Source organism: Bacteroidia bacterium (assembly GCA_025056095.1).
In the GTDB taxonomy this organism is placed as follows: Bacteria; Bacteroidota; Bacteroidia; order JANWVE01; family JANWVE01; genus JANWVE01.
In genome coordinates, this window is record JANWVW010000002.1 from 1 (window position 1) to 51,545 (window position 51,545).

General features: G+C 36.3%; 40 protein-coding genes. 20 read left to right on the forward strand and 20 right to left on the reverse strand.

Annotation, left to right across the window (positions count from 1 at the left end):
• Positions 1-447 (forward strand): hypothetical protein (locus NZ519_00210; GenBank protein MCS7027162.1); only part of this gene is annotated, 447 nt, incomplete at its 5' end.
• 133 nt (positions 448-580) lie between these two features.
• On the opposite strand, the gene NZ519_00215 is transcribed toward NZ519_00210, so the two are convergent.
• On the reverse strand, positions 581-3,241 hold the full coding sequence (locus NZ519_00215; protein MCS7027163.1) for a PAS domain S-box protein: 2,661 nt from the start codon (positions 3,239-3,241) through the stop codon (positions 581-583).
• 294 nt (positions 3,242-3,535) lie between these two features.
• On the opposite strand from NZ519_00215, the gene NZ519_00220 reads away from it, so the two are divergent.
• A complete protein-coding gene (locus NZ519_00220) occupies positions 3,536-3,937 on the forward strand; it encodes a response regulator (protein ID MCS7027164.1) in 402 nt (133 codons plus the stop codon).
• Between the two features lie 32 nt (positions 3,938-3,969).
• A complete protein-coding gene (locus tag NZ519_00225; protein MCS7027165.1) occupies positions 3,970-5,280 on the forward strand; it encodes a SpoIIE family protein phosphatase in 1,311 nt (436 codons plus the stop codon).
• 355 nt (positions 5,281-5,635) lie between these two features.
• Here the strand turns inward: NZ519_00225 and NZ519_00230 are convergent, their stop codons facing one another.
• The 4 genes from NZ519_00230 to NZ519_00245 all read right to left on the reverse strand — a co-directional run bounded on the left by NZ519_00230 (position 5,636) and on the right by NZ519_00245 (position 11,589).
• Positions 5,636-6,415 carry a prolyl oligopeptidase family serine peptidase gene (locus NZ519_00230; GenBank protein MCS7027166.1) on the reverse strand — a complete coding sequence of 260 codons (780 nt, stop codon included), beginning with the start codon at positions 6,413-6,415 and terminating at the stop codon, positions 5,636-5,638.
• A gap of 62 nt (positions 6,416-6,477) precedes the next feature.
• Positions 6,478-6,846, reverse strand: coding sequence for a response regulator (locus NZ519_00235; protein ID MCS7027167.1), 369 nt, complete (start codon positions 6,844-6,846; stop codon positions 6,478-6,480).
• Between the two features lie 35 nt (positions 6,847-6,881).
• The gene (locus NZ519_00240) at positions 6,882-9,356 is read right to left on the reverse strand and encodes a DUF3536 domain-containing protein (protein ID MCS7027168.1); all 2,475 of its coding nucleotides are present in this window, start codon (positions 9,354-9,356) and stop codon (positions 6,882-6,884) included.
• Positions 9,357-10,182: 826 nt separating this feature from the next.
• Positions 10,183-11,589: a serine/threonine-protein phosphatase gene (locus NZ519_00245; GenBank protein MCS7027169.1), complete on the reverse strand. Its 1,407-nt coding sequence runs from the start codon at positions 11,587-11,589 to the stop codon at positions 10,183-10,185.
• A gap of 168 nt (positions 11,590-11,757) precedes the next feature.
• Between NZ519_00245 and nuoH the strand changes: the two genes are divergently transcribed.
• The 9 genes from nuoH (at position 11,758) to NZ519_00290 (ending at position 19,575) form a co-directional block, all read left to right on the forward strand.
• Positions 11,758-12,789, forward strand: coding sequence for an NADH-quinone oxidoreductase subunit NuoH (gene nuoH / locus NZ519_00250; protein ID MCS7027170.1), 1,032 nt, complete (start codon positions 11,758-11,760; stop codon positions 12,787-12,789).
• 98 nt (positions 12,790-12,887) lie between these two features.
• Positions 12,888-13,439, forward strand: coding sequence for an NADH-quinone oxidoreductase subunit B (locus NZ519_00255; protein ID MCS7027171.1), 552 nt, complete (start codon positions 12,888-12,890; stop codon positions 13,437-13,439).
• Between the two features lie 68 nt (positions 13,440-13,507).
• Positions 13,508-14,014 (forward strand): NADH-quinone oxidoreductase subunit C, encoded by a 507-nt coding sequence (locus NZ519_00260; protein MCS7027172.1) that lies wholly within the window; start codon positions 13,508-13,510, stop codon positions 14,012-14,014.
• 42 nt (positions 14,015-14,056) lie between these two features.
• A complete protein-coding gene (gene nuoD, locus NZ519_00265; protein ID MCS7027173.1) occupies positions 14,057-15,319 on the forward strand; it encodes an NADH dehydrogenase (quinone) subunit D in 1,263 nt (420 codons plus the stop codon).
• A 50-nt stretch (positions 15,320-15,369) separates the two neighbouring features.
• Positions 15,370-15,912, forward strand: a complete 543-nt coding sequence (locus NZ519_00270; GenBank protein MCS7027174.1) for an NAD(P)H-dependent oxidoreductase subunit E — start codon at positions 15,370-15,372, stop codon at positions 15,910-15,912.
• A gap of 3 nt (positions 15,913-15,915) precedes the next feature.
• Positions 15,916-16,080 (forward strand): hypothetical protein, encoded by a 165-nt coding sequence (locus NZ519_00275; protein MCS7027175.1) that lies wholly within the window; start codon positions 15,916-15,918, stop codon positions 16,078-16,080.
• Entirely contained in the window at positions 16,080-16,298 is a 219-nt protein-coding gene (locus NZ519_00280; GenBank protein MCS7027176.1) for a hypothetical protein, read from the forward strand. Before NZ519_00275 ends, NZ519_00280 begins: the two co-directional genes overlap by 1 nt.
• A gap of 79 nt (positions 16,299-16,377) precedes the next feature.
• Positions 16,378-17,427, forward strand: a complete 1,050-nt coding sequence (locus tag NZ519_00285) for a 2Fe-2S iron-sulfur cluster-binding protein (GenBank protein MCS7027177.1) — start codon at positions 16,378-16,380, stop codon at positions 17,425-17,427.
• Between the two features lie 249 nt (positions 17,428-17,676).
• Positions 17,677-19,575 carry a T9SS type A sorting domain-containing protein gene (locus NZ519_00290; GenBank protein ID MCS7027178.1) on the forward strand — a complete coding sequence of 633 codons (1,899 nt, stop codon included), beginning with the start codon at positions 17,677-17,679 and terminating at the stop codon, positions 19,573-19,575.
• A gap of 72 nt (positions 19,576-19,647) precedes the next feature.
• Here NZ519_00290 and NZ519_00295 read toward each other — a convergent pair whose 3' ends face one another.
• From NZ519_00295 to nuoI, 3 genes are all read right to left on the reverse strand, one after another.
• A complete protein-coding gene (locus NZ519_00295; protein ID MCS7027179.1) occupies positions 19,648-21,744 on the reverse strand; it encodes a carboxy terminal-processing peptidase in 2,097 nt (698 codons plus the stop codon).
• A 211-nt stretch (positions 21,745-21,955) separates the two neighbouring features.
• Positions 21,956-24,004 carry an alpha-1,4-glucan--maltose-1-phosphate maltosyltransferase gene (locus NZ519_00300; protein MCS7027180.1) on the reverse strand — a complete coding sequence of 683 codons (2,049 nt, stop codon included), beginning with the start codon at positions 24,002-24,004 and terminating at the stop codon, positions 21,956-21,958.
• 130 nt (positions 24,005-24,134) lie between these two features.
• Complete coding sequence (gene nuoI, locus NZ519_00305; GenBank protein ID MCS7027181.1) at positions 24,135-24,632, reverse strand: NADH-quinone oxidoreductase subunit NuoI; 498 nt, start codon at positions 24,630-24,632, stop codon at positions 24,135-24,137.
• Between the two features lie 381 nt (positions 24,633-25,013).
• Here nuoI and NZ519_00310 point away from each other — a divergent pair, with 381 nt between their 5' ends.
• Positions 25,014-26,777 (forward strand): ATP-binding protein, encoded by a 1,764-nt coding sequence (locus NZ519_00310; GenBank protein MCS7027182.1) that lies wholly within the window; start codon positions 25,014-25,016, stop codon positions 26,775-26,777.
• An 8-nt stretch (positions 26,778-26,785) separates the two neighbouring features.
• On the forward strand, positions 26,786-27,322 hold the full coding sequence (locus NZ519_00315) for a hypothetical protein (protein MCS7027183.1): 537 nt from the start codon (positions 26,786-26,788) through the stop codon (positions 27,320-27,322).
• Between the two features lie 54 nt (positions 27,323-27,376).
• Here NZ519_00315 and cheB read toward each other — a convergent pair whose 3' ends face one another.
• On the reverse strand, positions 27,377-28,417 hold the full coding sequence (cheB, locus tag NZ519_00320; GenBank protein ID MCS7027184.1) for a chemotaxis-specific protein-glutamate methyltransferase CheB: 1,041 nt from the start codon (positions 28,415-28,417) through the stop codon (positions 27,377-27,379).
• Between the two features lie 151 nt (positions 28,418-28,568).
• Between cheB and NZ519_00325 the strand changes: the two genes are divergently transcribed.
• Positions 28,569-29,081 (forward strand): NADH-quinone oxidoreductase subunit J, encoded by a 513-nt coding sequence (locus NZ519_00325; GenBank protein ID MCS7027185.1) that lies wholly within the window; start codon positions 28,569-28,571, stop codon positions 29,079-29,081.
• Positions 29,082-29,116: 35 nt separating this feature from the next.
• A complete protein-coding gene (gene nuoK / locus NZ519_00330; protein MCS7027186.1) occupies positions 29,117-29,440 on the forward strand; it encodes an NADH-quinone oxidoreductase subunit NuoK in 324 nt (107 codons plus the stop codon).
• Positions 29,441-29,812: 372 nt separating this feature from the next.
• Here nuoK and glgB read toward each other — a convergent pair whose 3' ends face one another.
• Complete coding sequence (gene glgB / locus NZ519_00335) at positions 29,813-31,813, reverse strand: 1,4-alpha-glucan branching protein GlgB (protein MCS7027187.1); 2,001 nt, start codon at positions 31,811-31,813, stop codon at positions 29,813-29,815.
• Positions 31,814-32,026: 213 nt separating this feature from the next.
• Between glgB and NZ519_00340 the strand changes: the two genes are divergently transcribed.
• Complete coding sequence (locus NZ519_00340; protein MCS7027188.1) at positions 32,027-33,205, forward strand: homogentisate 1,2-dioxygenase; 1,179 nt, start codon at positions 32,027-32,029, stop codon at positions 33,203-33,205.
• A 262-nt stretch (positions 33,206-33,467) separates the two neighbouring features.
• Here the strand turns inward: NZ519_00340 and NZ519_00345 are convergent, their stop codons facing one another.
• Entirely contained in the window at positions 33,468-35,192 is a 1,725-nt protein-coding gene (locus NZ519_00345) for an MFS transporter (GenBank protein ID MCS7027189.1), read from the reverse strand.
• 389 nt (positions 35,193-35,581) lie between these two features.
• Here NZ519_00345 and NZ519_00350 point away from each other — a divergent pair, with 389 nt between their 5' ends.
• Complete coding sequence (locus tag NZ519_00350; protein MCS7027190.1) at positions 35,582-36,760, forward strand: hypothetical protein; 1,179 nt, start codon at positions 35,582-35,584, stop codon at positions 36,758-36,760.
• A gap of 572 nt (positions 36,761-37,332) precedes the next feature.
• On the opposite strand, the gene NZ519_00355 is transcribed toward NZ519_00350, so the two are convergent.
• The 4 genes from NZ519_00355 to nuoL all read right to left on the reverse strand — a co-directional run bounded on the left by NZ519_00355 (position 37,333) and on the right by nuoL (position 42,547).
• Positions 37,333-38,730, reverse strand: a complete 1,398-nt coding sequence (locus NZ519_00355) for an NADH-quinone oxidoreductase subunit N (protein MCS7027191.1) — start codon at positions 38,728-38,730, stop codon at positions 37,333-37,335.
• 65 nt (positions 38,731-38,795) lie between these two features.
• Positions 38,796-40,238 carry an NADH-quinone oxidoreductase subunit M gene (locus NZ519_00360; GenBank protein ID MCS7027192.1) on the reverse strand — a complete coding sequence of 481 codons (1,443 nt, stop codon included), beginning with the start codon at positions 40,236-40,238 and terminating at the stop codon, positions 38,796-38,798.
• A 32-nt stretch (positions 40,239-40,270) separates the two neighbouring features.
• Complete coding sequence (locus NZ519_00365; GenBank protein ID MCS7027193.1) at positions 40,271-40,594, reverse strand: hypothetical protein; 324 nt, start codon at positions 40,592-40,594, stop codon at positions 40,271-40,273.
• A gap of 27 nt (positions 40,595-40,621) precedes the next feature.
• The gene (gene nuoL, locus NZ519_00370) at positions 40,622-42,547 is read right to left on the reverse strand and encodes an NADH-quinone oxidoreductase subunit L (GenBank protein ID MCS7027194.1); all 1,926 of its coding nucleotides are present in this window, start codon (positions 42,545-42,547) and stop codon (positions 40,622-40,624) included.
• A 358-nt stretch (positions 42,548-42,905) separates the two neighbouring features.
• On the opposite strand from nuoL, the gene NZ519_00375 reads away from it, so the two are divergent.
• Positions 42,906-45,233, forward strand: a complete 2,328-nt coding sequence (locus NZ519_00375; GenBank protein ID MCS7027195.1) for a T9SS type A sorting domain-containing protein — start codon at positions 42,906-42,908, stop codon at positions 45,231-45,233.
• A gap of 65 nt (positions 45,234-45,298) precedes the next feature.
• On the opposite strand, the gene NZ519_00380 is transcribed toward NZ519_00375, so the two are convergent.
• The 3 genes from NZ519_00380 to NZ519_00390 form a co-directional block, all read right to left on the reverse strand.
• Positions 45,299-45,724, reverse strand: a complete 426-nt coding sequence (locus tag NZ519_00380; GenBank protein ID MCS7027196.1) for an Hsp20/alpha crystallin family protein — start codon at positions 45,722-45,724, stop codon at positions 45,299-45,301.
• 187 nt (positions 45,725-45,911) lie between these two features.
• Complete coding sequence (locus NZ519_00385; GenBank protein ID MCS7027197.1) at positions 45,912-47,021, reverse strand: imelysin family protein; 1,110 nt, start codon at positions 47,019-47,021, stop codon at positions 45,912-45,914.
• 203 nt (positions 47,022-47,224) lie between these two features.
• Positions 47,225-49,648, reverse strand: a complete 2,424-nt coding sequence (locus NZ519_00390) for a DUF4968 domain-containing protein (protein ID MCS7027198.1) — start codon at positions 49,646-49,648, stop codon at positions 47,225-47,227.
• A gap of 168 nt (positions 49,649-49,816) precedes the next feature.
• Here NZ519_00390 and NZ519_00395 point away from each other — a divergent pair, with 168 nt between their 5' ends.
• A complete protein-coding gene (locus NZ519_00395; protein MCS7027199.1) occupies positions 49,817-50,188 on the forward strand; it encodes an NADH-quinone oxidoreductase subunit A in 372 nt (123 codons plus the stop codon).
• A gap of 81 nt (positions 50,189-50,269) precedes the next feature.
• Here the strand turns inward: NZ519_00395 and NZ519_00400 are convergent, their stop codons facing one another.
• Positions 50,270-50,827: a hypothetical protein gene (locus NZ519_00400; protein MCS7027200.1), complete on the reverse strand. Its 558-nt coding sequence runs from the start codon at positions 50,825-50,827 to the stop codon at positions 50,270-50,272.
• A complete protein-coding gene (locus tag NZ519_00405; GenBank protein ID MCS7027201.1) occupies positions 50,811-51,026 on the reverse strand; it encodes a TRL-like family protein in 216 nt (71 codons plus the stop codon). Before NZ519_00405 ends, NZ519_00400 begins: the two co-directional genes overlap by 17 nt.
• Positions 51,027-51,545 lie beyond the last annotated feature (519 nt).

Here is a 51,545-nt window from a genome sequence, read left to right on the forward strand (position 1 = left end):
GTATTTACAAATAAAGCAGTTACCTCTGAGCCACCAAATCCTAATATCTTTGTGCTTACAATGACAGATAATAAGCAAGTAAATATCATTAATGCCAGTGCCATAGGTTTCATCAGTGATTTTGTGCCTAATGATTTGTACGTTACAGGGGCAGGCGTACCAAGTGGCTGGACGAACTCGCCACCTGCCGCTCAAAGATTTACTAATAAAGGTAACGGTATATTTGAATTAGCCTCTATCAATATTACTCCTAATTCTCAAATTAAGTTTTTACCTGTATTCGGTCAATGGAATCCACAATTTAGTGTAGGTACTGCTGACCCAGGTAATTTAACAGGTAGTATAATTCGCGCTGATGCCAACCCTATTCCTACACCTGCCGTAGGTGGTGCTTACAAAATAGAGGTAAATTTTGTAACATATAGATATACCTTTACAAAACTATAATAAAATAAAACCTACTATACCATGTTTTTATATAAAAAGCCTTTGCTTGTATGGCAAAGGCTTTTTACTTTAGGTTAGGTTTTATTTTACTGAGTGTAAATACTTATCCTTGTGGTTGCGTTATTGAGGCTTTTTACTGCTCACTTAACTTAAATTTAGCTACTTGGCTTTGTAAGGTTTCTGCAATTTTGGCTAAACGTTCAGTACCTTGTGAAATATCGGAGATGGCTTGGTCAATAGCACGTGCTGAGCTGGCAATTTCTTGTGAGCCGCTGGCAGTTTCTTCAGAAACCACCACGATTTTTTCAATATTTTTCACTACTGCTCCAATAGCTTCTTTTTGGCTTACTGAAGCATCGGCTATGCTTTTGGAAAGTTGTAAGGTTTCGGTACTGCTATTGTTAATATCATTTAAGATTTTCACGGCTTTTTTAGTGGCAGCGTTACCAATAGTTACATTCTCTTGTACTTTTTCTATCGCTTTGCTTGTACTACTTACGTCTTTCTGAATGCTCTTAATTAGTTTATCAATTTCTACGGTAGATTTACGCGAACCCTCAGCAAGTTTACGAATCTCCTCAGCTACTACAGCAAAGCCTCGTCCTGCATCGCCTGCGCGAGCCGCTTCAATAGCAGCGTTAAGGGCTAAAAGATTAGTTTGTGAGGCAATATCAGTAATTACATTCAAAATGCGTGATATTTCCTCTGAGCGGTTAATAAGTACTTCAATTGCTTGGGCAGAGATTTGTGCGGAATTAGAAATATCATTCATATTTTGCGATACACTTTCTACAATGGTAAGCCCATTTTGGCAATTAATTTGTCCTTTTTCTGCTGAAAGGTTAATAGCTGCAGCTTTGGTACTGATTTCTTGTGCTGATTTGAGTGTAGCTTCTACCAAGCGAGAGGATTCGTCTATTCTAATAGCTTGCTCTTGTGCTCCGTCAGCCATTTGTTGGATAGAAAGGCTTACTTCTTTAGTACTTTGGCGAGTGCTATTAGTTTGGGTAGCTACTTCATTAGCTATTTTGGCAACACTTTTAGCTACCACTTGTATTTGTTGGATAAGGGTTTGCAAATTAGCGATGGCTTGATTCAAGGCAGTAGCTATTTTGTAGATATCTCCTTGAGTAGGTTGTGTAAATTTACGTGTTAAATCTCCTTCGGCAACATTATTTAAGATTTCACTAATTCCTAAAATAGGGGTAGAAATATTTTCTAATAAAGTATTGATTCCTTCAATAATTTCCTTCCAAACACCTTGATAAGCAGTTGATTGCAAACGCGTAGATAAGATACCTTCCTTTCCTGCCAATTGAATAACCTTTTTTATATCCTCGCTAATGCTTTGCAGGGTGTTGCGTAAAACAATATTAGTATCAATCATAGATTTGAGTTCACCTTCGACAATAATACCTGTGGCATCAAAATCGATGTTTAAGTTGCCTTCTTTGAGGGCTAGAAGAAATTCACTATTTTTTTTCAGGGCTTGAGTAAAGCGGGTAACATTTTTAGCTAATTTAATCACTTTCACAACTTTTCCCTGCTCGTCCTTAACAGGGGAGTAAGTAGCATCAAACCAAACTTCTTTTTTGTTTTTGGTCAATCGCTTAAATGTGCTACTAATATTTTTGCCTTCACGTAATTGTTGCCAAAATTTTTTGTACTCCTCTGATTGGGCATAAGCAGGTTCTATAAAAGTGCTATGATGTTTCCCATACACTTCTTCAGCAGTATATTCTAAATCGTTTAAGAATATATCATTAGCACTCAGAAAATAACCCTCGGCACTCAATTCAATGTAGCCGTAAGAAGCATTGATAGCATTCATTTTAGCTTGTATATCGGCTTGTGAGGCTTTAAGTGCTGCACCAAGTCTTGCTTGTGCTTCTTGGGTGGCTTGTAATTCCTCCATATTTTGCCGTAGCTCCTCTTCTACAGCTTTTGCTTGTTCTAGTTGCTGCCGGATGGTATTTTCTAGTGACTTCCTTTCGCTAATATTTCGGATAAATCCTGTAAAAATACGTTTTCCTGATTTGAGGTAAGTTTCACCAATAGCTATTTCCACAGGGAAAACGGAACCATCCTTACGTTTGGCTTCTACTTCACGTCCAACTCCAATAACTTTTTTTATACCTGTAATTTTGTATTGTTTTATATAGTTATCATGTTCTGAGGCATAGGGTTCAGGCATGAGCATACTTATATTTTGCCCAAGCATTTCTTGCAAGCTATAACCAAATATACGCTCTGTGGGAGTATTGACTTTCTCAATAATTCCATCTTCGTTAATAACCAAAATTGCGTCGATAGAAGTATTTAATACTCCTTCATAGAGGAGTTTTTCCTCTTTCATTTGTTCGATTTCCCTTTCTAAGGAGAGGTTTTTTTGTTTCAAGAGAGTTAGGTTACTTTCTATATCTCTTTCTTTTTGCTTTTGCTTTGAAATATCAATGAAAAATGCAGTAAATACGATGTTTTGGTTAGCGTCAAGGGCTTGGCTGGTAGCAATCAATGTAGGAACTTTTTTACCATCTTTTCGCACAATTTCTATATATGGTTCTGTATTAGTAAAGGCTTGATTATTAAAGTATTTTTGGATATTAGTTAGATATTCGGGAAGGATGAGACTTTGTAAAGGCTTATTCAATACTTCTTCTTGTGAATAGCCCCATAGTACCTCAGCCGATTGACTAAAAAACAAAACGTCGCCTTTATAGTTGAAAGATACTACTGCCGCTGTGCAATTATCTAGGGTTTGGGCATAAATATTTTCGTAATAGGTATTTTCCATTATTGAAACAATATTTGAAGATTATTAAAGAAATAGACCTTAATTTTGCGGTATAGTACGTTTTTTTTGCAATATAACCAAAAATAAATAATTTGACTATTCTTTGCATTAAATGTTTTAGTAACTTAGAGCAGGCTAAGATTTCTTTTCTTTTATATTAGAAAAATGGTTTTTGTGTTTTTCTCAAAGTGAATCGGCTAATTTGTAGAGGTTTTAGGATTCACATAATTCATAAGGAAGTTGGTATTTCGGTTAATTGAAATATATTTGCTATGACTTAAATTTTACTTTACTATGAAAAAGGATAACGTTTCCATCGTAATTATCGATGATGACCGCACCAACAATATCATTTGCGAAAATATGCTCAAAAAATTGCGTATTTCGCAAGATATTACCTCTTTTCAAAGTATAGAGGAGGGACTTGCTTTTTTAGAAAATAGTTTTCGCAAAGGGCTATTTCCTGATGTGATTTTTCTAGATTTGCGATTTCCTGAAAGCGATAAAGATGCGTGGTATTTCTTAGAGATATATCCTAAATTATTGGCACAATATCCGCAAGCTAAAACCTTATTGTATGTACTTACATCCTCCATAGCAAAAAAAGATATGAAGCGTGTAGAGAATTATTCTTTTGTACACGGTTTTATTAGTAAACCTTTGAGTGAGGAGAAGCTAGCTAAATTCTTTTTATGATGAATAGTTTGATAGAGCATTTTACAGATTACTTGCTAGAAGATAAGCAATTAGATTTAGCTGAATGGTGCAAGCACTTACTAGATAAATTATTAGAGAGTTTAGATATAATGCCTCAATATGTAGTATTGAGTTTGGAAGAAAGTCGTTTTTCTGTAATTATATGGTATACGAAAAATATTACACCTACTCAAGAAACACTAAAAAAGGTTTACCTTCGTAGTCTTCCAAATGAGTTAGTAACTTACCTACGTACTGCTCATGAAAATAATCTACAAAGTCTAATTTCTTATGATTTTACTTGGCTTACCCAAGCTCCATTACACGGTCTTTGGTTACCTATTCTCCAAATAGAATATTCTCCTACTTTTATAGTTATTTTTTCCGAATCATCTTGGACAGAAAATCACGTACAAATCATACAGAACTTTTGGTGCGAGGCTCAAAAGTATATTTCGGCAAGTTATTACAAAATAAGGAAAAACACAGAATGTTTACAAGAAATTCAAACTCTCCGAAAGCAATTAGAAGCTTTAGAAGCTTCACAACAAGCTATGCACGAAAATGCTATTCGATTTATGAAAGTGCATAAGCAGCTTACGGATAGCTTGCAGTATGCTAAAAAAATGCAACAGGCTATCCTACCCCCTGAACGGATTTTGAGAGATAATTTTGAAGAGTATTTTATTACCTACTTACCTAAAGATATTGTTTCAGGAGATTTTTATTGGTTTAGTCAAGTTGATTTTACTTTTATTGCCGTAGTAGATTGTACAGGGCATGGGGTGCCTGGTGCTTTTATGAGCATGATTGGCAGTGCTTTGCTCAATGAAATTGTAAATGCAAAGCGTGTGAACAATCCTGCTCAAATCCTTTCTTTATTGCATATAGGAGTACGTAATGCTCTTAACCAAGATGAAACTCAAAACCTTGATGGTATGGATATTGGGCTTTGCCGTTTGGAACTTACAGAGAGTTTTGACCTACAACTTACTTTTGCAGGAGCGAAAAACAACCTCTACATCTTACAAGATGGAAAAATTAATGTATTGAAAGGAAACAGAACACACATAGGAGGTATTTCAGAAGCCAACCTAACCTTTGATAATCAAGTAATTACTATTCAAGAAGGAGATATTATTTATTTACTTACTGATGGCTTAATTGATAATCCTAACGAAAAACGGCAAAAATTTGGCTTGAATAAATTTTTTGATTTCATTCTTACTAATCAACACAAACCTTTGAGCCAACAAAAAACTATTTTGGAAAACCTTGTCAAAGAGCATCAAGAAAAAGTAGAACAACGAGACGATATTACCGTAATTGCTCTTAAACCTTAACGATAAATTCTTTAAGTTAAAATCTCTTTCTTCTTATTGCTTCAAATAAAAAGAGAAATCTTATTTTATATAAATAAATTAATTAAAATCATAAAAATTTTTATTAAATTTCTAAAAATAATAAATTTTTTAATTTTGGTCCACTGTTTTTTCTTATCAAAGTATGAGTACTTAAGTTACTCAATTTGAATATCAAAATGCGAAGTCCATATCTTTTAAGTATTTGCTGAATACTTACTCACTTAAGTTTCTTAACTTTCTAGTGCTATAACTATTGTGCATATTTTTCGAATATAATCGGCTTACAACTTGCCTTCTAATAATTAGGCAAAGGTATTTTAGAAGTAAGATTTATTTAATTTTTCCTTTTCTCAAAGAGCCAAGGTAAGAGTGTTGGCTCTTGATAAGCATTTTTCCAGCAGTCATGTCCTACTTGTGGATATTCTGTGTATTTAGGCTTACCACCTGCTTTTTGAAGGGCTTGTATCATGTTTCGGCTTCGCTCGGGTTTTACTAACTTATCTAATGCACCGTGAAAAGCCCAAATAGGCACATTTTTGGCTTTGTAAGCTACTGTTTCATCACCTCCCCCACAAATAGGTACAGCAGCAGCAAATTTTTCTGGAAAGCGAGTAATTAAATCCCAAGTACCAAACCCACCCATAGAAAGTCCTGTAACATAGATACGTTTCTCATCAATCGGATACTTTTTGAGCAGTTGCTCTAAAACTTGCATAGTATAACCCAAATAAACAGAAATTTCTGTGGGCTGAGTGTGCGTATCCCAAGTCCAATCTACTTCTACCCAACGGAAGGATTTTTCGCATTGAGGTACAAATACAAAACAGGGAAATGGTTTACGATTATTTTTTGCCAAAAGCCATGGAGCAAAATGTGTAAGTGTAATTTCATTATCGCTTCCACGCTCTCCTGCTCCGTGCAAGCAAAGCAAAAGTGGATATTTTTGGCTACTATCTTGACTGTCCCAACCTAAAGGCTTGAGCAAACGGTACTTGAAAGTAGGTGCATTTTCAGCTAATTGTACTTCTATGGCCTCAAATTCAGGGTATTTGGTTTGTGCCATAGTTAGTTTTAGTTGATAAAATACTAAACTAAATACTAACACAAAAAACATTTTTTGATAATAGCACATCATAATTTAATTTCTGCACCTTAATTTTTAATTTTTCACTTAACTTACGGATTTCCGATTGTCTTTTTTACCACTTCAAGCAATTTTTCAGAGGTAAAAGGTTTGGTAATATACGCATTTGCTCCTGCCTGCATTGCCTCTTCTAGGACAGATTGTTGCCCTACGGCACTAATCATAATCACTTTAGTAGCTAATTTTTCGGCACGTATAGCTTTTAGAATATCTATACCAAGCATATCGGGTAGGATATTATCCAAAGTAACAAGTTCTGGTTTGAGGCTAAAAATCATATCTATGGCAGTCTCACCGCTAGAGGCTTGCCCTATTACTTCATACTTTCCGTTTGTAAGTATATCTTTAATAAATGTTCGCATATAGAGCGAGTCATCTACTATAATTACTTTTTTTGCCATGAGAAGTTTTATGTTTTACTTGTAGTTAAGATATTTTACGCTTCTACTAATGGCTCTACCATAATTTTGAGGTTCACCAGTGAACAAAGTTCTATAAATTTTTTCAATAAACGTTGTGTTATATCATCTTTTTCTTCGGGATAGATAAAGGGATAATGTGTAAGTTTGAGTTGCCTTGCAGCACGCGTCCAATGTGGTACAGCACGTTTGCTAATTTTGAATAGAATATTTTGTATCATACCCAAGCGAATATCTACGGCAATGCTTCGCAAGTAGCGGATTATTTGGGTAATTAAGTCTAAAAGTTCTTCATTATCTACTTGCTTTTCATAGTCTTGTACCATTTCTAAAATACGAATAGAAGCTACGTGGCTCAAGTTTTCTTTATCTACATTTACCCGCCAATGAGCTACCTCTTGACAAGTTTGCTTAAATTTTTCAATATCTGCGGATTTACGAATGAAGAAGTTTTTGAGCGAATTATTAATAACGATTTCAAAGTTTTGCTTTAAGATAGCTGGAATTTTGAGTTGGGCTTTTTGCATTACGTTGAGTAGGTGATAGTTACGATGGTAAATGCGCTCGTAACTTTCCTCTGCATATTTTAGGTTATCTTCTAAAATTTTGTTAAGCACTTTGGTCTGTTCGTCCTTAAAGAGTTCCCAAAAAGAGAAATGCTTAACGGGAAAATAAATTTGCATAATTTGAAGTACTTCTGCCAAGTTACCTTCTTTGAAGGCGAGTTTAAGTTGGTTTGCCATTTTGTTAAAATCGTCAGGGGCGAGGTACGGGGTAGAGCTTCCAATGATTTGATGCTGCCCTAAATAAACTACAGCGAAGCAGAAATATTTTTTAGAATAGGTAATTTTGGAGTGCACCCATGTTTTGCCGATAGCTAGCTTTTGCAAACCTGCTTCTAAGCGTTCGAAATATTCGCTGTCAAAGTCATAATTAAGTACACTAATATCTTGGGGGTTTTCTTCAAAGAGGCTTGCAACGGCATAGTGCATACCTACTTTGCTAAGTGTAATTCGGGCAGGGCTGGTGTAACGTGTGTAGATTTCTGCTCCGTTATCATATTGTTTGAGGTTACTTTTAGCTTCATAGATTTTCTCTAAGAAAGCTCGCTCGAAGGTTTGGTTACTAGCGGTTTCGGCTAATTGGATAGCACGGTTAGCATATTGTAAGACTTGTATTGTTTCTATTCCTGAGATATCATTGAAAAACCATGCACAACTAGTAAACATAAGCAAGCATTGCCGTTGCATTTCTAATAGGCGTAAAATTTTGGTCTTGTCTTCGTCGGTATGTTCGGTTTTGAAGTGTTTTTTTAGGAAGCGGTTTACGTTTTCGGGGCTTCTATCTAGAATTACGTCTATGTAGGCATTACGGACTTTCCATACATCGCTGATGTATTTGCTGAGTTCGGTTTCATATACTTTGGCAAGTTCATCGCGTAGCCAGTCTAGGGCTTCTCGTAGAGGTTTTCGCCAGAGTTGGTGGAAGTGGGGTTCGCCGCCTGTTTTGCAACCGCAATTGCTTCGCCAACGCTCTATGCCATGGGCGCAACTCCAAGAACTATTTTCATAGATTTCCACTTCATATTCAGGTTCAAAGAGGTGTATATATTGGCTGTAATTGGTGATTTTAGCTAAATTGTTTTCTTCAATATATCGCAGGCAGTAAGCTAGTGCCATATCTCCATGCCTGTGGTGGTGTCCGTAGCTTTCGCCGTCAGTAGCGATATGCACGAGTTGGGGAGAAGGATCATGCGGGTTAAAACTGTTTACTAATTGATGAGCGAAGCGTTTGCCGTCGTCTAAAATTCCTTTGAAGGCGACTTGCTCAGCAGAGGCGGCATCATAGAAGAATAGTATAATTTGCTTGCCTGAGGGTAACTTACATATGTAATGTTTGCGTGTTTCTATGCCGTTGTACCATTGTTCTGTACCGATTTTTCTATATCGCTTGGCTTGGTGCGGGGCGAGTATAGTAAATTTGATATGATGTTTGGCTAAGATCTCCAAAGTTTCTATATCTACGGCAGTTTCTGCTAGCCACATGCCTTCAGGTTTTCTTCCGAAGCGGTACTCAAAATCGCGGATGCCCCAAATTACTTGGGTTTCTTTATCGCGGGTATTAGCCAAGGGCATAATAATATGATTATACACTTGTGCCATGGCTGAGCCGTGTCCATTAAAGTATTTCATGCTCAACTTATCCCCTTCTAATATTGCTTGGTAGGTAGTAGGGGCTTTGTATTGCATCCAAGAGAGCAATGTTGCTCCAAAATTGAAGCTAATTTTTGAGTAATTATTTACAATATCTATAATCTTATGCTCCTCGTTCAAGATCCGTGAGAATCCATTCGGTGCATAGCACTCTGAGGTAATGCGTTCGTTCCAATCGTGAAAAGGATAGGCAGACTCCTGCACCTCAATCTCCTCTAACCAAGCATTTTCACGTGGCGGCTGATAAAAGTGCCCATGAATACATATATACTTTTGCATATTCTTGTGTTGTGTTTATATTTTTACCATTATGGACAGTTCACCCAAGTTCAATATTTATAGAATAAAACTTTATATCTAATACCTACTATTCAAGCAAAGTAGCTTTTATCTAAAGTATTATCTCCTAAATATTAAGTACAATAGTTTTTATTTAAATACATTTATTCATTGTTATACACATTATTTTTTATATTTCAAATAATACAGATTATAAACAAAAAGTAATACTTTACAAGTAAAAAAATTTGTTTTACATAAGTTAAACTATACTTTACATTTTATTAAACATAGTAAAAAAATAAATTATAGTAATTTATAAAAATTTTAACATATAACAAAAATAAAATATTACACTTTTACATTTTTTTAGTATATCTCAAAAACAAAAAATAATACTTTACAATTAAATAAGTATATTTTACCTTAAAAGTAGTATATTTTTTATTTTAACTAGTGTATCTTGTAACTAAAGTATATTTCCTTACAAATAAAAAAGCATATAAATTAACCTTTGTAATATATTTTATATTTTAACAAATATATAAAAAAGTTAAAACATAATACTTAACAAGTAAATTAGTAAGTTTTTTTTTGTAAGTAATATACTTTACATATTATTAAGTATAACTCAAAAACAAGATATAGTACTTTACAAATAAATTAGTATTTTTTTTAATAAGGGTATAATAGTAAAAAATTTTATAGCTTAACACAAATATAAAGTTGTAAAGAAAAAAGCTATTTTTAATGTAAAAATATTTTAGGTAAAAGTTTTTTAGAGAAACTATTGTATATAAATTTATTAAGTTTTATAGTTAGACTTTCATATTTCTATACCTATGACTAAAACATCATCCGTTTGCTCTTCTTCTCCTTTCCATTGTTGAAAGTTTCTTTCTAAAGTACTTTTTTGTATACTCATTTCTAAATGAGTTTGTGATAGTAATAATTCTTTGAAACGACTCACTGTAAACTTACCCTGAATTCCAAATTGATCGGCATAGCCGTCAGAAAAGAGATATAACCTATCTTCTTTATGGATGGTTAAATGCTTTTCGGTAAACTTCTTATTTTTGTATTGCGTGCTTCCTATAGGAAACTTATCCCCTTTATATACTTCTAATTCAGTACTATTTTTATGGATTATCCAAAGAGGGCGCTTAGCACCCGCAAAAGTAACTTTTCCTTGGGGTAAGTTAATCTTTATTAGGGCAATATCCATGCCGTCGTGTAGAGCTTGTTCGTGATGGAGGTTACTTTCTTGTTGGAGTACAGCGACTAACCGTTCGTCTAATTTGTGTAAAATTTCAGCAGGTGCGTGAATGTTCTCTTGGTTTACGATTTGGTCCAATAGGGTAATGCCGATAATGGTCATAAAAGCACCGGGTACGCCATGTCCTGTACAATCTGCCACAGCAAGGAATAGATCAATTCCTGAGTTTTCTGTTTTTGGTGGATGCTGTAAGTGTGGAGAAGCAAACCAATAAAAATCTCCTGAAATAATATGTTTGGGTAGATAGCTAATAAAGCTATTAGGGAAGAATTTGGCTAAGTTTTGTTCTTGGGGAAGTAATGCCTTTTGTATTCTTTCAGCATAGCTGATGCTTTCAATCATATCTGCATTTCTTTGCTCAATTTCCTCGTTTCGCTCTAAGATAAACCGCTGTGAGGCAATAAAATCTTCTTTATAGAGGTTAGTAATCGTAAAAATGATTGCAATAGCCACCATGGCATTTATCATATACAAGACATTCTCTATATTGAAGTTTTTGTTAGCTATGTATAGAAAAGTCAAGTGTGAGAAGACATAACATAAGAAGGCAAAAAATGCGGCAAAATATTTTGCCCTGCCGTCAAAAAGTAATACTGAAAGCACTGAAAGCCCTATCAAAATAACAGAAGTATTAGAAATACTACGGTTGAGTTCATTAACAGTAGCAACTAACATAAGTAAAATATTCACCGTAAAGAATGCCCAGACTTTTCCGTAAGTATACTTCCTTTGGCGGTGTAGCCAGTAGATAGGAAAACAGACTAAGCCTAAAATGGCGAGGTCTAAGAAGAGGGCTTGATAGTTTTTTGTGAAAAGGTTAATTAATACATATCCTATAAGGAACAAAGAAGCTATAGTATTTAAGCCGTTGACTGTCTTTACTTGGCGGCTCGTCAAAAGTTCTAAGCCTTCGTGAATACCATTATTGAGGGCTTGCTTCCACCAGCGAAAAAGCATGATTTATTTCTTAAGTTAAATTTAATCAATAGTTTATGCCGATAGCTCATTTGACGGCTTAAAAATAGAAACTAAAATTTAAAAGAAGCATATATCCTACAAAGTTTATTTGCTTTTTCAAAAAAAAGTACAAAATTTGCAGAAAATTGAAAATCAATTGCTTTAAGTATGACATTAGAACTTTTTTTAGTAAAAGGCTTAATTATCTTGCTTGTATTTGGAATTACTCTCTTGGTAGCTACCTACTCTACATACGCTGAACGTAAAGTAGCTGCTTTCTTACAAGACCGCATAGGACCGAACCGAGCAGGCCCCTGGGGCTTACTACAACCAATTGCCGATGCAGCTAAAATGTTTTTTAAGGAAGAGTTTATTCCGATGCAAGCTAACAAATGGCTGTTTATTGCAGGTCCTTCGATGGCAATGTTAGCTGCTTGCATGACTAGTGCCGTTATCCCTTTTGGAGGTACCTTGCAGTTTGGAGATTTCAAGTTTAATATTCAGGCAGTAGAGGCAAATATCGGTATCTTATATGTATTTGCTATTGTGGCTTTGGGGGTATACGGTATTATGATAGGGGGCTGGGCCTCAAATAATAAATTCTCCCTCTTGGGGGCAATTCGTGCTGCTTCACAAAATATTAGCTACGAATTAGCTATGGGCTTATCAATTGTTGCCATAATCATAATGACAGGCTCGCTCTCTTTGCGAGAAATTGTAGAGCAACAGCGTACTGTTTGGAATGTATTTTATCAGCCCTTAGGCTTTATTATTTTCCTTACTTGTGCTTTTGCTGAATGTAATCGTACTCCTTTTGATTTGCCTGAGTGCGAGACGGAATTAATTGGTGGCTATCACACTGAATACAGCAGCATGAAGTTAGGTTTTTACCTGTTTGCAGAGTATATCAATATGTTTATTTCTAGCATTGTGATAGCTACTTTGTACTTTGGAGGTTATACCTATCCTTTTATGAGCTGGATAGAAAAGAGTTTAGGGCAAAATATTGCTACATTGATTGGGGTAGGTGTATTGTTTGTTAAAGGATTGTTTGGGGTATTTTTCTTTATGTGGGTACGCTGGACTCTGCCCCGCTTCCGTTATGACCAACTCATGAACTTAGGTTGGAAAGGGCTTTTACCACTAGCTATCCTAAATATATTCCTTACTGCAATCGTTATGTTAGTCCTTCAAAGGTAACGTTAGCCTTAGAAAGTTAAACATTTTGAATAATACACAAGTTACATTAATAAGTATAGTCTGTATTTTGATTGTGAAACTTCTAAACTTAAAAATATATGTCAGTTACTCCTAAAATGGTAGAGGCTCCTGAGGGCTATCAAGGGCAAGGTTTTTTTGCCACAAGTTTTGATAAGGTTATTGGGTTAGCTCGCGCTAATTCCTTGTGGCCTCTTCCCTTCGCTACCTCGTGCTGTGGGATAGAATTTATGGCTACGATGGGTTCGCACTACGATATAGCCCGCTTTGGAGCAGAGAGGCCAAGTTTCTCACCACGCCAAGCCGATTTACTTATGGTGATGGGAACAATTGCCAAGAAGATGGCACCTGTGGTGCGTCAAGTATATGAGCAAATGGTAGAGCCTCGTTGGGTAATCGCCGTAGGAGCATGTGCCTCTAGTGGTGGGATTTTTGATACATACAGCGTTTTGCAAGGTATTGACCGTGTAATACCTGTGGATGTCTATGTACCAGGTTGTCCTCCTCGCCCTGAGCAAATTATTGAAGGATTGCTTAAAATCCAAGAATTAGCCAAAAATGAAAGTCTTAGACGCAGAAACTCAGAGGAATATCAAAAGCTATTAGCTTCGTATAATATTCAGGTGAGTTAGGACCTAACCAAGATTTAAGAATATTGTTAAGTTAGGTGTAAAAGTAAAATCAAATCTAAAAATTATCCATGGCAGAGCTTTCGCATCAAATTATTATAGAAGACCTAATTAGTCAATTTGGGAATAGCATTTCTGATATTGAAGTGCCGTATGGTATGCTCACCTTTACGTGTGAGCCCGCAAAAATTCCTGAATTGTTTGAATATTTATTTTTTCATAAGCAATTTCAGTTTCGTTTTCTAACTGACTTGTGCGGCGTACATTTTCCTGACAATAAAGGAAAGGAACTCGGTGTAGTATATCATGTGCATAGTTGGCTACATAATATCTATCTACGTGTAAAAACTTTTGTACCTATAGAAAATCCAAGAGTACCTACCCTTACTAAACTTTATGCCTCAGCGAATTGGCAAGAGCGGGAAACCTATGATTTTTATGGAATTATTTTTGACGGACATCCTAACCTCACACGCATTTTGAATGTAGATGATATGGATTATCACCCCATGCGAAAAGAGTATCCTTTAGAAGATGCTACTCGCAGGGATAAAGAGGATTTATATTTTGGTAGATAATATTTAGGCAAGCTCAAAAATTTATTTTATAATACCTACAATATGGCAAATCAATTAGCGGTTATAGAAAAAGACGAAGCCCTTTTGAAGGAACTAGGTTCAAAAAATTTAGTGGTAGAAGATGCTGTTTATCTTAATGAACTTACTACGGTCAATTTAGGTCCTACACATCCTGCTACGCATGGTGTTTTCCAGAATGTCTTACAGATGGATGGGGAAAAAATAGTATCAGGAGTACCTACAATTGGCTATATTCATAGAGCATTTGAAAAAATTGCAGAACACAGACCTTTCTACCAAATTACTCCCCTTACAGACCGTTTGAATTACTGTTCTGCACCTATCAATAACCTGGGTTGGTGGATGACAGTAGAAAAGCTCTTAGGAGTGCAAGTTCCGCAAAAAGCACAATACATGCGTGTAATTATGATGGAACTAGCACGCATCGCCGACCATATAATTTGTAATTCTATTTTAGGAGTGGATACAGGAGCTTTTACGGGTTTCTTATATCTTTTTCAGCAGCGCGAACATATCTACGAAATATATGAAGAGGTATGTGGGGCAAGACTTACCACGAACATGGGTAGAATTGGTGGCATGGAACGTGATTTTTCTGAAACAGCTCTCGCTAAGATCAAGAAATTTGTAAAAGAATTTCCTCCTGTGATGCGGGAGTTTGAAAAATTGTTTAATCGAAATCGTATTTTTATGGATAGAACTATCGGGGTGGGAGCTATTTCAGCAGAGAGGGCTATAAATTACGGTTTTACAGGTCCTAACCTACGAGCTACAGGCGTAGATTATGATGTACGTGTCATGAACCCTTATTCAGGGTATCAAGATTTTGAATTTGATATCCCTGTTGGGCAACATGGTGATAGCTACGACCGTTTTATGGTACGTAATGAAGAGATGTGGCAGAGCCTTCGCATCATTGAGCAAGCCTTAGAAAAATTGCCTAAGGCAGAAGGAAGTTATTATGCTAATGACTCTCGCTACTATCTACCGCCCAAAATAGATGTTTATACAAAAATGGAAGCATTGATCTATCACTTCAAAATTATAATGGGTGAAATTGATGCGCCAGTAGGAGAGGTTTATCATTCTGTAGAAGGTGCTAACGGGGAGTTAGGATTTTACCTTATTTCGGATGGAGGACGTACCCCATATCGCTTACATTTTAGAAGACCTTGTTTTATCTATTATCAAGCCTATCCTGAAATGTGTGTAGGGCAACAACTTTCTGACGCAATAGTAACCATGAGTAGCCTTAACGTAATTGCAGGAGAACTTGATGCATAAGAGTTACAAAGAGTATTATTTCAAAATATTATTCTGATTAAAAATAAAAAATGTCTGCTTATCGTTTTAATACTGACAGGAGCTACCACGTGGGAGCAAAGTTTACAGAAGAGAATCTTGCTAAAGTACAAGAAATTATTAAACGCTACCCAGAGGGCAAGCAAAAATCGGCTATATTGCCTATCTTACACATCGCTCAAACTCAATTCGGTTGGATTAGTGTGAATGTAATGGATTACATAGCCGAGCTCCTAAATATCCAACCAATTGAGGTGTACGAAGTGGCTACCTTTTACACCATGTTTCACCTTGAACCTGTGGGCAAATATGTATTAGAAGTTTGTCGTACAGGACCATGTATGATTTGTGGGGCAGATGAAATTCTTGAGTATTTGGAACAGAAGTTAGGTATTCATGTAAACGAAACTACTCCTGATAAACGCTTTACTCTCAAAACCGTAGAATGTTTAGCAGCGTGTGGGGGAGCCCCCTGCCTGCAAGTAAAATTGAAAAGTATGGACGGAGCTTACAAATACTATGAAAACCTTACTCCTGCTAAAATTGACGAATTGATAGCTACTGAATGGATTTAGTTTATGTTAGACGTAATGGTAACGGGAGTAAATGCTCCCAAAGAGCATCAACGAGTAATACGCAAGTTGATAGCACGGTCGGATTGGCTATATAGACAAGGAAAAATTCCTTTTGAACCCTTGTCTGAAATGATGGTAGATGAAACAAAGGTTAAGCCCTACTCCTGATGTTCTTTTTATTTAATAACGTTACACACGAAAATTTAGAAGTAAAAACTTCGGCAGCGGAGAAAAAGGATTTTGAGAAATTGCAAGAAGTTGTGCGAGACTATGAAATTTGGGAAGGATTCTTATATATAAATATAAAACGCAAGTATGGCAAAAATATACTAAAAAATGAGGAGAAATTACAAAACAGCCTTCTTGGAGCGAGGCAATTAATATGATTTGAACCTTTTTTTGAAAGAAACCTAATATATGAAATAAAAATAAGAAGATAATTCAAACCCTAATAACCTAATACTTATGCTGAAAGTAACTATTGATAATATACAAATAGATGTCCCACAAGGTACTACTATTTTACAAGCTGCTCGCATGATTGGTGGCAATATCGTACCACCTGCTATGTGTTATTACTCTAAACTACAGGGAAGTGGTGGAAAATGCCGTACTTGCTTGGTAAAAGTAACGCAGAGTTCTGCAAAGGATCCGCGTCCAATGCCTAAACTTGTACCTTCGTGTATTACTGCTGTGCAGGATGGTATGGTAGTAGAAAATTCTATCAATGAAGAAGTATTAGAGGCGCGTAGAGGAGTGGTAGAATTTTTACTTATTAACCATCCGTTGGATTGTCCTATTTGCGACCAGGCAGGTGAATGCCATTTACAAGATCTTAGCTACCAACACGGCGTTTCAGGGACAAGATATGAAGAAGAGCGTAGAACTTTTGAAAAAATAGATATTGGGGATAAAATACAGCTTCACATGACGCGCTGTATTTTATGCTATCGTTGTGTTTATGTAGCAGATCAAATCACAGATAAGCGTGTTCATGGAGTTCTTAAACGAGGTGATGCTGCTGAGATTGGTACCTATATTGAAAATGTGATTAATAACGACTTTTCAGGAAATGTAATAGATGTCTGTCCCGTAGGAGCTTTAACTGATAAAACCTTCCGATTTAAGAGTAGAGTTTGGTTTACGAAACCTGTAAATGCTCACCGAAATTGTGATAAATGTAAAGGAGAGGTTATACTTTGGTACCAAGGTTCAGAGGTGCTTCGTGTTACTGCACGCAAGGATGAATATGGGGAAGTAAAAGATTTCATTTGTAATACCTGCCGCTTTGAGAAGAAAAAAACTTCTGACTGGATAATTGAAGGAAATGCTAATATTAAACGTACCTCAGTAATTGCTCAGAATCATAAAGTACACAAACTAGTTCCTGATTTTGGTTTTAGACAAGCCGAAGCACAATATAAAAAAATTGATGATGAGCATCGACCTTCTAAACTTCCATTAGAAAAATCAGCAATAGTGAATAAGGTAACTAAAAGTAAATTTGAGAAATGACTATCTAAAAATAGTAGTAAAATACTAAAAACTCTTACCGAAAGGTAAGAGTTTTTTTTTCATAGTTTAAGTAATTAAGGTTAAAAATTTAGGAATAGTAATCATTTTAAGCAATTTTTGAAGAAAAAGAAGTTTTTAAGAAATTATTTATGCTTACCATTTGTACTTTTATCGTATAAACATATATAAATACAATCAAACTAACCCGTGCAAATATAAACACACGTTACTAAAAAAAACTAGTTAGCAATGAAAAAAATACTATTTTTTGTTGTACTTTTTATTTCACTAAGTAGGAGTTTTTCTCAAACTATATCAGGTATTATTAACACATATGCAAGGGTAACAGCTATTGATGTACCTAATAAAATACTTACTTTTGACAATGTAATAGATCCTACTGGTGGTACGAGTACAGCCGACTTTGCTGTAGGTAAAACAATAATGATTATTCAAATGAAAGGAGCAGTAATCAATACAGCTAACGATGCTACGTATGGTACTTTGGTAGTGAATGGTATACAAAGTGCAGGACTTTTTGAGTGGACAAAAGTAGTATCTTGTAGTGCTTGTACCTCTTCACAAATAAAAGTAGAGACTTTAAAGAATACATACAATGTAAGTGGTTCAGTACAAATTGTGAGTGTACCTGAATATACTAACGTGACTGTAGGAGCATCAGGTATTCAAGCTCGCGACTGGAGCACAAATTTAGAAAGAGGAGGTATATTGGTGCTTTCTGCTACAGGAACAGTTACTTTGAATGGGAATATCTCTGCTGTGGGGCGTGGTTTTAGGGGTGGCTTAAGGAGTAACAATCGCAATACTTGTGCTGACCAAACTACATTTAGGAGCAGTGATATTGGTTTTGGGCAAAAAGGGGAGGGTATAACTGCTTATACCTCTGATATGTATGCCAAAGGTGCTTTGGTAAATGGTGGCGGTGGTGGAAATGACCATAATGGTGGCGGTGGCGGCGGTGGAAACTACACTTCAGGAGGTAGAGGTGGAAATGGTTGGAATGGTGCCTGCGGTTTTAGTACATCAGGCTTGTATGGAGGGGTAGGAGGCATCTCTTTACAAACTTATTATAGTTCACCTGCCAAACGCTTATTTTTGGGCGGCGGTGGTGGTGGTGGTCAACAAAATAATAGTATGGGAGGGAATGGTGGCAATGGTGGAGGTATTATTTTCATTAGTGCTAACACATTAGCTATTCCTCCAACTTGCACCACGAGCTATAGCATAGACGCTAGTGGTAACCCTGGTGAACATTCCACAGGTTTTGATGCAGGTGGCGGTGGTGGAGCTGGTGGAGTAGTTGTTTTACGTGTGAATAATTATAATTTACCTTGTGCAGCTAATCCTTTATATGTACGTGTAAATGGTGGAAATGGAGGTAATGTAGTTCATAGTGTTGTTCATGGAGGCGGGGGAGGAGGTGGTTTAGGAGCTATTATATTGACAACCCCTGTTCCTGCTAATATGATTATAACAAGCAATCCTGGTAATCCAGGATTGGATTGTAATGGTTCATGTAGTTCAACAGGAACTGCAGGAGGATCTTGTAGCATAGTTAATTGTCATTTAGTACTTTCTTCAGATCCTTTGCCAATTGAATTAGCTTATTTTAAGGTTCAGCAAAGTAATCATACTGCTCTTTTGCAGTGGGCTGCTCGTTCAGACAAAAATGTGAGTCATTTTGAAGTTCAAAAAAGCTATGATTTAGAAACAATTGAAAACTTTGGTAAGGTGATAGCCGAAGGCAATATTACCCCTACGCAAAAGTATAGCTTCACAGATAGAAATCTGCAGGTAGGTACGCAATATTATAGGATAAAAATTGTTAATACTGATGGTTCAGTGGATTTCTCTTCTTGGGAAGTATTGCAGGTAGAAAATCTACAAACGGCTGATTTTGAGATATATCCTAATCCTACCACTGACAAGATTATAGTTCACGATAGGCAGAGCCGAAATTTACGAAAAGAAGTAAGCATCTATAACATGAGTAATGTATTGGTAGAAACTGCTTATTTTGAGGGTGATAGATTTGAAATTTTGTTAAATAATTTGCCAAAAGGTATGTATTTAATTAAAGTTCAAAGTCAGGAACAGGTTTGGATAGAGCGCTTTGTAGTATTTTAAGGATAATCATTTGTTTTGATTTATTCTAAAAAAACCTATAAAGTTTTGGCTAACTTTATAGGTTTTGTCTTTTTATTCATTTATCCAATCTAATAAGATTTGATAACTTTCGGCAAGGTGAGCATCGTGGTTTAATTTGTTGATTAGCTTTTGTGTAGTTTCTCTTCCAAACTCGTCAATGGCTAATATCGTTTCATTAGCTTTCAAATTTCGTAAACTTAAAAATGCATTGTTGGGTAGTGGTTTTGCTGTTTCTTCATGGCTTTGTTGGTACCATTTCAAAAAAGCGGCTAAATCTAGGGGGATGGTTTTGGGTTGTTTATTAGTATTTTGAGCTACTTCTTGTAAGGTTTGGTTAATAGGGCTAATAGGGCGACTCATTCTTTGCTTATGTTTAGCAAGAAGTTTAGCTTTTGGCAAAGCAGGTAAAGGCTTGAAAATTACCTTTTTATCTATACTATCTGCAGGAAGGGCAAAATCATAACTTGCCTCTGAATAGTTTTGTGGAGAGAGATTGTCAGGGATTTCAATATCAGGCTGTACGCCTACGAGTTGGGTGGTTTTGCCTGTAATACGATAAAGCTTGACATGGCTGAGGTAAGCAAAATGTAAATTGATTTTCTTGAACTCTTTGTCAGGAGCTACTACAGGGAAAGGTCGTTGCCCTGTGGCTTTACCGAAAGTATTTGTACCTACGATTAAAGCACGATTATAATCCTGCAGAACAGCTGCTAACATTTCTGAAGCAGAGGCACTTGCACGGTTCACCATAACTAGTAGTTTGCCGTCATAGACTGTGCCGCGATTCATATCTTTTAGAATTGTAGGTTTACTATCTTTTTGTGTAATGATAGTTAAAGCTCCCTCGTCAATAAAAATACCTGCTAGTTCTACACCTTCTATGAGAGAGCCGCCACCGTTGAAGCGAAGATCAAGGATAAGCCCTTCAATATTTTCTTGCTTCATTTTTAGAATTTCTTTAGCAACATCATTTGCACAACCTTTACTTTGCTCAACTTCATAATTGGTATAAAAACCTGGAAGAGCGATATATCCGACTCGTCTTTCACCTTCAATGATGAAACTTTTTACTAGGTTCTCCTCATCTCTTTTAATGATACTTTTAGAGAGGCTAACCGTTTTGAGGGTTTTGTTGGCTTTTTGTACTGTAAGAAAAAGAGTTGTATTTTCAGTTTCTAGTAATTCATTTATTTCTTGCAAGCTGTATGGTAGTACTTCTATTCTTTCTTTTCCTGCAAGTTGTATTTCTACTAAAATGTCGCCTTTATGTAATTCATTGGTTTTCCAGGCACTTCCACCTGGGACAAGTTGCTCTATATAAACTTCCCCTTGTGCATTTTCAGCTAATTTTAGCCCGAAAGAGGCTTTTTTATCTGCAACTTCCTGCATTAGATTTTCCATTTCGCTTTGTGTAAGATAGTAAGAGTGAGGATCTTGGCAAAGCACGATGGATAGAAGATAACGTGCTAACATATACCTGTCATAGCCAATGGGGTGTTTGAGCAAATTGTTTAACTTACGGATTTCTGTCTGCTTGATTTGTTGGCGAGCTGTAGATTCGTATTGTTGGATTATTTTATCAAGCGAAAGATTTTGCTTGCCTACTTTTTGAGCTATTTTGAGTAGTGCAGCATATTTTAATTTGCTTTCCCAAAATTGTTGGATAGCTATCTCGTCTTCAAGGTAGTAACGTATTTGGTCGGTCTCGGGTTCAAAGGTTTGATTTTTAGTAAATTGGAAAGGGTTTTGAGAGATTTTCTCAATGCGTTGAATAGTTTGCTCAACTTTGTTCTTAAATAGAGGTAGAAACATGGGTAAAAATTTTACTTCTTCGCCGTGTAGTTCGTTATCTAAATAGGTTTGGTATTGGGCTAATTGCTCGTATTCTTTTTTTGTAAAAAAAGCTTCGTTGTGTGTAACGTAAGTTAGGAATTTGTGAAAAATGTCTTTGGATAAGCTATCGTTAAATTTTCTTGGCTGAATGTGATACCGTTGAATAATGTATTTGAGGGCTTTCAAATCGTCTTGAATATTTTGTGGTGTAAGTAGTTCGTCTTTTAACTTTTGTGCAAGAACAAAAGTATTGACTATCCAGAAGAGCAATAAGATTAGATAAATCAAACGAGGTAAGAAAAAATGAATTTTCATATAGCTTTTTTAAATAAGGGCAAATGTATCTACAAATATGCGAAAAAAAAATGATGTAGGATTTTTGTCTTGCCCTTTGCTTGAACACATTAGAGTTTATGAACAGAGGCCTCTTTATGAGGGGTTGATTTTGAAAGATGTCAGCTCGTAAATGAGGGTTTTCTCTGTTCACAAACTCTAAATTTTGAGGATAGAGGAGGTTTGTGTAAAATTATCTTAGCTCAATTTTGAATAAATGAAAAGGTACATACCTTGGGTTGAGTTCTACGTAGTTCCATTCACGTTCCCAAATGTATTTATTGCCTGTAAGTAAATCGTGCATGCATAGCTGGTGCCCTTCGCTGATACCCATGAGGTATAGAGGCACTTGTACCCAACCCGATTGGGTGTTGTAAGGATCCAGGTTTACTACGCAAAGAATATAATTTTGGGACTCGTGGTCATACTTAAAATATGCTAGAATCTGGTCATTATCAATACGGCAGAGTTCCAGATTATTTGTGTCATGAAAAGCGGGATTTTCTTTGCGAATTTTGTTTACTAAGGTTATCAATTCTGATATACGTGTTTTCTTATCCCAATCCCATTGTTTGATTTCGTATTTCTCGGAGTCAAGGTATTCCTCTTTGCCTGGTATAGGTGTGTGGATACCGAGCTCGTAAACAGGACCGTATATGCCATAGTTAGAGCTGAGCGTAGCTGCCATGAAATAGCGCGTCATGAACAGGGTTTCGTTTCCGCTTTGCAAGATGTAAGGGTTGATGTCAGGGGTATTAGGCCAGAAGTTGGGTCTAAAATATTCTTTTCCTTCACCCTTGGTAAGCTCGGTCATGTATTGTGAAAGTTCGTATTTAGTATTTCGCCAAGTGTAGTAAGTGTAAGATTGTGTAAATCCTAATTTGGCTAACATGTGCATGACTTTGGGTCGCGTGAAGGCTTCAGAGAGAAATATTACATCGGGGTACTTCTTTTTTACTTCTGAGATTGCCCATTCCCAAAATCTAAACGATTTGGTATGTGGGTTATCTACTCTGAAAATCTTAATACCGACCTCAATCCAGTAAAATAAGATACTCAAAAGTTCGTTCCAGAGGTTTTTCCAGTCGTCGGTTTCAAAATTGATAGGTAAAATATCTTGGTATTTTTTAGGAGGGTTTTCAGCATATTGCACTGTGCCGTCGGGTCGCCATTTGAACCATTGTGGATATTGTTTTACATAAGGGTGATTAGGAGAGCATTGCAGAGCGTAATCCATAGCTATTTCAATGCCGTAGCTTTCACAATACTTGATTAATTCCTTGAAATCCTCCAAGGTACCCAAGGCAGGTAGAATATCTTTGTGCCCTCCTTCTACATTTCCTATTGCCCAACAAGAGCCTACGTCTTCAGGAGAAGCATTAAGCGAATTATTTTTCCCTTTTTTGAAATCTGAACCGATAGGGTGAATAGGTGGGAAATAAATGGTATCGAAGCCCATAGCTGCAATGCGTGGGATAATTTTGTGGCAATCCTTAAAAGTGCCATGCCTTCCATGCTCGCCTGTGGAACGTGGAAAGAATTCATACCAGGCAGAGAAGAGGGCTTTTTTTCTGTCTACATATACGCGAAGCACTTTGTCGTAGGTAGTGGTAAATTTTCTTTGTGGATATTTTTCAAAGATTTCGCGTAGTTGAGGAGAGAGAGCTTCTTTGATGGCTTCATGGTATTTTTCACTATCTCTAAACAAATCTACCAAATGTTGTAAATACTTACCTTCGGCTTTGGTTACTTTTTCAATAAGAGACTCTAAATATTGAATACCGTCTAAAAGTTCTATATTAACAAATTGCTTATCGTTAATTTTTCGTTCTATATTATGTTGCCAAGTAAGGGCATGGTCAATCCAACCTTCAATTTTAAATTCATAGTAGCCTTGTTTTTCTACCTTAAATTCGCTTACCCAAGCGTCATTTCCTAAATGAGTAAAAGAGTTGCGTTTCCAGGCTTTTTCTTTTTCATGTTTATAGGCGACTTCTGCGGCTATAACGTCGTGTCCATCAGCAAAAATATCTGCAGTTACTTTTACAATTTGCCCTACTACGCGTTTGGCAGGGTACTTTCCGCCGTCAATTTCGGGTTGTACGTTTTCTATAATTACACGATTTTGTGCCATGAGTATGTGTACTTTAGTGTTGGTTTCAATCAGAAAAGATAGTTTTTGGGGTGCTAAAATACACAATTTTTTATTTATGCTTGAAAAGCAAGAAAAAAATGCACCCATATTTAAGGTGCAAATTCAATATCAAATCGTAGTTTTTATTTACTGAAAAGTAGGCTGATGTATGTTTATTTTTTATTCAAATACATGCAAGATCTCTTTGAATAAGAGCTTGTTACACTTTATATAATTTTTACTTGTTGGGCATAGGTTCTAGTAATTTATCTTTTCCGTAGATTACATCACCGCGTTCGTAGAAGGCAGGTGCCATTTTGTTGTTTTGCAAAAATATAGCCTCTTTGGGGCAGGCTTCTTCGCACAAGCCACAGAAGATACAACGTAACATGTTGATTTCATATACAGCAGCATACTTCTCCTCTCGGTATAGGTGCTCTTCGCCGGGTTTACGCTCTGCGGCAACCATTGTAATTGCTTCTGCAGGGCAGGCTAAAGCACACAAGCCACAGGCAGTACATCTTTCTCTGCCCTCTTCATCACGTTTGAGAACATGCAAGCCTCGAAAGGTTTGGCTCATAGGGCGTTGCTGTTCAGGATATTGAATAGTGGCTTTTTTCTTAAACAAATGCTTTATTGTAATTCCTAATCCGTTTACAATAGCAGGTAAGTAAATTTTTTCAGCTAAGGTCATTTTTTTGTTACTTACCTGTTTACTTCGGTTGGTTAGTTTCATATCTTTGTGTTTTGTGAAGAAGTGGGAATATTTAGAATAATATTTAGTCTACAAGAAAAACTGCATAAAAGGTGTCTTTGTTTTGCTAGTGCAAAAATAGTTTTTTTTAGTAAGGTATTCAAAAAAAGAACAAAAAGTATGGAGACTAAAAGAGTAAGCCGAAATATTTGACAAAGTGTTAAAACCGTAAGCAAATTCTTGTAAACCTCCCTAAACGCTTTAAGCCGAAGCAAAAAGGAGTTTTAGAAACTTCTAAAAGATAAAAGTATCCTTGAAATTGAACATTAGTTGCTACTTTTAGCATAAGCTAAAAAAGTGGTAAATTTTTCCCCTTTTTTTACATTTCTTTGTAGCTTTGCTATCTAACTGATTGCGTAGCATATGAACGAAGAACTAAAAAATATTTTTTTGGCAGAAGCTCATCAACAGCGAGAGCAACTAAACCAATTATTTACTTCTTTGGAAAAAAAACCGCAGGATGTGAGCCTTATTGAGGCGATTTTTCGGCTTATGCATACCCTTAAGGCTAACGCTGCAGCTATGGGCTTTGAACCAATTGCAGAAATGGCACACCTGATAGAGGATATCTTTAGTGTGATAAAGAAAAATACGCAAAAACTTAATACACAAATCTTTAATGACCTTTTTAGAGCAAATGATAAAATTGGCGAATTGATTGATGCTATTCAAACGCAAGCAACCGTAAATTATAAAGGGCTAACTACCCGCTTGAAAGTGATTTTAAGAGAATTACAACAAGAAAACGAAAATACAAGCGAAAAAATTAGTCCTATAACCGAAAAAATTGCCCTTGAAAAGATCGAAAAAGAAGATTTGCCAGAAGCAGAAGAGGTAGCTGTTGAAATGCCAAGCAATGAAAGTAAGTCGTTAGCCATGCCTACTTTGCAGGCAGAAATGATTACTGTGCCTGTAAAAAAGTTGGATAATTTGCTCAATTTGGTAGAGGAGTTAAGTATTGAAAAGGACTATATACTTACTCTTGCTGAATATGAAGAAAATCAAATTTTGAAGGGTAAACTCTCACGCTTGCAGCGTATTACTTCCGATTTACAATATTCAGTTATGGGAGTAAGATTGGTACAAATGAATGTTTTATTTCAAAAATTTTACCGTATAGTGCGTGATATAGCTCAGTTAGAAGGCAAAGAAGTTGATTTGATTTTAGAAGGTACAGAGATAGAAATAGACCGCAATATTTTGCAAATTATTAGTGATAGCATGGTGCATTTGGTCCGAAATGCAGTAAGCCATGGGATAGAAAGCCCTGAAATTCGTAAGCGGAAAGGTAAAAAATCCACGGGGGTAGTGTTACTCAAAGCTACTTCTGAAAAAAATACCGTTACAATTGAAGTTACAGACGATGGCAAAGGTATTGACATTGCTAAAATTAAAGCGAAAATTATAGAAAAAAAACTTTTGCCCACACAAGCCCTCAACGCATTGAGTGAGGAGGAGGTTATGAGTTTTATTTTTGAATCAGGATTTTCTAGTGCCGAAAAAATTACCGAAGTGTCAGGGCGAGGTATAGGAATGGATGTAGTGAAACGCACCGTAGAAAGTGTAGGCGGAAAGGTAAGTATTGTTACTCAACCTGACGAAGGTACGAGTGTTCGCTTGCATTTACCTGCTTCTATGGCAGTAAAACCTGCACTTTTGTTTGAACTTAATCAACAAACTTTTGCCTTACCTATTCATTACACTGAAGCCGTTGTGGCAAAAACCGCAGAGCAATTACTTGCCGCAGGCTCGGGTTTAGTGATTATTCATTTGGGAAAAAGCGTTCCTGTAGTTTTTCTTAAAGATTTGCTGGCAAAAGAAAATTTACACACTCGTAATTTTGTTCAAAGTCGGCAAAACCTTTCACCCAGTGAGAAGGTTTTAATTATTATAATCTATGACAGTGTTCGTAAGGTAGGTTTAGTGGTAGATAAATTATTGCACCAAAAGGAAATTATAGAAAAGCCATTAAAAGCCCCCTTAAGGGAAACTATGTTTATTAGTGGAGCTACTATCTTAGGGAATGGCAATGTTTGTTTAGTAATAGATGTTCCTACAATTTTTAATTTTTTATTTAACAATCGTTCCCAATACACAATAAAAAATGATGTAAAAAAAAACATTTAGATAACCTTATGCACATATTTTCTGAACTACAAGAGATAGAAAATGCTATAAAAAAAGGTTTTGCTAATGCCCGAAAGTCGTTAGCAATGATGTTACATGCCGAAGTAGAGCTCACTGATTTAGAGGAAATTACATACCAAGATTTACGCCTAAAACAAAGCTACCATACCTATTATATTTTTGAAACCCACATCGTTGGTGAAAAAACAGGCATAAGTTTTTGGCTTATTGGGCAACCTGAATTTGATTTGATTTGCCAACGCATTTTAGGAAATAGCTACTCACAAGAAAAGCAAAATGAACTTTCACGGTCTCTTTTGTTGGAATTGGACAATATTCTAAGTGCTAGTGTAATTACCGAATTAGCTAACGAACTCAACCTCAAAATTCACGGAGATATACCACGAATAAGTACACATACTGATGAGCAAATTTTAGCCATCATAAAGCAGCACTGCCAAGAAAATCCTAAAATGCACCTATGGTTAGCTCGTTTTGTCATTGCCTCTATTCCAATTGAAATGCTGTTTATTTGGTTATTTTGAAACTAAAAAAAAACAAATTTAACAAGATTTTGATTTATTTCTGTCTTCTGTGCTTCAATCTAATGCCATGGTTACAAATTGGCTAATTTCATCAAGAGGAAGAATGTACTGTACGGCTTGCAGTTCAATAGCAGCTTTTGGCATGCCAAATACCACACAGGTATTTTCGCTTTGGGCGATGGTTAGCCCTCCTGCTCGGTGAATAGCTTGCATGCCCATAGCTCCATCTTTACCCATACCCGTAAGAATGATGCCTATGGCTTTATTTCCAAAAACTTTAGCTATGCTCAACATCATACTATCTATAGAAGGAAAGTTGTATTCCTTAAAAAGTTGATTATTTTTCTCAAAAAAGTAGATTTTTTTCCCATTTTGGCTTATTTGCATATTACAATCCGAAGGTACAATATACACTATACCTGCTTGTAATTTTTCATTTTCTTGAGCAATTTTTACTTCAAAAGGCATTTCTTGGTTTAAGCGTTTAGCAAAGGATTTTCCAAATTCAGCAGGAATATGCTGAACAATTACGATAGGAATAGGCAAATTTTGAGGCATCTTTTTCAGGATGTGTTCTATGGCAGTCGTACCACCTGTAGAAGCCCCTATAACTATAATCTGGTAGGTAAGATTTGTATTAAACGTATGCGGATTTTGGTTTTGCAGTGTGTCTGGGCTAATAGTTTTTAGGTTAGATTTGTTTTCAAAGGCAATTTTAATTTTTTGTAATAATTCCTCTTTAATCTCTCTCACCTTTGAATGAAATGCCCCTTTGGGTTTGCTCACTATATCAAAAGCTCCTGCATTGAGGGCATCAAATACCATTTCATGGTCATTTTCTAAGGAAGTAAGCAAAATAATTGGCGTGGGGCATAGTTGCATAATTTTTTTGGTAGCAAAAATTCCGTCATAATCTTTCATTACAAGGTCTAATAGTACTACGTCAGGCTCAAAGATTTGGGTTTTCTCTAAAGCTTCCAAACCATTTTCAGCAGTAGCTATCACTTCCAGGGCTGATTCTTGGGTAAGCATATCTTGGACAATAAGCCGCATTAGACCTGAATCGTCAGCCAAAAGGAGTTTTATTTTTTTCATAAAATCAATCAATGCTAGGCAAGTTAGGTTAAATTTAGAAAGCTATTACAAAATAGTACGTTATTTTGTAAATGCTACTCGGTTTTTTGCATTGTAATTTTTTTTACTACTTTTGTGCAAAAATTTCTTCAAACTTCCGAATAAAGGCTTTATGTCAGTTTATTTGTTTTACTTTTTAAGTTTTTTAGCCTTACTTAGTGCCGCTATGGTGATTATTTCTAAAAACCCTGTGCATAGCGTTTTGTATCTAATTCTTACTTTCTTTTGCCTTACAGGGCATTACATTCTGCTTAATGCTCAATTCGTGGCTATTGTAAATATCATTGTATATGCAGGAGCAATTATGGTGCTCTTTCTATTTGTAATAATGTTTTTGAATCTAAAAGAAAATCCTGAGAAAACCAAAGCCGCTTATCTTAAATTTGCCGCTGTTATTTCAGGTGGAATTTTGCTTACGCTTTTTATAGCTATTTTACGCAAAGTCGAACTTATGCCTGTAGATTATATTAACTTTGATGCAGAAATCGGGTTAGTAGAAAAATTAGGAAAAGTACTTTATCGGGATTATTTATTGCCCTTTGAGTTGGCTTCTATCTTGTTCTTAGCTGCTATGGTAGGGGCGGTTATGCTTGGTAAACGCGAAGTAGGCGAGAGAAATTTTTAGCTTATTTTCTAATCACTCAAACAACTATTATTTTTATGGTTCCCGAGGTTATTAAGCTTGTTCCATTACATTATTACATCTTTTTTGCAGTTGCATTATTCATAATTGGTGTAATAGGTGTACTTATCCGTCGTAATGCACTAATTATTTTTATGTGCGTAGAGATAATGCTTAATGCTGTAAACATGCTATTTGTAGCTTTTTCAGCTTATCGTTCAGATCCAGCGGGACAGGTTTTTGTGTTTTTCATTATGGCAGTTGCTGCAGCTGAGGTAGCTGTAGGTTTAGCTATAGTCGTAATGATTTACCGCAACTTACGCAGTGTGGATACGAGCTTGCTTAGCAACCTGAAATGGTAAAAAGATATTTGTTATTTTACCTTTTAAGTTCATCTAAGAATTTCAGTTACTTCTAAACTTATTCTGATTTTTAAATCAAGTCTTTTGCTATAATCCTTTTTGCCGTCCTTCCTTGCTCTTGTTGCGAGCTTTCTTCTGCTTTGTTAATGATTGCTCTCCAACTCCTTTCGTACTGCATATGTTCCTCTTTGCTTTCTCTATCCTACAATTTCTAAAAAATGCTGCCTTATACCTTTCTCTGGTACCTCTTTTAACTTCAATGGTGCATACATTTGCTTATAAAAAGCATTATTTTTTCATAAGTACATTTAAGTTTTGTTTTGGTGATAAGCTCTTAGTTCCTAACTTTCGGTATATTTAGTCTTTTTCGCATCATGTATTTTGTGTTATCTCTTCATTATTTTCTGTCTTTTGGGTAATAGGTTCAGTTTGTGCTTGTGGTTCAGCTTTCTTTTTAAGCATCATCATTGCTAAAGGAGGTAAGGTAAGTGAAACTGAAAAATGTCTTCCATGTGAAATAATATTCTCGGATTTGATTTCACCTTCATTTCTTACGCCGCTTCCCCAGTAGCTCTTGTCGTCGGTGTTAAAGATTTCTACATATGTGGTATTCTCAGGAACACCAATACGATAGTTAAGTCTTACCACGGGGGTGAAGTTACATACCACGATTACATAATCTTTGGCATCTTCTGCTTTGCGTATGTAGGAAATAACGGAATTACGTGCATCTTGGAAATCAATCCATTCAAAGCCATCGGGGCTGAAGGCTTTCTCGTAGAGTGATTTTTCTTTCTTGTAAAGTATGTTTAGGTCTTTGACAAGTTTTTGTACGCCTTGATGAGGCAGGTATTGCAGAAAATGCCATTCTACACTATAATCATGTTTCCATTCATTAGGCTGAGCTATTTCTGCTCCCATGAAGAGAAGTTTTGTACCTGGATGCGTAAACATATAACCATAGAGTAAACGTAAATTAGCGAAGCGTTGCCACTCATCTCCAGGCATACGGCTTAAAAGTGAGCCTTTACCGTGTACTACCTCATCATGCGAAAGAGGAAGCATAAAGTTTTCAGAAAAAGCATAAGTAAGGCTGAAGGTAATAGTATTTTGGTGGTATTGCCTGTATAATGGATTTTTGCTGAAATAAAGCAACGTATCATGCATCCAGCCCATCATCCATTTCATGCCAAAGCCTAATCCGTTCATGTAAACAGGGCGCGAAACACCTCCCCACGCTGTGGATTCCTCAGCAATGGTCATGGCTGTTGGAAAAGCAGTATAAACTTGTTCGTTCATAGCTTGCAAGAAACTAATTGCCTCTAAGTTTTCTCTACCGCCATAAATGTTGGGTATCCATTCACCTGCTTTTCGCGAATAGTCTAAATAAAGCATAGAGGCTACGGCATCTACACGCAAGCCATCGGCATGGTACTTGTCCAACCAAAAAATAGCATTACTAATCAAGAAAGCACGTACTTCATTTCTACCATAATTAAAAATAAAGCTATTCCAGTCAGGGTGATAACCTTTGCGCGGGTCTGCATGCTCGTAGAGGGCTGTACCATCAAAGTTAGCTAATCCGTGTGGATCACTTGGGAAATGTGAAGGAACCCAATCTAATAACACACCAATGTTTTTTTCGTGGAATTTATCTATCAAATACATAAAGTCTTGAGGTGTACCATAGCGCGAGGAAGGTGCATAATAGCCTGTACATTGATAACCCCATGAGCCAAAGAACGGGTGCTCCATTACAGGCATAAATTCTACGTGCGTATAGCCCATTTCTGCTACATAATTTACTAACTCCTCGGCTAATTCACGGTAACTTAACGAGTCATTACTTCCTTGGGCATATTTGCGTTTCCAAGAACCTATGTGAACTTCATATACTGAAAAAGGGCAATTCAAGGTATTATATTGGTGTCTATTTTGCATCCACTCACCATCGTTCCATGTATATTCTAAATCCCATACTACTGAGGCAGTACGCGGAGGTATTTCCCAAGCAAGGGCAAATGGATCTCCTTTTTCTAAGACCTGCCCCCAATAGTTAGAATAAATTTTGTATTTATATATCATTCCTTTTTTAATGTGAGGAATAAACCCCTCCCAAATACCTGAACTATCTAAACGTGGATAAAGCTGATGCTCTTCTCCGTTCCAATAGTTAAAATCTCCAATTACACTTACGCGATTAGCATTCGGCGCCCAAACGGCAAAATAACAACCTTTAACTCCATTGAGTTCTATCAGATGTGAACCTAACTTTTCGTATAAACGATAGTGCTTTCCTTCTCTAAAAAGATAAATGTCAAAGTCAGAGAATAAGCTATAAGGAATAACTTTTTGTGTTGCCGTATCTTTCATAGGAAATGGAGATTGCAGTTTGTAGTGAGTAGATAGATTTTAACGCGCTTAAAATTAGTTATTTTTTTGAATAGTTTACAAAAACTAAAAAATAATTCTAATAAATGAAAAGGTAAGCTAAATAACCTGTTTTGTAAGCAAAATATTTTTTGTATTTTTACAACATCTTTTTGCATATTTATACTTCATTAACACTCAAACCATTGATTTTATATGCCTATCTATCATAAATTAGGACAAATCCCTGCCAAAAGGCACATTCAGTTCAAAAAACCTGATGGCACATTTTATTACGAGCAGTTATTTGGTACTGAAGGCTTTTCAGGTATGTCTTCTTTGCTCTACCACATACATCGCCCCACTATGATACGAGCCTTTGGTGAGGCCCAAGATACAGCACCCAAAATTGCCATAGAAAAAAATCTAAAACCTATGCGCCTGAAAGGCTTCGATATCCCACCCAAAGATGATTTTTTGGAAAGCCGTACCTACTTATTAGTAAACAATGATGTATACATAGGTGTAGCCGCCCCACGCTATTCTGTTACAGACTACTTTTACAAAAATGCCGATGCCGACGAGTTGCTATTCATTCATAAAGGTTCAGGAGAATTGAGAACCATGTTAGGCACTATCCCTTTTGAATATGGCGACTATCTAATTATTCCAAGAGGTGTTATCTACCAAATTCACTTTAATACTACTGACAACCGCTTATTATTTTTAGAATCATTTAGTCCTATTTATACACCCAAAAAATATCGTAACGCTTTTGGGCAAATGCTAGAACACGCCCCTTTTTGTGAACGGGATTATAAACTACCTCAAAATTTAGAAACTCACGATGAAATAGGAGAGTTTGTAATAAAAATTCGCAAACAAGGGGTACTCCATACCTTAATCTATGCCTCTCACCCTTTTGATATAGTCGGTTGGGACGGATACAACTTCCCTTATGGCTTTTCTATTCATAATTTTGAACCTATTACAGGACGTATTCACCAACCTCCCCCCGTTCACCAAACTTTTGAGGCACACAATTTTGTAGTATGCTCTTTCTGCCCAAGGCTTTACGATTATCACCCACTTTCTATTCCTGCACCTTACAATCATAGCAATATAGACTCCGACGAAGTGTTATATTATGTAGATGGTGATTTTATGAGCCGAAATGATATCTCCCAAGGGCAATTTACTTTGCACCCCGGAGGCATTCCCCACGGTCCTCACCCAGGAGCTATGGAACGAAGTATTGGTAAAACACGTACAGATGAGTTAGCCGTAATGATTGATACTTTTAGGCCACTCAAAATTACACAAGAAGCCTTAAAGATTGATGATGGCAAGTATTATAAATCATGGTTAGAACCTGAAATGATGGCGAGTCTTTAAGCTTACCGAGTTGTGAAAATAAAGACAAAACAAAAAATAAAAGATGCTCAAAAATTTTAGAATTGAGAAAATTTCTAAATATGATTGAGCATTTAGAAAATAAACCTTCAAAGGCTCGTTACGAAAGCACCAAACTGAGTGGAGCTCTGTAAAGCCTTCTTTTGCCTTTTGAGCCAAGGGTGAGAAAGGCAAAAGGAAGGCTCAAAAAAACAATCAGTTATTTTTAATATGATTTGAACAAATGTAGTATCTGCAAATTAGTTTAGCTGTTAGCTATTTCCTTTTTTTCCTCATCATCTACTAAAAATACTAACAAAGCGGCAACAATCATACATATGCCCCCAAAAACAAGCGTGTAAACAGCTTGATTATCAAAGAAATACTCAGTAATAAAACCTAAAATTCCCGAAGCTACAATTTGAGGCAGTACAATAAAAAAGTTAAAAATCCCCATATAAATTCCCATTTTATTAGCAGGAAGCGAACCTGCAAGGATAGCATACGGCATGGTAAGAATACTTGCCCAAGCAAAACCTACGGCAACCATAGAAAGCAATAGAGCGTCAGGGTTAGGCATAAAGTAGATAGAAATTAGCCCCACCCCCCCTACAGTAAGCCCTACTTTATGAGCCGTCTTACGGCTAGTGGCACGTGCAAAAGGTGGGAAAAGCAACGCAAAAATAGCAGAGAAGCCGTTATAGATAGCAAACATTACCCCTACCCAGTCTGCACCATCGTTATATTGCTTACGCATAGCTTTGAGCTCAGAGACAATAAGCACCTTTTCTAAGGTCTTGGCATCAAGTCCTAATTTTTGTTGCCTATCAGCAGCAGTAAAATAGCTAAAAGTTTCATAGCTTAAATCAATTTGTTTTGAGGGATTTTCTTTAAGTTGGTTTTGGGCTTTGGCTAATTCCTTGCGAATTTTTTGGGTTCTGAGATTAAATACTTTTTCTTTTTCTATAACATCAGCAAAAAGATTGACTAATTGATTTTCGCTTAAAATTTTATTGTCTAAAAGCAAATTGATAGTATTTAAGGGCATGGCAGGTTCGTAATCACCTTGGTATTTGAGTTGTAATTGAGATAGGCTTTCTTTTATTTGGTCATATTCAGCAGCAGCTTTTTTATCCTTGATATTAGCAGAGGTTTCATTTATTAGAACATATAATTTCTCAAAATTAGTATAAGACATTCTCATGTCGTAAATATGGCTGGTTACGGCAGAGGTGGTATAAATCCACATAGCAAATAACGCTAACCAAGTGAAAAATTGCACGAAGGCTAATTGAGCCATCGTTTTAGGCATGGTGAAAATGTCGCGAGTAATATCCGTAAAGATTTGAAATACACTTCCTTTGGTATGTTCATGCTGTTCTCCATTATAAGCGGCTAACTCTTCGGGAGAATATTCTTTGGTTTTAATGACAGACCATAAAACAGATAAGAAAAAAACAAGACCACCGATATAAAATGACCAAACCACAGTAGCAGGAATTTTGCCCTTGGGAGCTGTACTTTCTAGGCCAATTAAATTAGTCATGATATAAGGTAACATAGAAGCAACTACTGCACCTACACCAATAAAAAAAGTTTGCATAGCAAAACCAATAGTGCGTTGCTTTTCAGACATCATATCACCTATCAAAGCTCTAAACGGCTCCATAGAGATATTGATAGAAGCATCTAAAATCCAAAGCATACCTGCGGCAAACCACAAAACACTGGAATGAGGCATAACAAACAAAGCAATAGAGGCTAAAATCGCTCCAATTAGGAAGTAAGGTTTGCGCCTGCCGAAAGTATTACTCCAAGTGCGGTCACTATAATAACCAATAATAGGTTGAATGAGTAGCCCCGTGGTAGGCGCGGCAATCCAAAGAATAGCTATTTCATCGATATTTGCTCCTAAGGTTTCAAAGATACGGCTTACATTAGCGTTTTGAAGTGCAAAGCCAAATTGTATGCCCAAAAAGCCGAAGTTCATGTTCCAAATCTGCCAAAAACCGAGTACCGGTTTTTCTTTTTTTACTACAGTGGTAGGCTGCTGTTTCATAAGTATTTTGCTTTTTGTGTTGTGTTTCAAATGTGGTGCAAAGTACAAAACAGTTAGCAAAAAACAAAAAAATAGAAAAAAAACGAGGTCTATTTGCATTTTTACCACGGTTTCTTTGCAAAATTCCTAAAAGTAGGATAATTCGTTTTGTTCTAAGCATCAAAAAGATTTTTTCTTTCATTCAGTTCTATTTTTATCGTTTTTATCTTAAAAAAAAATAAAAAAATTATCAAAAATTGTATATAAAGATTTTTTTGAGTAAATTTGCCTCGGTTGTAAAGGTAATTTCTTTTTACTGTTAAATCCTTCAATTTCTCATTATGATACCTTTTCTGTCATTTTTACAATCTCATAGTCCTAAAAATAGCTTTGAACAAGTACAGCAAACTTATCATGAGTTGCGCATTTACCAAGAGGCGGCGCAGTTATTAGCCCCCGTACCTTATGCTTTGCGTAAACGGAAGCTATACCAAGCAGCACGTTGGTTTAGCATAGCGTATCACCCTATTTCATTTGTATTGAGCTTGGCAACTGCCGCACTCTTAGCTATGATTTTTGCAGGCATTGATACAACTTTTTGGCAACAAAAGACTTGGACCATTAGCACTTGGTTTATGCTTTCAGTTGGAGGCTTATGTGCAGTTTTGCTCATTATGCTTTTTATAGGGGTAGAAATAGCAAAAAGCCACTATGCAACAGAACTATTTAAGTATCAAGACGATAGCAGTTATGTAAATAAACGGCAAAACAAGCTGTATTTGCTTATTTTAGTCATTTTGTCTATTGTTTTAAGTGGAGTAGGTGGAGCATGTGTTAGTTACATTACCTCCGATAAATCGGAAATTTATCGTACACAATTGCAAATCCAAAAGGATAGCCTTACTCGTAGATATGAACCCCAACTAAAAGAAATTAATTACCACATTTCGCAATTATTAGCATTACAAGCTAATACTCAATTGCGTCGATGGGGGTTAACAGAACAGGAAAATAAACAACTTTTACGCCTGCAAGAAGAGAAAGCCCAACTCAATAAAACCTATCAACAACACCTGCAGGACTGCCAAAATAAATACCAAAAAGCTATTTTGGCAAACGTAGATACCACTAGCAATTATGTATGGATTACAGTAATTATAGTACTTTTAGCAGAAATCTTAAATATTCGGGCTTATCAAATTCAGTACACATATTTGCATAAAGTACGTGCCGAAGGATTGTGCATGGGTTATATCCAAACACAAGAAAGTATTACGAAAAACACAAGTATTACACCATCTACTATTTACTCAACAAAAGAAATAAACACAAATACTACAAAATCCAATAAAAAAACGAAAAAAATACCTACGAATGATATAGTACTTTCAGAGCAACAAATTTGTACAGCCCGAAAGATGTTAGATATGAAAATGACTACACAAAAAATTGCCCGAATATTAAAAGTAAAACCAACTCAAATAAAAAGGCTAAAAGAACAGTTAGAATCAAACACCTGATTTATCTTTGGTGTTTTCAAATATATGGGCTACAATTTATACAACTAGAAACGCCACCAAAAGGAAAACTATAAACATCCAGAAATATGGCAAATATTTGCTACAAAAACATCATTGAAAAAATTGATACATCATTAGGAAAAGTTAAACGAATTGGCTAAGGCTACAACTTTATACCATATTCCAAGTGTTGATATTGTTCTCTATTTGAGATATTCAAAAGTTTCTGTTGCAAGTAAAAATGTTTTATATTAAACAAAAAGTGATTTTGTAAATTTTCCAAATATAAAATTTGATTTTCAGTCAGTTCCGATTTCTAAAAAATCAAAACCTCCGTTAGTTGAGTATAAATATTAAAGCCGATAGTAGTAGAATTTGGTAGTTCTTACTTTTATAGCAACTTTTCACAACATTTACTAAAAAAGCCCTTACTATAAGCAGACTTCTTTTACAAGCAATAGTTAAATCTTAAGATAAACATAAATTTTGCTTAAAATGTGAGATAGAAAAATCAAAATAACTTGTAACATTAAAGTTAAGATAAGCGTCTTGAGATAAAACCAACCTGAAACTTACCGTAGTAGTCCTAAAAATATATCTGGCGATAGACCTAAGATGATAGTCAGCAAGGTAGTAATTAGTAAGGTAAAAATAAAGGGTGTACTTACTTCAATTTTTTCATTATTGCTTTCTTTAAGATACATCGCAATAATTACCTTAAAATAGTAATAAATCCCAACAGAAGACATGAGCACTGCAAACACAAGCATAGAGTACATACCGCGTTCAAAGGCTACTGAAAAGATTTGTAACTTGCCAATAAATCCTGCCGTAAGCGGAATTCCTGCCAAAGAAAGCATAGCTACTGTCATGACAAAGGCTAAAAACGGATTTTTTTGGGCTAAACCATTAAAGCTATCAAAACTTTCGGATTTTTTAGGATAGGTTACTAAAATCAATACGCCAAAAGCTGAAACCGTAGCCAAAGAATAGGAAAGTGAATAAAACAAAATACTTTCCTGAGAACGTGCTACCAACGAAAGAACGGCTAGTAACAAATAGCCCGCATGAGAGATACTAGAATAAGCCATCATTCGCTTGAAATTGTCTTGATAGGCAGCGGTTACATTCCCAATAAGTAAAGTTAATACCGTAATTAGCCAAAAGGCATAGTACCAAAAACTATACACCGCAGAGGTGGCAGTAATAGCGAGGATAACTTTGTACAATGCCGCAAAACCTGCTGTTTTGACTATGGTGGACATAAAAGCCGTAAAAAACGAGGGTGCGCCTTCATATACGTCAGGTGTCCAGAAATGAAAGGGGGCGGCTGAGACTTTGAACAAAATTCCTATCAAAAGCATGGCTATCCCTAATTTGAATAGGTTGTCTGTAATTCCTCCTGCCCCCACAAAGTTTCGTATTTCAGTAAGGCTAAACCCACCCGTAGAGCCATAGATAAATGCAATTCCAAATAAGAGCCAACCTGTGGCAAAAGCACCCATTAAAAAGTATTTCAATGCTGCCTCGTTCGATTTAAGGTTGCGTTTGTCGCTTCCCGTGAGTACATACATAGAAATTGACAAAATTTCTACCCCTACAAAAAGCATAAGCATATTTTCATAGCTTACCATCATAACTGCCCCAACTAACGAAAAAAGCAAAATGGCATAGTATTCGGCAGGTTGTGCTTCTTTTTCACTTAAATATTTTTGTGAAAGGGGTAAAAGCAGCAAAGTAGTCAGCAACAAAATGCCACTAAACAAAATGGAAATGTTGTCTGTGGACATCATGTTGTTGTTAATGGCTTTATCAAATTCAATAATTGGCTTGTTCCAATCTAAAAAATTGACTACCAAAGTAATGAATGTAAAAGTAAAAGCGGCTATGAGCAAAATATTTCTATTTTTGAGAAAGCCCAAAAACAAATTGATAATGCCAAAGACAGAAAGCAGTATGATAGGTAGCATATTTATTCCAATTTATTCAAAGTTTCAAGATAGTTCTAATTATTTAGTTCAAATAAGTTCAAAAATTATTTTGTAATCGCTTTGAGCATAGCTTGTACTGCGGGTTCGGTTAGATTCAAAAAAGTACTTGGGTACATACCTATCCAGAAAACCAAAATTACCAAGGGCAATAATACTAAATTTTCGGTGAGGCTCAAATCTTTGATATTTTGGGTATGCTCGGTTTTTTCACCAAACATCACACCTTGGAACATTCTGAGCATATACACTGCACCAAAAATAATTGTTAGCCCTGCTACTGCAGCTAACCAAACATTTTTTTGGAATAAGCCCGAAAGTAGCAAAAATTCGCCCACAAAGCCGTTGGTAAGAGGTAAAGCCACACTTCCTAATAGTAAAATGGTAAAATACACCGTAAGAATAGGCGTAGTTTGGGTAATTCCACCTAATTCGTTGATTTGTCGGCTATTTGTACGTTGGTAAATCAATTCTACTACATAAAACAAGCCTACTACATTGATACCGTGTGCCAACATTTGCACCAACGCTCCTTGCAAGGCTTGGGCATTGAGGCAAAATACACCTGCTGCCATGAGTCCTACGTGAGAAAAAGACGAGTAGGCTAGTAAGCGTTTCATGTCTTGTTGCCTAATGGCAATAATTGCCCCATAAACAATGCCAATAATAGCTAAAATGATAACAGGAGTTGCCCACATTTCTACACCTTTGGGGACAATCGGTAAAAGCCAACGAAATAAGCTATAAATCCCCATTTTGAGCATAATGCCCGAGAGCAACATAGTAGCAGGTGTGGGTGCGATAGTGTAAGTGTCAGGTTGCCAAGTATGAAAAGGAAATATCGGCATTTTGATAGCAAAGGCAATAAACAAGCCCCAAAATAAATAGCTTTGCACTTCAGGTGTGAGGTTGAGTTTGGTATAAGCTGCAATATCAGCTGTGTGGGGAAGTGGAGTTTGTAAATACAAGTAAATCAAGGAAATAAGCATAAACAAGCTACCGAATACGGTATAAATAAAAAACTTAAATGTAACTTGTATGCGATTTTCTCCGCCCCAAATTGCCGCTAAAAAATAGACAGGAATCAGGGCTGCTTCCCAAAAAAGATAATACAAAAAAGCATCTTGTGCCGTAAACACACCTACCAAAGCACTTTCCATGAATAAAATTAGTGCCGAAAACGTGGCAGGATTTTTATAGTCTTTGCCCCAAGTAGAAAGGATAATGAACGGTACTAACAAGGTAGTGAGTAGTACTAGCAAAATGCTTATACCATCTACACCTACGTAAAAATTGATGCCTAAGGTTTTTATCCAAGGTACATTGGTAACAAATTGTAGCCCTTGGGTGCTATTAAAATTTGCAACATAGTAAAGCGAAACGGCAAATTCGGTTAGGGCAAAACCAAAAGCAATTTTTTTGGCATTTTCACCTCTCAAAAAGGCGGTAATTATTCCCGCAAGGAGCGGAATGAGTATAAGAATGAGCATATTTTATTCAGTTATGTTTCTGCATATATTTTTTAGTTTTTCTGCAAATCTATCAATTCCTGCAAAACATAGCCTTGTAATTGTATTTTTTCAAAAATAGCTATATTACAAGTACGTGTACTTTTCTCTAATTGAATACCTACTTCGTTGGTAAAAATTTGATAGTCTTTGCTAAGTTTTTGCCATAAAAATCCTGATAATTTTCCAATGATAAAACTTTGCAAAGCACTTGAACCCACTACATTTTCTATGCTTTTTTTATTTTGTAATGCTTCTTTATAGCCTTTGTAAAAAATAGGTTTTCCTTCGGCAATTTCATAAACCAAATTTTTGGGTACTTTGCGTTTGGTAATCATTGCTTATTTTCAGAAAACTACATACTTCTATCCAAAAAATTGCACAAAAAGAATGACTGCCATCCCTAATACCATTGCCAAGATATATAAACCTACCTTTCCCGTCTGAATATAGCGAAGTACATCACTCATTTCTTTGACTGTAATCCCCGCTTGCATAACAAGCATATCTATTATATACACCTCTACAAATTGGTGAAATTTCACTGAAAGCCATTCACAGGGTCTGACAATTAAGAAATCATAAATTTCATCAACATAATATTTTTGATAGACCAACTTGGGAAAGCCTTGCATTTTTTCGTCTGCGGGTGGCACCTGTTTTTGAGCCACAAAGAACATATATGCCAACACCAACGAAATAAGAGCAACCCCTACCGAAACGCCCATTAAACCAAACTCTTGGGCATGACTCAAATGCGAGGGCTCAAATGCCGCGGGATTAACCTTTTGCGATAAGGCAAAAAACGGCTTCATAAAATTGCCTAACCAATTGGCATTTTCAGCAAATACCGCAGGAATACCAATAAAACCACCCACTGTTGAAAGAATTGCCAAAATAATTAAGGGCAAAGTCATCACCCAAGGTGATTCATGGATATGGTGCTCTTGCTCGTGTGTACCTCTAAATTTGCCCGAAAAAGTAAGGAAAAGCAAGCGAAACATATAAAACGAAGTTAAGGCAGAACCCACAACGGCAAGCCCCCACATAAACGTATTTTTTTCAAATACGTGCATCAAAATTTCATCTTTGGAAAAAAAGCCCGCAAAAGGTGGAATACCTGCAATAGCTAATGTACCAACAAAAAAGGTGAAATATGTAATTTTGATATGTTTGCCCAAGCCTCCCATATTTCTAATATCTTGCTCGTGGTGCAAAGCATGAATTACACTTCCTGCACCCAAAAAAAGCAATGCCTTGAAAAAAGCATGGGTAATAACGTGAAATAATGCCGCGCTATAAGCCATTACCCCTAAACCTAAAAACATATAACCCAACTGGCTTACAGTAGAATATGCCAATACCTTTTTTATATCGTTTTGGAAAATACCTATCGTAGCGGCTAACAGTGCCGTTGCCAAGCCAACAACTGCCACTACACTCAACGTAAACGGTGCCAAAGTATAAAGTACATTAGAACGCACTACCATGTAAATCCCTGCTGTAACCATCGTGGCAGCGTGTATCAAAGCGGAAACAGGCGTAGGACCCGCCATCGCATCGGGTAACCAAGTATAAAGCGGAATTTGTGCCGATTTACCCACTGCCCCAACAAAAAGCAGCAACGTAATAGCTATCATTAAGCTATCGTTCATTTTGAATATCTCTGCCGCTTTCTTAAATACTTCGCTGTATTCTACTGTATTAAATTGCTGGATGATAAAAAATATGCCCAACAAAAAGCCCAAATCGCCGATACGGTTCATAACAAAGGCTTTGCGTGCTGCATAGTTGTATGCCGTATTTTTATTCCAAAAACCGATTAAAAGATAAGAACACAAACCTACACCTTCCCAACCAATAAACATTATGACATAGTTTGAGCCTAAAATGAGCAAAAGCATAGAGAACATAAACAAGTTCAAAAAAGCCATAAACTTGCCGTAGCCCTCGTCTTCGCCCATATAACCGATAGAGTAGATATGAATAAGTGAACCTACACCCGTAACGAATAAAAGCATTAAGAGCGAAAGTTGGTCAATAAGAAATGAAAACGAAATTTTGAATTTCCCTACGCTAATCCAATCAAACAAAGTTAGGGTAATAGGTTGGCTGCCACCGCTTATAAACGCATTGAACAACACAAGCGAAATAATGAAAGTACTTGCCGAAGCAACTACCGCAATGATGCCCACCAACGGCTTGGCAATTTTGCGAAAAAGCAACCCATTGAGAATAAAACCTAATAACGGAAGGGCAGGAATAAGGCTAATTAGTAGTTTGTAATTCATAGTAAGGCTTTATCTAAAAAGGTAAAATATTGTTTTTCACGTGCAAATATAAACCTTTCATGCAAAACCCGCACAAAGTAACAAAAAACTTACCGCTTTTTGAATATTTACTACTTCTCTAAACTACAAAACTCAAAAAAATGACGGTTAATAGCATACTTTTTAATTCCCAAAGCATTAAGCCAATGTTACGTAAGTTATCATTTTGTTAAATATACTTTTTGCTTACGAAAAACACCTCATAAAGCCATAATTTTGTGCTAATATTTCAAGAAAATACTTTTATACAACCTTTTTTTTCGTTAGGCTTATGAAATCTTTTTTACAAGGTCTTTGGGTTTTGGTTTTAGTTCTGCTCGTGAACACGGCTTGGGGGCAGTTATTAGTTCAAGATTTTAGTACGAACCTAGCTTCTTTTAGCAACTCTACCGTTACAACAGGTACGTACGCAAGTGCTACACCCAATAATACACAGTTTACCGCTTTGGCATCATCAGGTATAGGAATGACAATTGACGTTTCATCAGGGACACTTAATTTTGTAAGAACAGGTAATTCAGGTGCTTTTGTAAGAAATGTAAATTTTAGCCCTACACCATCAGCTTTGCATATTCAATTTGACTTAAATGTTACCACTACTGCAAGTGCTACAAGCGCTGCCACAATGTATGTGGGTCAAAGCCAAACAAATGATAATGCCACTCCCCCAAATGCAAATGTGCATTCACGCCTCGCTTTTAACTTTGTAAATGCTAATCAATTTAGATTACGCGACGTAGCTGGAGGTACAAATGCACCCAACGCATATTCAGGTACACAAACCATTACATGGGTAATTAACAACTCAGGGGCTACTTTAACTTACTCAGCTCCAGATGGTACAAGTGAAACAGTTGCTGACGACAGATGGGACGTTTGGGTTGGAACTTCAAGAGAACTTAATGAAGCCTCTGTAACAACAAGTACAGTTCCCCTCAATCAAATTAAATTTCTTTTTTCAGGTGAAGTCGGTACAATGAATTTTGATAACTTAATAATTCAGCCACTTGATGTGCAGTTTAGAAGTAAAACCTCAGGTAACTTGAACGCTACCGCCTCTTGGGAAGCCTCTCTTGATGGCTCTACTTGGTATAATGCAAACTTTTTCCCTTCCATATCTTCTAATGCAATCCAAATACAAAATGGACACAATATAACCGTAACCAACAACATTACACTTGACCAACTTACTATAAATTCAGGAGGTACGCTAACCGTGAATAATGGTGTAACTTTAACTGCTAACGATGGCACAGGTACAGATATTACAGTGAATGGAACTCTCAACACCAACACCACAGGAGTTGTTTTAGGCTCAGGCAGTTTCACATTAGGTTCAGGAGCAACTCTTCGCACTGCCAATACAAGTGGTGTTTCGGCAAGTATTATCGTTTCAGGTACACAAACCTACAATGCAGGAGCAAACTATGAATTTAATAACCCAAGTGCCAACCAAGATGCAGGTTTTCCCACAGGAGTAACTACTATGAACAACCTCATTATCAATACAGGGGCCGCTAATCGTGTAAATTTGAATAAGAATATTACTGTAAGTGGTACAGTTACCCTTATCCAAGGTGATTTGAACCTAAATGGATTTAACATATCCTTAGGCTCAACAGGGAGCATCGCCGAAAATATTGCCTCACAACATCTTATCAAAGATTTAACTGCCACTACGGACACAGGCGTGAAAGGCGGCTACATTGAAGCTACAGGCAGAACAGTCAATACTGGTACTACTCAAATTGCAGGGTTAGGTGTGTATTTGCAAACCTCTGCGGGTAGTTACAACGATTTGCAAGTACGTCGTTATCATTATACTGCAAATAATGGGGTAGGTATTCGTTTAGTCTATCAATTAAGTAGCCCAAGCGTAGGGACCAACCCAACCACTATCGGCTTCCGCATGCCTACTGCAGAGGAAAATCCGAATAGTCTTACCTTAAATCGTATCTATCGTTGGTCAAGTATGTTAGGCTGGGAATTTATCGCAACCTCTGTAAGTTGTACGAGCTTAGGTTCTCCTATTTGCACTAATTCTGCTCAAACGACCTTCTCCTCTTGGAGTTTGGGCAACGACAGCAATGCCCAATTACCCATTACTTTGCTGAGTTTCAAAGCAGAGCGAACTTATCTGACAAGCCCCGAAGTTCGCCTCACTTGGCAAACCGCCCAAGAAATCAACAACAAAGGTTTTGAGATAGAATTTAGCCCCGATTTGAAAGAATTTACCAAAATCGCCTTTGCTGATGGTGCAGGCAGTACAAATATACCTAAAAATTACACCTTAAACATAAACAATCCTTTGGCAGGTTACTACCGCTTGAAACAAATTGACTTTGACGGTAGCTACGAATATAGCCCTGTGGCATTTGTAGAAAAAGCCCAAAATTACACTCAAATTAGCCTCTACCCTAACCCAATAGCAGAGGTCATTCATTTGGACGGATTAGAACCTAACCAAAAATATGCCTTCAAAATTCAAAATGTCCAAGGGCAACTTATTCAGCACACAGAAGGCACACAAGAGCAGGCTTCACAAAATCTTAGTCAAATTTTCAAAAATCAAAAAACAGGGGTGTATTTTATCCAAATTATAGGAGGTGGCAAGCCAATCACTACCTTAAAAGTAGTAAAACAATAAGCTGCCTCTGCAAAAAAAAAAATCCCCACTTTGAAAAAGTGGGGAATATTTCATTCTTACCCTAATTAGCTGATATTTATTACGCGAGTAGGTTTAGGTTTAGCCTCTTCTTTTTTAGGCAAATTGATGTGCAAAATACCATCTTCGTATTTAGCATCAATTTGGTCTATTTCGATAGTTTGAGGCAAAGTGAAAGAGCGTTGGAATGAAGTATGGCTAAACTCTCTGCGAGTATAGCGTTCATTTTTCTCTTCTTTTTCTTGTTTGGCTTCTGCAGAAATAGTGAGGACATTGTTATCAATGCTTACCTTAAAGTCCTCTTTTTTCAAGCCGGGAGCAGCTACTTCTACACGGAAGCCATTTTCATTTTCTATAATGTTTACAGAAGGAACGTTCTGCTCTACTTGTGGAAAATGTATTAAATCTTTTCCAAAAAAGTCTTCTAAAAAGTTAGAAAAAGGAAAACTACGATTAAATCTAATGATTGACATAACTTTTAAGAGGTTTAGAGGTTTAACAATAAGTTTGAAATAAGTTTTTGTTTGTTGTAAGTTTTGGGTTTATTACCCATACACCTTTGTTTTAACAATTTATATACCGCTAGCCCAGAATTAGAAATCTTAATGCCATTTTGTCAATTTTTGTACTTTTTTATGACAAAATAGCATTTTAGGAAAGTCAATCTCCATCGCCACTGCTAAAAGTAATAGTAATGCCTAATAGCGAACTCATATCTGCCTTGAAAAAGCGTGTATGTTTTTGCAATTCAGTATGAAAATTATCAATTACCTGTGGGGAATGTTGAATTTGTACAGAAAGCCGTATTTGCGTAGGAATAGCTCTAAAACTATTTTTCACCATCGCCCATTGAGCTTCAGTGGAGGAGATAAGAGCCTGCCCACCTTCTACGTTTTGTAAATATTCCTTAAAGCCAATACCATCTTGCCCTTCCTTGGCTTTGCCATACCAAATATTTTCAATAGCTTGCAAGTGAGCTTCAATCATAGCGAGAGATTTGCCTGAATAATAAGCTTCTACGCGAGCAGGTTCGGGTTGGGTCTGCCCTGGTCGTTTGCCCAAAGGCAAGCCAACTTTGAAGTTTTTAATACTTTCAAAACTTTTCACAAATTCGTTGTAAAGTTGTGAAGTACTACTGCCTATGTCCGTACCTGTATTACTCACAAATTCCAAAGCATAACTACCATTCCATGCGTTAGCAACCTCATCCACACGAGTTTTGAGATTATTTACGGCATTTACCAAAAAACTGCGACGGTTAGCATTATTAAAACTATTCAAAACAGCTTGGTTATCATTATTAAAATTGAAAATTAAATATTCAATAGCTAAAAATCCGCGTGCATCGCGGTTAAAATCATTGAAATTAGCATTATTATTAGCAATGGCATTTTCTATTTTGGTAGGGCTTATAGGAAAGGTGCCAATTTCTTCTAGCAAACTTTTGCGTATGCCTTCCTCACCTGCAGGGCCAAAGTTGTAAGCATTAGCATATTGCCAAGAGAGATAAGCATTTTCCCAAGTATTTTGTAAGATAGACAAATTAGTGGCACTAGGAGTTTGTACAAAGTTATCGGTAGCGGCTTTTAAGGCATTTACTTTGCTTTGCAAATCTTGAAAAGCAGGTTTTATGAGGTTTTGAGCAAAGTTTTCTAACATTTGTGTTCTATCAAATTTATCCGAAGGGTTGTTTTCTTTGTGTGTTTTACACGAAATGACGCTAAACAATAACAGGGTAGTAGCACTTAACGAGAGAAAAATTTTTTCCATGGTTTCAATCAACTTTTGTATGAATAAGTAAAATACCAGAAAGCATATTTTAGGTGCAAATCTACAAAAACTGATTAGAATTAGTCTAAATAAGTTTAATTTTCTCTCGTTTTTTTAGTACAAGGCTGGATAAAATTGTTATTTGTGATATTAAGCAATTCACCTTAATCAGCCTAAAATTTCAGGCCTTATTTGTGTGAGAGTCACCAAATTATTTCAATTTTTTGAGTAGTATTCAAAATTTCTATGGTTTTGGCTTGTGTTTTAACTTCAGGATAGGTTTTTCCCATAGGGTCAAAACTGGAAATGGCTTTGATAAATTGTACCTCTTCAGGGTGTACGGATTGTAATTTTCCGTTGATTTTTACATCTTGGCTAATTTGCTGAAAGTGGTGAAAATAGATTTTCAGTTTCTCAAAATGCGAGGTGTAATTACCTTCGGCTGGTTCAAAAGAGAGGGTTCTTTTTTGTGGCTCAAAGCGAATAAGGCGTTTGTAGAAATTGCCTTGTTTGTATTCATAGCTTGTACCATCATCTTCGTAATATAAAAATTCGCTGGTTTCTTGCCCAAAATAGATATGCAAGTGTAAGGTTTTTTCAGGCTTTTCGCTCAAATGTTGCGTAAGCGATTGCATAGGAATAATGGCACTTGCTCTTACAAAAATAGGTAATTGATGGACAGGAGACTCTACCACGATTTCTTGTTTGCCTTCAAATACTTTGCCGTCATACCAATAATACCAAGCAGAGGCTTCAGGCAAATACACTTTGGTAAATTGGTGATAGCTTTCATTAGGACAAATGAGCAGACTTTTGCCAAAAAGATATTGGTTTTGGTAATTAGGGTGATAAATCAAATCGTCGTGTGTATAGTCAATGGCTAAACTTCGCTGAATGGGCAAACCATTCTGTGTACTTTCGTAAAAATGCGAATAGATGTAAGGTATTAAACGGTAGCGGAGGCTGATATAATTACGGGCAATTTCTTCGGTTTGTCTGCCTTTTGTCCAAGGCTCTGCTGAAGCGGTATTGACTTCTTTATGCCCTCTAAAAAAAGGAGAAAAAGCTCCTATGCTTATCCATTTGGCAAATAGTTGGTTAGAGGCTTCTCCTACGAAGCCTCCTACGTCGTATCCTGCAAAACACAAACCTGCAAGGCCCATACTATTCACCAAACGAACTCCTAAAAGCAAATGTTCATCAGTGGCAACGTTATCACCCGTCCAAACACAAGCATAACGTTGAACACCTGAAAATCCTGCTCTTGTGAGATGGAAGGTTCGCTCTTGGGGCAGCAGTTTTTTTATTCCTTCAAAAGTAGCCCTTGCCATTTGCAAGCCATACAAATTACGGGCTTGGCGCGTGGAGGCTTTGTGTCCTTCTAAGTCAAATTCAATCAATTCAGGTAATCGGTTGCCCCACGTAGCAATTTCGTTCATATCATTCCAAAAGCCTTTAATGCCTAACTGCACTAATTCGGCGAATTGTTCACCCCACCATTTGCGTACTCTCGGATTAGTAAAATCAGGGAAATGGCACCACCCAGGCCACACTTGCCCTGTGTAATAGGTGCCGTCAGGATATTTCAAAAATACATCTGCTTGAACACCTTTTTGGTAGGTTTCATATTCCTGCTCTACCTTAATGCCTGGGTCAATAATTACGACTACCTTGAAACCTAATGCTTGTAAGGCTTGTATCAATTTTTGAGGTTCGGCAAAATGCTCTTTACTCCAAGTAAAGAGTTTGTAATTTTGCATATAGTGAATATCCAAATAAATGACATCGGCAGGGATTTGCTTTTCTCTGAAAGTGCGAGCAATATTCAAGACTTCTTTGTCAGGATAGTAGCTATATCGGCATTGATGGTAGCCCAAGCTCCAAAGCGGAGGGAGTTCCATGCGTCCTGTAAGGTAGGTGTAGAGTTCAATATTTTTGGCAATGGTTTTACCGTAAATAAAATAGTAGTTCAAGTCTCCACTTTCTACGGTAAAAGAAGCAAACCTATCGTTAGAAGCCCCAAAATTGAAATGCGTTTTGCTGGAATTATCCAAAAAAATACCATAACTAATGCCGCTATGCACGCCCATATAAAAAGGAGTAGAAATATAAAGCGGGTCCGCTGCACTATAATAAGCAAAAAAATCGGTGTTGTAATTAGTATAACCTGTACCTTTTCTATCTAAATTACCAGTTTTCTCACCCAAGCCGATGAATTTTTCGTTAGGTTGTAAAGTTTTATATGCAGAAATTTGCTCACCAAGCCATGAGTTGCTAAATGGCTCATCGGCATTGATAAGTAAATCGTTAGGATCGTAAAAAGCAAACAAAAGTGGATTTTTGTAAATGACTACTTTCAAATCTGAGGTAGTAAGGATAAGTTTATCGTTTCTTTCTGCAATTTGGGCGGGTGTATCATCAAGAGGTGGCACAATAGTGGCATAGCTAAAATCCCAAAGGTCAGTAGTACGATTAAGCGTAATACGAATTATTTGCGGATGATAAACAAGCACTTTTGCAAAACCATTTTCAGCTTGTAGGTGCAATTCGGTATTTCTTTTATTGTATCTAAAATCAATCAACTTGCCAATTGATTGGTGAGTACGGCTATGGTTTGAGGTTTGCATATACAAAGCGAAAAAATTAGAAACGCGTGCAAAAGAATTGCCAAAAATACAAAAACTATTTAGAGCAATGATAAATCTACAAAACTTTGCACAACTTTTTTGCTTGTGTGTAAGCAAATGCGTAACTTGCAAGCCATAAAAAACAATAAAAAATAATACGTTCTTATTATGGAAAAAACCTATCTTCCTTCTGATTACTTGCCTATCATTATTCAATTTGGTTTGGCAGTGGCATTTGTAATTGTTACTATGGTGGTAACGCATTTGATTGGTCCTAAGCGTAGAAGTCAAGTAAAAAATGCAGCCTGGGAATGTGGGGTAGAGTCAATAGGAGATGCGCGCACACCGATTTCCATCAAGTACTTTTTGATTGCTATTTTATTTGTTTTGTTTGATGTAGAGATTATTTTTATGTATCCTTGGGCAGTAAATTTCAAGGAGTTAGGCTGGTTCGGTTTTTTTGAAATGTTTACTTTTATGGCACTGCTTTTAGTGGGTTTTTATTACATTATTAAAAGAGATGTATTAAAGTGGGAATAAGACGAAGCATAAAATCATACAAAAGCACAATTTCAAAATAACAAATTCAAAGTTGTGCTTTTATATCTTTTCTTAGACAAGTTACCGATTAGACTCAATAAGAGCAAAAATTCTCTGTATAATAGAGGCCTGCCGCTGCCATATTTGTTTACTTACATTCAATTCAACTGACTTTTTTTGCCTGTAGAGTATTACCCTAGGAGGATTGTCCTGAAAGTATAACTTATTCAAATCCTTAAACAAAAAATTTAGTGAATAGCGGTACTGCCAATATTTTTTTTTAGGCTCAATAAAGATCTTCTTAGCATTACTTGTAATAATATGATCTGAATAAATGAATTGAACGCTATCAATTGCACTAATGTTTTGATTGATTGGCTCGTAATATGAAAAATTGACTAATGCCGAGTCACTAGAGCTGAGGTAAGTGATATCATAGGTGAAAGTAGCTCTATTTCTTTTAGCTTTGAATGCTAAATGAGAATGGATAAAATAAAGCGTACCGCGTTGTTGCAGGGAAGAGATGTAATATTTAGAAATTTTTTGCGCCCTAATATCAAATGAAAATACAAAAATAAAAAGCATGGATAACGATAAATTTACCCATGCTTTTTTTAATATACTACTCACCATATACATATACTTCGTAAGAAGCAAAAAGCGAGAGTACTCTTACTGCTCGCTCATCAACGTGATGAATTTTAGTAATTCCTTCATTTTTTGCAGCCGCTTCTATGCTAGCATCTCCTGTAGCAAATATACCTAAAATAGAAGTCGCCTTTGCAACCCCTACTTTTGAAGAGTTGGGATATCCTGTGGCAGTTACAGGAGACTTCACATCTACATAAATAGAGGCAAACAGAGGAGCTTTTACTTACGCACAACTGGATAAGATAAACAAAGTTATCACTACCGCAAAAAATTTTGAGAGTTTCATTTGGGTATTAAAGATTAAAAATTTTGAAGATTTAAGTTTGTACTCTTCTTTTTTACATAGTAATGCTCTTATCGCTATGCGGATGCAAATGTAATATTTTCTGCCGAAAGTAAAAATTTTTGCCTAATTTTTATTTCCTTTCATTCAAAATTAAGTTTGGGATTCCAATTGTTACCCTACCCGAGGAGAATTAGTATAAAAAAATGATTGTGTTAATTTTTAACTGATAATATTCAGATTATATTGATACGCTCAAACCAAAGCTTGAAATATAAATTTGACATAATGTTTATTATATCAAATCTCTAATTTAAGAGATAGCTTTTGTACTTAGTTAGGTTCGGGTTTAGTACTTAGGAATATGTTTGGCATAAAACGCATTTGAAGCGGTATTCCAAGCGTTAATAATTTCGGTACGTT

Bases quoted from the DNA above. Each gene is read 5' to 3' on its own strand.
- NZ519_00235 (MCS7027167.1), bottom strand. From the start codon at position 6,846: ATGGCAAAAAAAGTAATTATAGTAGATGACTCGCTCTATATGCGAACA.
- NZ519_00365 (MCS7027193.1), bottom strand. From the start codon at position 40,594: ATGATTACCAAACGCAAAGTACCCAAAAATTTGGTTTATGAAATTGCC.
- NZ519_00230 (MCS7027166.1), bottom strand. From the start codon at position 6,415: ATGTTTTTTGTGTTAGTATTTAGTTTAGTATTTTATCAACTAAAACTA.
- NZ519_00215 (MCS7027163.1), bottom strand. From the start codon at position 3,241: ATGGAAAATACCTATTACGAAAATATTTATGCCCAAACCCTAGATAAT.
- NZ519_00340 (MCS7027188.1), top strand. From the start codon at position 32,027: ATGCCTATCTATCATAAATTAGGACAAATCCCTGCCAAAAGGCACATT.
- nuoH (MCS7027170.1), top strand. From the start codon at position 11,758: ATGACATTAGAACTTTTTTTAGTAAAAGGCTTAATTATCTTGCTTGTA.
- nuoD (MCS7027173.1), top strand. From the start codon at position 14,057: ATGGCAAATCAATTAGCGGTTATAGAAAAAGACGAAGCCCTTTTGAAG.
- glgB (MCS7027187.1), bottom strand. From the start codon at position 31,813: ATGAAAGATACGGCAACACAAAAAGTTATTCCTTATAGCTTATTCTCT.
- NZ519_00355 (MCS7027191.1), bottom strand. From the start codon at position 38,730: ATGCTACCTATCATACTGCTTTCTGTCTTTGGCATTATCAATTTGTTT.
- NZ519_00280 (MCS7027176.1), top strand. From the start codon at position 16,080: ATGTTCTTTTTATTTAATAACGTTACACACGAAAATTTAGAAGTAAAA.
- NZ519_00400 (MCS7027200.1), bottom strand. From the start codon at position 50,827: ATGTATATGGTGAGTAGTATATTAAAAAAAGCATGGGTAAATTTATCG.
- nuoI (MCS7027181.1), bottom strand. From the start codon at position 24,632: ATGAAACTAACCAACCGAAGTAAACAGGTAAGTAACAAAAAAATGACC.
- cheB (MCS7027184.1), bottom strand. From the start codon at position 28,417: ATGAAAAAAATAAAACTCCTTTTGGCTGACGATTCAGGTCTAATGCGG.
- NZ519_00310 (MCS7027182.1), top strand. From the start codon at position 25,014: ATGAACGAAGAACTAAAAAATATTTTTTTGGCAGAAGCTCATCAACAG.
- NZ519_00395 (MCS7027199.1), top strand. From the start codon at position 49,817: ATGGAAAAAACCTATCTTCCTTCTGATTACTTGCCTATCATTATTCAA.
- NZ519_00285 (MCS7027177.1), top strand. From the start codon at position 16,378: ATGCTGAAAGTAACTATTGATAATATACAAATAGATGTCCCACAAGGT.
- NZ519_00295 (MCS7027179.1), bottom strand. From the start codon at position 21,744: ATGAAAATTCATTTTTTCTTACCTCGTTTGATTTATCTAATCTTATTG.
- NZ519_00275 (MCS7027175.1), top strand. From the start codon at position 15,916: ATGTTAGACGTAATGGTAACGGGAGTAAATGCTCCCAAAGAGCATCAA.
- NZ519_00345 (MCS7027189.1), bottom strand. From the start codon at position 35,192: ATGAACTTCGGCTTTTTGGGCATACAATTTGGCTTTGCACTTCAAAAC.
- NZ519_00260 (MCS7027172.1), top strand. From the start codon at position 13,508: ATGGCAGAGCTTTCGCATCAAATTATTATAGAAGACCTAATTAGTCAA.
- NZ519_00245 (MCS7027169.1), bottom strand. From the start codon at position 11,589: ATGCTTTTTCGCTGGTGGAAGCAAGCCCTCAATAATGGTATTCACGAA.
- NZ519_00380 (MCS7027196.1), bottom strand. From the start codon at position 45,724: ATGTCAATCATTAGATTTAATCGTAGTTTTCCTTTTTCTAACTTTTTA.
- NZ519_00270 (MCS7027174.1), top strand. From the start codon at position 15,370: ATGTCTGCTTATCGTTTTAATACTGACAGGAGCTACCACGTGGGAGCA.
- NZ519_00315 (MCS7027183.1), top strand. From the start codon at position 26,786: ATGCACATATTTTCTGAACTACAAGAGATAGAAAATGCTATAAAAAAA.
- NZ519_00325 (MCS7027185.1), top strand. From the start codon at position 28,569: ATGTCAGTTTATTTGTTTTACTTTTTAAGTTTTTTAGCCTTACTTAGT.
- NZ519_00240 (MCS7027168.1), bottom strand. From the start codon at position 9,356: ATGCAAAAGTATATATGTATTCATGGGCACTTTTATCAGCCGCCACGT.
- NZ519_00255 (MCS7027171.1), top strand. From the start codon at position 12,888: ATGTCAGTTACTCCTAAAATGGTAGAGGCTCCTGAGGGCTATCAAGGG.
- nuoL (MCS7027194.1), bottom strand. From the start codon at position 42,547: ATGAATTACAAACTACTAATTAGCCTTATTCCTGCCCTTCCGTTATTA.
- NZ519_00360 (MCS7027192.1), bottom strand. From the start codon at position 40,238: ATGCTCATTCTTATACTCATTCCGCTCCTTGCGGGAATAATTACCGCC.
- NZ519_00220 (MCS7027164.1), top strand. From the start codon at position 3,536: ATGAAAAAGGATAACGTTTCCATCGTAATTATCGATGATGACCGCACC.
- NZ519_00385 (MCS7027197.1), bottom strand. From the start codon at position 47,021: ATGGAAAAAATTTTTCTCTCGTTAAGTGCTACTACCCTGTTATTGTTT.
- NZ519_00350 (MCS7027190.1), top strand. From the start codon at position 35,582: ATGATACCTTTTCTGTCATTTTTACAATCTCATAGTCCTAAAAATAGC.
- NZ519_00290 (MCS7027178.1), top strand. From the start codon at position 17,677: ATGAAAAAAATACTATTTTTTGTTGTACTTTTTATTTCACTAAGTAGG.
- NZ519_00390 (MCS7027198.1), bottom strand. From the start codon at position 49,648: ATGCAAACCTCAAACCATAGCCGTACTCACCAATCAATTGGCAAGTTG.
- NZ519_00300 (MCS7027180.1), bottom strand. From the start codon at position 24,004: ATGGGTGCATTTTTTTCTTGCTTTTCAAGCATAAATAAAAAATTGTGT.
- nuoK (MCS7027186.1), top strand. From the start codon at position 29,117: ATGGTTCCCGAGGTTATTAAGCTTGTTCCATTACATTATTACATCTTT.